The sequence below is a fragment of the Actinoplanes sp. NPDC051475 genome, from assembly GCF_040689425.1.
Taxonomy (GTDB): domain Bacteria; phylum Actinomycetota; class Actinomycetes; order Mycobacteriales; family Micromonosporaceae; genus Actinoplanes.
In genome coordinates this window covers 284303-340373 of record NZ_JBFAZZ010000009.1, presented here as the reverse complement: position 1 = coordinate 340373, position 56071 = coordinate 284303, and the positions used below count along the sequence as shown (strand labels likewise).

General features: G+C 71.6%; 56 protein-coding genes (2 of these 56 cut by a window edge). 31 read left to right on the top strand and 25 right to left on the bottom strand.

Annotated features, from left to right (window positions below):
• From AB0368_RS20775 to tkt, 4 genes are all read right to left on the bottom strand, one after another.
• Window positions 1-122, bottom strand: the start of a protein-coding gene (locus AB0368_RS20775; RefSeq protein WP_366155533.1) for a glucose-6-phosphate dehydrogenase assembly protein OpcA. Its footprint begins 895 nt before the window's first position; the window shows 122 of its 1017 coding nt (coding positions 1-122); it begins with the start codon at window positions 120-122; its stop codon lies off the left edge, out of view.
• The gene (zwf, locus tag AB0368_RS20770) at window positions 119-1636 is read right to left on the bottom strand and encodes a glucose-6-phosphate dehydrogenase (RefSeq protein WP_366155532.1); all 1518 of its coding nucleotides are present in this window, start codon (window positions 1634-1636) and stop codon (window positions 119-121) included. Before zwf ends, AB0368_RS20775 begins: the two co-directional genes overlap by 4 nt.
• A 452-nt stretch (window positions 1637-2088) precedes the next feature.
• Window positions 2089-3231, bottom strand: a complete 1143-nt coding sequence (gene tal / locus AB0368_RS20765; RefSeq protein WP_366155531.1) for a transaldolase — start codon at window positions 3229-3231, stop codon at window positions 2089-2091.
• A 10-nt stretch (window positions 3232-3241) separates the two neighbouring features.
• On the bottom strand, window positions 3242-5458 hold the full coding sequence (gene tkt / locus AB0368_RS20760) for a transketolase (RefSeq protein ID WP_366155553.1): 2217 nt from the start codon (window positions 5456-5458) through the stop codon (window positions 3242-3244).
• 177 nt (window positions 5459-5635) lie between these two features.
• Here tkt and AB0368_RS20755 point away from each other — a divergent pair, with 177 nt between their 5' ends.
• Window positions 5636-6592 carry a heme o synthase gene (locus tag AB0368_RS20755; protein ID WP_366155552.1) on the top strand — a complete coding sequence of 319 codons (957 nt, stop codon included), beginning with the start codon at window positions 5636-5638 and terminating at the stop codon, window positions 6590-6592.
• A gap of 248 nt (window positions 6593-6840) precedes the next feature.
• On the top strand, window positions 6841-7137 hold the full coding sequence (locus tag AB0368_RS20750; protein ID WP_366155530.1) for a hypothetical protein: 297 nt from the start codon (window positions 6841-6843) through the stop codon (window positions 7135-7137).
• Window positions 7138-7245: 108 nt separating this feature from the next.
• Here the strand turns inward: AB0368_RS20750 and AB0368_RS20745 are convergent, their stop codons facing one another.
• Entirely contained in the window at window positions 7246-8181 is a 936-nt protein-coding gene (locus AB0368_RS20745) for a COX15/CtaA family protein (protein ID WP_366155529.1), read from the bottom strand.
• A gap of 233 nt (window positions 8182-8414) precedes the next feature.
• Between AB0368_RS20745 and AB0368_RS20740 the strand changes: the two genes are divergently transcribed.
• The 9 genes from AB0368_RS20740 (at window position 8415) to AB0368_RS20700 (ending at window position 15761) form a co-directional block, all read left to right on the top strand.
• A complete protein-coding gene (locus tag AB0368_RS20740) occupies window positions 8415-9071 on the top strand; it encodes a transcriptional regulator (RefSeq protein WP_366155551.1) in 657 nt (218 codons plus the stop codon).
• Entirely contained in the window at window positions 9068-10489 is a 1422-nt protein-coding gene (sufB, locus tag AB0368_RS20735; protein WP_366155528.1) for a Fe-S cluster assembly protein SufB, read from the top strand. The genes AB0368_RS20740 and sufB overlap by 4 nt, the downstream gene beginning before the upstream one ends.
• 53 nt (window positions 10490-10542) lie before the next feature.
• A complete protein-coding gene (sufD, locus tag AB0368_RS20730; protein WP_366155527.1) occupies window positions 10543-11676 on the top strand; it encodes a Fe-S cluster assembly protein SufD in 1134 nt (377 codons plus the stop codon).
• A 3-nt stretch (window positions 11677-11679) separates the two neighbouring features.
• The gene (locus AB0368_RS20725) at window positions 11680-12012 is read left to right on the top strand and encodes a non-heme iron oxygenase ferredoxin subunit (RefSeq protein WP_366155526.1); all 333 of its coding nucleotides are present in this window, start codon (window positions 11680-11682) and stop codon (window positions 12010-12012) included.
• Window positions 12009-12773, top strand: a complete 765-nt coding sequence (sufC, locus tag AB0368_RS20720; protein WP_366155525.1) for a Fe-S cluster assembly ATPase SufC — start codon at window positions 12009-12011, stop codon at window positions 12771-12773. The genes AB0368_RS20725 and sufC overlap by 4 nt, the downstream gene beginning before the upstream one ends.
• Before the next feature lie 23 nt (window positions 12774-12796).
• Window positions 12797-14026, top strand: a complete 1230-nt coding sequence (locus AB0368_RS20715; RefSeq protein WP_366155524.1) for a cysteine desulfurase — start codon at window positions 12797-12799, stop codon at window positions 14024-14026.
• The gene (gene sufU, locus AB0368_RS20710; protein ID WP_366155550.1) at window positions 14023-14472 is read left to right on the top strand and encodes a Fe-S cluster assembly sulfur transfer protein SufU; all 450 of its coding nucleotides are present in this window, start codon (window positions 14023-14025) and stop codon (window positions 14470-14472) included. The genes AB0368_RS20715 and sufU overlap by 4 nt, the downstream gene beginning before the upstream one ends.
• A complete protein-coding gene (locus AB0368_RS20705; protein WP_366155523.1) occupies window positions 14469-14921 on the top strand; it encodes a metal-sulfur cluster assembly factor in 453 nt (150 codons plus the stop codon). Before sufU ends, AB0368_RS20705 begins: the two co-directional genes overlap by 4 nt.
• An 87-nt stretch (window positions 14922-15008) precedes the next feature.
• Window positions 15009-15761 (top strand): maleylpyruvate isomerase family mycothiol-dependent enzyme, encoded by a 753-nt coding sequence (locus tag AB0368_RS20700; protein WP_366155522.1) that lies wholly within the window; start codon window positions 15009-15011, stop codon window positions 15759-15761.
• A 14-nt stretch (window positions 15762-15775) separates the two neighbouring features.
• Here the strand turns inward: AB0368_RS20700 and AB0368_RS20695 are convergent, their stop codons facing one another.
• A complete protein-coding gene (locus AB0368_RS20695; protein WP_366155521.1) occupies window positions 15776-16459 on the bottom strand; it encodes a DNA alkylation repair protein in 684 nt (227 codons plus the stop codon).
• Window positions 16460-16491: 32 nt separating this feature from the next.
• Between AB0368_RS20695 and AB0368_RS20690 the strand changes: the two genes are divergently transcribed.
• Together AB0368_RS20690 and AB0368_RS20685 are read left to right on the top strand one after the other, a co-directional pair.
• Complete coding sequence (locus AB0368_RS20690) at window positions 16492-17124, top strand: acVLRF1 family peptidyl-tRNA hydrolase (RefSeq protein WP_366155520.1); 633 nt, start codon at window positions 16492-16494, stop codon at window positions 17122-17124.
• Between the two features lie 31 nt (window positions 17125-17155).
• Window positions 17156-17839, top strand: a complete 684-nt coding sequence (locus AB0368_RS20685) for a histidine phosphatase family protein (protein ID WP_366155519.1) — start codon at window positions 17156-17158, stop codon at window positions 17837-17839.
• Between the two features lie 12 nt (window positions 17840-17851).
• Here AB0368_RS20685 and AB0368_RS20680 read toward each other — a convergent pair whose 3' ends face one another.
• On the bottom strand, window positions 17852-18445 hold the full coding sequence (locus AB0368_RS20680) for a LysE family transporter (RefSeq protein ID WP_366155518.1): 594 nt from the start codon (window positions 18443-18445) through the stop codon (window positions 17852-17854).
• Between the two features lie 160 nt (window positions 18446-18605).
• Entirely contained in the window at window positions 18606-19523 is a 918-nt protein-coding gene (locus AB0368_RS20675) for a neutral zinc metallopeptidase (RefSeq protein ID WP_366155517.1), read from the bottom strand.
• 222 nt (window positions 19524-19745) lie between these two features.
• Between AB0368_RS20675 and AB0368_RS20670 the strand changes: the two genes are divergently transcribed.
• From AB0368_RS20670 to AB0368_RS20645, 6 genes are all read left to right on the top strand, one after another.
• Entirely contained in the window at window positions 19746-21350 is a 1605-nt protein-coding gene (locus AB0368_RS20670) for an ABC-F family ATP-binding cassette domain-containing protein (RefSeq protein WP_366155516.1), read from the top strand.
• 788 nt (window positions 21351-22138) lie between these two features.
• Window positions 22139-22366 (top strand): helix-turn-helix domain-containing protein, encoded by a 228-nt coding sequence (locus AB0368_RS20665; protein WP_015620263.1) that lies wholly within the window; start codon window positions 22139-22141, stop codon window positions 22364-22366.
• Entirely contained in the window at window positions 22363-23145 is a 783-nt protein-coding gene (locus tag AB0368_RS20660) for an enoyl-CoA hydratase/isomerase family protein (protein ID WP_366155515.1), read from the top strand. Before AB0368_RS20665 ends, AB0368_RS20660 begins: the two co-directional genes overlap by 4 nt.
• Before the next feature lie 99 nt (window positions 23146-23244).
• Window positions 23245-25173: an ABC transporter ATP-binding protein gene (locus AB0368_RS20655; RefSeq protein WP_366155549.1), complete on the top strand. Its 1929-nt coding sequence runs from the start codon at window positions 23245-23247 to the stop codon at window positions 25171-25173.
• A 232-nt stretch (window positions 25174-25405) separates the two neighbouring features.
• A complete protein-coding gene (locus AB0368_RS20650; RefSeq protein WP_366155514.1) occupies window positions 25406-25693 on the top strand; it encodes a DUF1905 domain-containing protein in 288 nt (95 codons plus the stop codon).
• 180 nt (window positions 25694-25873) lie between these two features.
• The gene (locus AB0368_RS20645; protein WP_366155513.1) at window positions 25874-26506 is read left to right on the top strand and encodes a maleylpyruvate isomerase family mycothiol-dependent enzyme; all 633 of its coding nucleotides are present in this window, start codon (window positions 25874-25876) and stop codon (window positions 26504-26506) included.
• 19 nt (window positions 26507-26525) lie between these two features.
• Here the strand turns inward: AB0368_RS20645 and mug are convergent, their stop codons facing one another.
• Complete coding sequence (mug, locus tag AB0368_RS20640; protein WP_366155512.1) at window positions 26526-27110, bottom strand: G/U mismatch-specific DNA glycosylase; 585 nt, start codon at window positions 27108-27110, stop codon at window positions 26526-26528.
• 199 nt (window positions 27111-27309) lie between these two features.
• Here mug and AB0368_RS20635 point away from each other — a divergent pair, with 199 nt between their 5' ends.
• A complete protein-coding gene (locus tag AB0368_RS20635) occupies window positions 27310-27945 on the top strand; it encodes a M15 family metallopeptidase (RefSeq protein ID WP_366155511.1) in 636 nt (211 codons plus the stop codon).
• Window positions 27946-27988: 43 nt separating this feature from the next.
• Window positions 27989-29380 (top strand): UDP-N-acetylmuramoyl-tripeptide--D-alanyl-D-alanine ligase, encoded by a 1392-nt coding sequence (murF, locus tag AB0368_RS20630; protein ID WP_366155510.1) that lies wholly within the window; start codon window positions 27989-27991, stop codon window positions 29378-29380.
• On the opposite strand, the gene AB0368_RS20625 is transcribed toward murF, so the two are convergent.
• Both AB0368_RS20625 and AB0368_RS20620 read right to left on the bottom strand, forming a co-directional pair.
• Window positions 29326-30081, bottom strand: a complete 756-nt coding sequence (locus AB0368_RS20625) for an SDR family oxidoreductase (RefSeq protein ID WP_366155509.1) — start codon at window positions 30079-30081, stop codon at window positions 29326-29328. The genes murF and AB0368_RS20625 overlap by 55 nt on opposite strands.
• A 16-nt stretch (window positions 30082-30097) precedes the next feature.
• Window positions 30098-30856, bottom strand: a complete 759-nt coding sequence (locus AB0368_RS20620; protein ID WP_366155508.1) for a helix-turn-helix transcriptional regulator — start codon at window positions 30854-30856, stop codon at window positions 30098-30100.
• 120 nt (window positions 30857-30976) lie between these two features.
• Here AB0368_RS20620 and AB0368_RS20615 point away from each other — a divergent pair, with 120 nt between their 5' ends.
• Window positions 30977-31324 carry a nuclear transport factor 2 family protein gene (locus AB0368_RS20615; RefSeq protein WP_366155507.1) on the top strand — a complete coding sequence of 116 codons (348 nt, stop codon included), beginning with the start codon at window positions 30977-30979 and terminating at the stop codon, window positions 31322-31324.
• Between the two features lie 17 nt (window positions 31325-31341).
• Entirely contained in the window at window positions 31342-33267 is a 1926-nt protein-coding gene (locus AB0368_RS20610) for a hypothetical protein (protein WP_366155506.1), read from the top strand.
• Here the strand turns inward: AB0368_RS20610 and AB0368_RS20605 are convergent.
• The 4 genes from AB0368_RS20605 to AB0368_RS20590 all read right to left on the bottom strand — a co-directional run bounded on the left by AB0368_RS20605 (window position 33256) and on the right by AB0368_RS20590 (window position 36062).
• Complete coding sequence (locus tag AB0368_RS20605) at window positions 33256-33690, bottom strand: hypothetical protein (RefSeq protein ID WP_366155505.1); 435 nt, start codon at window positions 33688-33690, stop codon at window positions 33256-33258. The genes AB0368_RS20610 and AB0368_RS20605 overlap by 12 nt on opposite strands.
• Window positions 33687-34502 carry a DUF692 domain-containing protein gene (locus AB0368_RS20600; RefSeq protein ID WP_366155504.1) on the bottom strand — a complete coding sequence of 272 codons (816 nt, stop codon included), beginning with the start codon at window positions 34500-34502 and terminating at the stop codon, window positions 33687-33689. The genes AB0368_RS20605 and AB0368_RS20600 overlap by 4 nt, the downstream gene beginning before the upstream one ends.
• The gene (locus AB0368_RS20595) at window positions 34499-35425 is read right to left on the bottom strand and encodes a TIGR04222 domain-containing membrane protein (protein WP_366155503.1); all 927 of its coding nucleotides are present in this window, start codon (window positions 35423-35425) and stop codon (window positions 34499-34501) included. The genes AB0368_RS20600 and AB0368_RS20595 overlap by 4 nt, the downstream gene beginning before the upstream one ends.
• A 61-nt stretch (window positions 35426-35486) precedes the next feature.
• A complete protein-coding gene (locus AB0368_RS20590) occupies window positions 35487-36062 on the bottom strand; it encodes a helix-turn-helix domain-containing protein (protein WP_366155502.1) in 576 nt (191 codons plus the stop codon).
• Window positions 36063-36224: 162 nt separating this feature from the next.
• Between AB0368_RS20590 and AB0368_RS20585 the strand changes: the two genes are divergently transcribed.
• Window positions 36225-36875: an HAD family hydrolase gene (locus AB0368_RS20585; protein ID WP_366155501.1), complete on the top strand. Its 651-nt coding sequence runs from the start codon at window positions 36225-36227 to the stop codon at window positions 36873-36875.
• Window positions 36876-37055: 180 nt separating this feature from the next.
• On the top strand, window positions 37056-37940 hold the full coding sequence (locus AB0368_RS20580) for an RIO1 family regulatory kinase/ATPase (protein WP_366155548.1): 885 nt from the start codon (window positions 37056-37058) through the stop codon (window positions 37938-37940).
• Between the two features lie 67 nt (window positions 37941-38007).
• Here the strand turns inward: AB0368_RS20580 and AB0368_RS20575 are convergent, their stop codons facing one another.
• Window positions 38008-38253: a DUF2630 family protein gene (locus tag AB0368_RS20575; RefSeq protein WP_366155500.1), complete on the bottom strand. Its 246-nt coding sequence runs from the start codon at window positions 38251-38253 to the stop codon at window positions 38008-38010.
• A gap of 73 nt (window positions 38254-38326) precedes the next feature.
• Between AB0368_RS20575 and AB0368_RS20570 the strand changes: the two genes are divergently transcribed.
• Entirely contained in the window at window positions 38327-38950 is a 624-nt protein-coding gene (locus tag AB0368_RS20570) for a maleylpyruvate isomerase N-terminal domain-containing protein (protein WP_366155499.1), read from the top strand.
• 27 nt (window positions 38951-38977) lie between these two features.
• Here AB0368_RS20570 and AB0368_RS20565 read toward each other — a convergent pair whose 3' ends face one another.
• Together AB0368_RS20565 and acnA are read right to left on the bottom strand one after the other, a co-directional pair.
• Complete coding sequence (locus tag AB0368_RS20565) at window positions 38978-39463, bottom strand: hypothetical protein (protein ID WP_366155498.1); 486 nt, start codon at window positions 39461-39463, stop codon at window positions 38978-38980.
• A gap of 235 nt (window positions 39464-39698) precedes the next feature.
• Window positions 39699-42470, bottom strand: coding sequence for an aconitate hydratase AcnA (gene acnA, locus AB0368_RS20560; protein ID WP_366155497.1), 2772 nt, complete (start codon window positions 42468-42470; stop codon window positions 39699-39701).
• Window positions 42471-42658: 188 nt separating this feature from the next.
• On the opposite strand from acnA, the gene AB0368_RS20555 reads away from it, so the two are divergent.
• Genes AB0368_RS20555 through AB0368_RS20545 form a run of 3 tightly spaced genes read left to right on the top strand, consistent with a single transcriptional unit; the run spans window position 42659 to window position 46865 of the window.
• Window positions 42659-43048 (top strand): hypothetical protein, encoded by a 390-nt coding sequence (locus AB0368_RS20555; RefSeq protein ID WP_366155496.1) that lies wholly within the window; start codon window positions 42659-42661, stop codon window positions 43046-43048.
• A gap of 33 nt (window positions 43049-43081) precedes the next feature.
• On the top strand, window positions 43082-46369 hold the full coding sequence (gene pulA, locus AB0368_RS20550; RefSeq protein ID WP_366155495.1) for a pullulanase-type alpha-1,6-glucosidase: 3288 nt from the start codon (window positions 43082-43084) through the stop codon (window positions 46367-46369).
• A 46-nt stretch (window positions 46370-46415) separates the two neighbouring features.
• Window positions 46416-46865, top strand: a complete 450-nt coding sequence (locus tag AB0368_RS20545; protein ID WP_366155494.1) for a DUF6174 domain-containing protein — start codon at window positions 46416-46418, stop codon at window positions 46863-46865.
• Window positions 46866-46932: 67 nt separating this feature from the next.
• Here AB0368_RS20545 and AB0368_RS20540 read toward each other — a convergent pair whose 3' ends face one another.
• From AB0368_RS20540 to AB0368_RS20530, 3 genes are all read right to left on the bottom strand, one after another.
• Window positions 46933-49428 (bottom strand): S8 family serine peptidase, encoded by a 2496-nt coding sequence (locus tag AB0368_RS20540; RefSeq protein ID WP_366155492.1) that lies wholly within the window; start codon window positions 49426-49428, stop codon window positions 46933-46935.
• A 216-nt stretch (window positions 49429-49644) separates the two neighbouring features.
• Complete coding sequence (locus AB0368_RS20535; RefSeq protein ID WP_366155491.1) at window positions 49645-51111, bottom strand: aminopeptidase P family protein; 1467 nt, start codon at window positions 51109-51111, stop codon at window positions 49645-49647.
• 83 nt (window positions 51112-51194) lie between these two features.
• Window positions 51195-51869, bottom strand: a complete 675-nt coding sequence (locus AB0368_RS20530; RefSeq protein ID WP_366155490.1) for a superoxide dismutase family protein — start codon at window positions 51867-51869, stop codon at window positions 51195-51197.
• 117 nt (window positions 51870-51986) lie between these two features.
• Between AB0368_RS20530 and AB0368_RS20525 the strand changes: the two genes are divergently transcribed.
• On the top strand, window positions 51987-52925 hold the full coding sequence (locus tag AB0368_RS20525) for a carbohydrate kinase (protein ID WP_366155489.1): 939 nt from the start codon (window positions 51987-51989) through the stop codon (window positions 52923-52925).
• A 9-nt stretch (window positions 52926-52934) separates the two neighbouring features.
• Here the strand turns inward: AB0368_RS20525 and AB0368_RS20520 are convergent, their stop codons facing one another.
• From AB0368_RS20520 to AB0368_RS20505, 4 genes are read right to left on the bottom strand one after another with little or no spacing between them, the layout of a single operon-like run.
• Window positions 52935-53330, bottom strand: coding sequence for a hotdog domain-containing protein (locus AB0368_RS20520; RefSeq protein WP_366155488.1), 396 nt, complete (start codon window positions 53328-53330; stop codon window positions 52935-52937).
• A gap of 4 nt (window positions 53331-53334) precedes the next feature.
• The gene (locus AB0368_RS20515) at window positions 53335-54759 is read right to left on the bottom strand and encodes a PH domain-containing protein (protein WP_366155547.1); all 1425 of its coding nucleotides are present in this window, start codon (window positions 54757-54759) and stop codon (window positions 53335-53337) included.
• Window positions 54760-54803: 44 nt separating this feature from the next.
• Window positions 54804-55307, bottom strand: coding sequence for a PH domain-containing protein (locus AB0368_RS20510; RefSeq protein ID WP_366155546.1), 504 nt, complete (start codon window positions 55305-55307; stop codon window positions 54804-54806).
• Between the two features lie 58 nt (window positions 55308-55365).
• Window positions 55366-55572, bottom strand: a complete 207-nt coding sequence (locus tag AB0368_RS20505; RefSeq protein ID WP_366155487.1) for a hypothetical protein — start codon at window positions 55570-55572, stop codon at window positions 55366-55368.
• 321 nt (window positions 55573-55893) lie between these two features.
• Between AB0368_RS20505 and AB0368_RS20500 the strand changes: the two genes are divergently transcribed.
• Window positions 55894-56071, top strand: partial view of a MoxR family ATPase gene (locus AB0368_RS20500; protein WP_366155486.1) — the start only. The gene runs 1040 nt beyond the window's last position; the window shows 178 of its 1218 coding nt (coding positions 1-178); the start codon lies at window positions 55894-55896; its stop codon lies beyond the right edge, outside the window.

Genomic DNA, 56071 nt, shown 5'->3' with positions numbered 1-56071 from the left:
TTCTCCTCCACGACGGCGACCAGGGTCAGGGCGAGCCCGGAGGCCACCCCGCCCGCGCTGCGCCGCTCGGCCGCGAGCGCCTTGACGACCTCGTTGCCGGTGGTGTCCCACAAGCCGATCATGCACGCCTCCAGGAACGGCCCTCACGGGCCAGCATCTCGTCCGAGGCCCGCGGGCCCCACTCGCCGGCCCGGTACGGCTCCGGCTCGGTGCCCGTCCAGGCCTCCTCGAGGGGGTCGATCACGCGCCAGCTCTGCTCCACCTCGGCCGCGTCCGGGAACAGCGTCCGGTCGCCCACGAGCACGTCGAGCACGAGCCGCTCGTACGCCTCCGGGCTGGATTCGGTGAACGCCTCGCCGTACTGGAAGTCCATGGCGATGTCCCGGACCTCCATGGTGGTGCCGGGGACCTTCGAGCCGAACTTGAGCACCACGCCCTCGTCCGGCTGCACGCGGATGACGAGCTGGTTGTGGCCGAGCATCTCCACGTCGGCCGGGTCGAACGGCAGGTGCGGCGCGCGCTTGAAGAGGATGGCGATCTCCGTCACCCGGCGCGGCATCCGTTTGCCCACGCGTACGAAGAACGGCACGCCCGCCCAGCGCCGGTTCTGGATGCCGAGGCGTACGGCCACATAGGTCTCCGTCTTGGAGTCCTCGGGTACGCCCTTCTCCTCCCGGTAGCCCACCGCCCGCTCGCCGGCCACCCAGCCCTGCAGATACTGCCCGCGCACCGAGCCGGCGGCGATGTCCTTGGGCAGGCTGATCGCCTTGAGCACCTTGAGCTTCTCGGCGCGGATCTCGTTGGGGTCGAAGCTCGTCGGCTCCTCCATGCCCACCAGGGCGAGCAACTGGAGGAGGTGGTTCTGGAGCACGTCGCGCGCGGCGCCGGCGGAGTCGTAGAACGCGGCCCGGGTGCCGATGCCGACGTCCTCGGCCATCGTGATCTGCACGGAGTCGACGTACTTGGAGTTCCACACCGGCTCGAAGAGGCTGTTGGCGAAGCGCAGCGCCAGGATGTTCTGGACCGTCTCCTTGCCCAGGTAGTGGTCGATGCGGAAGACGTCCTCGGGGGTGAAGACCTCGTCGACCAGCTTGTTGAGCGCCATGGCGGTCTTCAGGTCGTTGCCGAACGGCTTCTCGACGACGACCCGGCGCCAGCCGCCGGACTTGGCGTTGTCGGCCATGCCGGTGCGGTTCAGCTGGTTGAGCACCAGCGGGAACGCGGCCGGCGGGATGGAGAAGTAGAAGGCGGCGTTGCCGGCGATGCCGTTGCGCTCGCGCAGCTCGTCGAGCGTGCTCGCCAGGTGGTCGAAGGCGGCGTCGTCGTCGAAGGAGCCGGGGACGAACTGGAACTGGCTGGCCAGCCGCTTCCAGACGTCCTCGCGCCACGGCGTCCGGGCGCCCTTCTTCGCCGCCTCGTACGCCAGCGACTCGAAGTCACCGTCGCCCCAGTCGCGCCGGGCGAAGCCGAGGACCACGAAGCCGGGCGGCAGCAGACCCCGGTTGGCGAGGTCGTAGACGGCCGGGATCAGTTTCTTTCGCGACAGGTCACCGGTGACGCCGAAGATCACCAGAGCGCACGGCTCCGGGATCCTGGGGAGCCGTCGGTCCTGTGCGGTGCGCAGCGGATTACCCACGTGACCCATCCTGCCAGCTTTTCGCCGGTCCGCAGGGTTACCAGGAGGGTCAGGCTCGCAACATGTGCACTGCGGCAATCAAATGCCGGAGACCCTGCTCCCGGCCGCTCGGAAGCGCCCGGCCATGCCCGGATCAGCGCCTGCCCGGGCACCGCCCACCGTGTACGGCCGGCACGCTACGGCGCCGGCGTCGATGATCTGCAGAAACGAGCCGTGGCGCAGGTCTCCCGTGTGGTACGCGGGCGACGGACCTCCGGCTCGGAGCGGCCACGAGGAAGAGATGATCCTGGATGTCCGCGCAGGCATTGCCGGAGCGCTGGACGGGGGTGCAGTGGTGAAGATCTCCGCGCAGTTCGAGCCGTGGTGCTACCCGCCCGCGCCGGGAGGTCGTCGCCGGGGCGCCGGAGCGGCGGGCCCGGCGACGACCTCCACGGCCGCGAGTGGGTCGGCGGTCACCGCGCGGCGGCGTCGCTCGGGTTGTCGGCGCCGTCGGCCGCGGCGGCCAGGGACTTCTTCACGTCCTCGAGCAGCTCGGCCCAGCTGGCCTCGAACTTCTCGACGCCCTCGTCCTCCAGGACCTTGAAGACGTCGTCGAGGTCCACGCCCACCGCGGCGACGTCGTCCATCACCTTCTGGGCGGTCGCGTACGAGCCCGTGACGGTGTCGCCCCGGGTGTCGCCGTGGTCCTCGTACGCCTTGATGACCGACTCCGGCATGGTGTTGACCGTGCCGAACGCGATCAGCTCCTCGACGTAGATGGTGTCCTTGTAGTCGGGGTTCTTGGTCCCCGTCGACGCCCACAGCGGCCGCTGCGGGAGCGCGCCCGCGTCGGCCAGCGCCTTCCAGCGGTCCGAGGAGAACACTTCCTCGTACGCCTGGTAGGCGAGCTGGGCGTTCGCGACGGCGGCCTTGCCCTTGAGGGCCTTGGCCTCGTCGCTGCCGATCTTGTCGAGCCGCTTGTCGATCTCGGTGTCCACCCGGGACACGAAGAACGAGGCGACCGAGCCCATCTTGCTGAGGTCGTGGCCGTTGGCCTTGGCCTGCTCCATGCCCGCCAGGAACGCGTCCATGACGGCCCGGTAGCGCTCCAGCGAGAAGATCAGCGTGACGTTGACGCTGATGCCCTCGGCCAGCGTGGCGGTGATCGCCGGCAGACCCGCCTGGGTCGCCGGGATCTTGATGAAGAGGTTCGGGCGGTCGACGAGCCACCACAGCGTCTTAGCCTCGGACGCGGTCTTCGCCGTCTCGTGCGCGCTGCGCGGGTCGACTTCGATGGACACCCGGCCGTCGACGCCGTTCGACGCGTCGTACGCCGGCTTCATGACGTCGCACGCCCAGCGCACGTCGTACGAGGTGAGCAGCCGCACCGCCTCCTCGACGGTGACCTGCTGCGCGGCCAGGTCCTTGAGCTGCTCGTCGTACGCGTCGGCGTCGGCGAGCGCCTTGGCGAAGATCGTCGGGTTCGTCGTCACGCCGGCCACGTGCTGCTCGCGGCGCATCTTGTCGAGCGAGCCGCTCTGCAGGCGTACGCGGGAGAGGTCGTCGAGCCACACCGCCACGCCTCGGGCGGACAGGTCTGCCAGTCTGTCGGTCATCGCAACTCCCTCAGTTTCCGGTCTTGTGACCGGTGATTTCGCCGACCTTGGCGAGGGCGGCGTTGGCCTTGGCCACCACGTTGTCCGCGGTGAAGCCGAACTGTTCGAACAGGATCTTCGCCGGGGCGCTGGCGCCGTAGTGCTCGATGCTGACCGCCTCGCCGGCCTCGCCCAGCAGGCGGTCCCAGCTCATCCGGATGCCGGCCTCGACGGTGACGCGTGCCTTGACGCCGCGGGGGAGGACCTGCTGCTGGTACGCGGTGTCCTGCTCGAAGAACCACTCCTGGCACGGCATCGACACGACCCGGGTCGGGGTGCCCTCCGCCTCGAGACGCTCCTGGGCGACGAGGCAGTGCTGCACCTCGGAACCGGTGCCGATGAGGATCACCTTGGGCTCGCCGTTCGACGCCTCGGAGAGGATGTAGCCGCCCTTGAGGACGCCCTCCGCCGACGCGTACTTGCTGCGGTCGATGGTCGGCAGGTTCTGCCGGGAGAGCGCCAGGGCGGTCGGGCGGTCGGTGTGCTCCAGCGCGCCGCGCCAGGCCCAGGCGGTCTCGTTGGCGTCGGCCGGGCGGACCACGTCGAGGCCCACGATGGCGCGCAGCGCGGACAGCGTCTCGATCGGCTGGTGCGTCGGGCCGTCCTCGCCGAGGCCGATGGAGTCGTGCGTCCACACGTACACGACGGGCAGCTTCATCAGCGCCGACAGCCGGACCGCGCCGCGCATGTAGTCGCTGAAGACCAGGAACGTGCCGCCGTACGCGCGGGTGCCGCCGTGCGCCACGATGCCGTTGAGGATCGAGCCCATGCCGTGCTCGCGGATGCCGAAGTGCAGGGTGCGGCCGTACTCGTGACCCGGGAACGCCTTGGTCGCGTACTCGCTCGGGATGAACGAGGGCTCGCCCTTCATCGTGGTGTTGTTGCTCTCGGCCAGGTCGGCCGAGCCGCCCCACAGCTCGGGCAGCACCGGAGCGAGCGCGTCGAGCACCTTGCCGGAGGCGGCGCGGGTGGCCAGGCCTTTCTCGTCGGCGGGGAACTCGGGCAGGGCGTCGGTCCAGCCCTCGGGCAGCGTGCGGGTGGCCAGCCGGTCGTACAGCTTCTTGCCCTCTTCGTTGCTGGCGGCCCAGGCCGCGAAGGCCTTGTCCCACTCGGCGTGCGCCTCGCGACCGCGGGCCGAGACCTGGCGGGTGTGCTCGAGGACCTCGTCGGCGACGGCGAACGTCTCGTTGGGATCGAGGCCGAGGACCTCCTTGGTGGCCGCGACCTCGTCGGCGCCCAGCGCGGAGCCGTGGATCTTGCCGGTGTTCTGCTTGTTCGGGGCCGGCCAGCCGATGATCGTCCGGAGCACGATGAACGACGGCTTGTCGGTGACCTCCTTGGCGGCCTGGATCGCCGCGTACAGGGCCTCGACGTCCTCGTTGTAGTCGCCCTTGTCAGGGTCGCCCTTGCGCCAGTCGACGGTCTGGACGTGCCAGCCGTACGCCGCGTAGCGCGCACCGACGTCCTCGTTCTTGGCGATCCGGGTGTCGTCCTCGATGGAGATCTCGTTGTCGTCGTAGATCAGCGTGAGGTTGCCGAGCTTCTGCACGGCCGCGACCGCGCTCGACTCGTGGCTGACGCCCTCCTCGATGTCCCCGTCGGAGCAGAGCGCGTACACGTTGTGGTCGAAGACCGAGGTGCCGTCGGCAGCGTCCGGGTCGAACAGGCCCCGCTCACGGCGGGCCGCCATCGCCATGCCGACCGCGTTGCCGATGCCCTGTCCGAGCGGGCCGGTGGTGACCTCCACGCCGGGGGTGTGCCCGAGCTCGGGGTGACCCGGGGTGAGCGAACCCCACTGACGCAGCGCAGCCAGGTCGTCCAGCGCCAGGCCGTAGCCGGAGAGGTAGAGCTGGATGTAGAGGGTGAGGCTGGAGTGGCCACAGGAGAGCACGAACCGGTCGCGGCCGGCCCACAGCGGATCGGTGGGGTCGTGCCGCATGATCCGGTTGAACAGCAGATAGGCGGCTGGCGCGAGACTCATCGCCGTGCCGGGGTGGCCGTTGCCGGATTTCTCGACCGCGTCCATGGCCAGCACCCGGACGGTGTCGACCGCTCGCCGGTCGAGGTCGGACCAGTTCAAATCGTCTTTGGCAGCCACGTCGGTCGTTCTCCTCGGGGCATGATGTGGGGACCCTTGTGAGTTGACCCTATCCAGTCGCGGTAAACCCCCGCCCCGGGAACGCCGCAGGCCCATACGCTGAGAGCGGACATGGGGGCGTGGGCTGTGACGCCCTGCACCCCCGCCGGGTCGACCGAGCAGCGCCCCGGGCTGCGCGTAGGCTGTCCGGACGTGCCAGCCCGGTCCACTCCGGTGTCGGTGCCGATCCACACCCTCGCCGATGCCGGAAGGTGGCTGTCCGTGAGCATGATCACCGAGCGTCCCGCCCAGGGGCGGTCGCCGGGTCTTCCGGAGGCGGCGCCGACGGTGGCGGCCCCTGCCGGTGCCCGTCGCGACGTCCGCGCCGTCCTGAGGGCGTACGTCTCGCTGACCAAGCCGCAGATCGTCGAGCTCCTCCTGGTGACCACCATCCCGGCGATGATGTTCGCGGCCGGCGGCTGGCCGGACCTGGGCCTGATGGCTGTCGTGCTGGTCGGCGGCTCGCTCGCGGCGGGAGCGGCCAGCGCCCTGAACTGCTACATCGACCGCGACATCGATCAGCTGATGCGCCGCACCAAGCGCCGACCGCTGCCGTCGCACAGCCTCACCCCGCGCTCGGTCCTGGTGTTCGGGCTGGGCCTGGCCGTCGTCTCGCTCGTGCTCATGGCGGCCTTCACCAACTGGCTCGCGACCGCCATGACCGCCGCCGCGATCGTCTACTACGACGTCGTCTACACCCTGTGGCTCAAGCGGCGTACGCCGCAGAACACGTTCTGGGGCGGCATCTGCGGGGCGGCGCCGGTGCTGATCGCCTGGGCGGCGGTCACCGGCACGGTGGCCCCGATCGGCTGGGCACTTTTTGCGGTTGTGTTCTTTTGGCAGATGCCGCACTTCTACCCGCTCGCGATCAAGTACAAGGACGACTACGCCCGCGCCGGCATCCCGATGCTGCCCGTGGTCCGCTCCGCGCGCCGGGTCAACAACGAGATCCTGATCTTCACCGTCCTGACCGTCGCCGCCTCGCTGGCGGCCTGGCCGCTGGGAATGGGGCCCATCTACGGCGTCACGGCCCTCGTGACGGGCGCGCTGTTCCTCACCGAGGCGGTGCGGATGGTCGGCCGGTCGCGCCGGGGCGAGCCGCTGAAGGCGATGCGGCTGTTCCACTGGTCGATCACGTACCTGACGATCCTCTTCATTGCCGTCGCCATCGACGCACTCATCTGACATACAGCGCGCACACAGAGTGCGACCGCATTGAGTAACGCCATTGCGCTGCGTCGCACACAATGCCCGTTTCCCGAGCCTCTAAAGTGACGGACGGTCACCCGATAGACGGAACACGTAGCCGGGTATAAAACGGACGCAATCGGGACATACCAATGGGTCGTATCGCTAAACCCGCAGGTAATTGGCATCACAAAAACGGCCCGTAGTTACTTGCTCCCGGGGAAAGTCTGCCTAGGCTTCCCCTCATGGCAGAAGGTTCCGATACGACACTGACCGCCGACATCCGATCGTTCGCCGTCGGCCACGGCGGGGCGAAGGCGGTCATCGAGTACGTCGGCAAGCGTGGCGCCCGCATCGTCCTGGTGGGCGAGGACGGCGAGTGGACGGACCAGTTCGCCGCCGACGGCACCGACGTGGCCCGCAAGGCCTGCGAGACCGCGGGCGTCGAAGTGGAGAACGAGTGGGAGCGCGAGCTCATGGAGCAGATGCGGCCCAGCAACGACCTCTGGCGGTCCATGGCCCGCCGCAGCATGGCGCGATAGCCGAAGTCTTCGTCGGTGCGGCCCGGATCTTCTCCGGGCCGCCTTCTTGTGCCCGGCCCGGCGACCCGCGGTCCGCCGCCGGATCGACAGTGGTCAGGCGGTCAGTGGTCAGGCGATGGCCTTCTCGGCGGTACGCGCGGTCGCGGCCGGCTGGTCCGGCACGCGCACCGGGCGGTCGCGCAGGCGCCACAGGACGTTGAGCGTGCCGACCCAGACCAGGCAGGCGCCGAGCATGTGGGCCGCCACCAGGGCCACCGGCAGGTGGGTGAAGTACTGGACGAAGCCGATCAGGCCCTGAGACAGCTCCACGGCGACGAACACTCCCGCCGCGCGGATCGCGGGAGCCGGGGCGCCCACCGCGCGCAGGGCGAACCACAGCGCCACCGAGAGGCCGATCAGCAGGAAGACCAGGTCGGCGTGGGCCTGGGAGATGGTCGCCGGGTCGAGGCCGTTGCGCTTGGCGTCCTCGTCGCCCGCGTGCGGGCCGCTGCCGGTCACGATCACGCCCACCACGATCACCGCCGCGCTCGCCAGTGCGGTCAGGGCGGCGAGGTGGCGCAGCGGGCGGGCGACCAGCCGCCGGATCGGGGCGTCGCCCTCCCGGGTCCGCTGCCAGAGGGCCCACGTGGCCGTGATGAGCGCCATCGAGAGCAGGAAGTGCAGTCCGACCACCCAGGGGTTGAGGTCGGTCAGCACCGTGATGCCGCCGAGCACGCCCTGGCCCGGGATGCCGAGCCCGGCCGCGAGCGACAGCAGGACCAGCGAGCGGCGGCGGGGCTTCTGCAGCAGCGCGGCGATGAAGGTGGCGAGAGCGATCAGGCCGAGGGCGATGCCGAGCAGCCGGTTGCCGAATTCGATGACGCCGTGGACGCCCATCTCGCGCGTCGTCGTGTAGGACGCGTCGGTGCACCTGGGCCAGGTGGGGCAGCCGAGGCCCGAGCCGGTCAGCCGGACCGCGGCACCCGTCACGACCAAGCCGACGTTGGCGACCAGGGAGGCGAGGGCCAGGCGGTTCAGCAGGGTGCTCTTGCTCACCTCCGGCATCGTACGCCCGATTTCGATCGTGGATCCGAGGCCCGGGTGGCCCCGGTGTCCTGGATCACCGGACCGGCGGTTTGCAGGCGCGCGACGAATTACGTAACGTTGCCGTAGTGAAAAACGGAGTGCTGTCGAGGAGCAACCAGGTGGCCGGTGCGGCCGCCGGTTCCCCTGCACCCTCCGGACCCCGCAAGCCTCCCGCGGACGGTAAGGCCGCTGACGGGCGTACCCGTGACCGGGTGGCGCAATTGCTCCTCGAGCTCGGGGCCGCGACCGCGGCCGAGCTCGGCGCGCAGCTCGGGCTGAGCCCCGCCGCGATCCGCAAGCACCTCGACGCGATGCTCGCCGACAACCTCGTCGAGGTGCGCGAGACGCCGCACCGCGGCCCGCGCGGCCGGGGACGTCCGGCCAAGGCCTTCGTGCTCACCGCCGCCGCCCGGGAGGGCTTCCCGCACTTCTACGACGGCGTCGCCACCGCCGCCCTGCGCTGGATCGCCGAGCACGGCGGGGCCGAGGCCGTCGAGGCCTTCGCCAACTCTCAGGTGACCGCGCTCGAGGAGCGTTGCCGCACGGCGATGCTCGAGGCCGGCGACGAACCGATCGCCCGGGCGGAGGCGCTCGCCGAGGCGCTGACAGCCGAGGGCTACGCTGCCAACGCGACCACGATCGCGTCCGGCGGGCAGCTGTGCCAGCACCACTGCCCGGTGGCCCACGTGGCCGCCGAGTTCCCCCAGCTGTGCGACGCCGAGACCGCGGTCATCTCGCGGCTCATCGGCACCCACGTGCAGCGCCTCGCCACCATCGCGCACGGCGACGGAGTGTGCACCACGCACATCCCGGCACCTCACTGCGCACCCGCTGCAAGCATCGCAACCAGGGTTAGGACGGATAGATGACGGACCAGATCGTCACTCAGGAAGAGCACCTGGCCGCTCTTGGCAAGTACGAGTACGGCTGGGCCGACGCCGACGTCGCGGGCTCGACCGCCCAGCGTGGCCTGTCCGAGGCCGTGGTGCGCGACATCTCCGCGAAGAAGAACGAGCCGCAGTGGATGCTGGACCTGCGGCTCAAGGGCCTGCGCCTGTTCGACCGCAAGCCCATGCCGAACTGGGGCGCCGACCTCACCGGCATCGACTTCCAGAACATCAAGTACTTCGTGCGCTCGACCGAGAAGCAGGCCACGAGCTGGGAAGAGCTGCCCGAGGACATCAAGGCGACCTACGACCGCCTGGGCATCCCGGAGGCGGAGAAGCAGCGCCTCGTGGCCGGCGTCGCGGCGCAGTACGAGTCCGAGGTCGTCTACCACAAGATCCGTGAGGACCTCGAGGAGCAGGGTGTCGTCTTCCTCGACACCGACACGGCCCTCAAGGAGCACGAGGACGTCTTCAAGGAGTACTTCGGCACGGTGATCCCGGTCGGCGACAACAAGTTCGCCGCGCTGAACACCTCCGTGTGGTCCGGCGGCTCGTTCATCTACGTGCCGAAGGGCGTGCAGGTGGAGATCCCGCTGCAGGCGTACTTCCGGATCAACACCGAGAACATGGGCCAGTTCGAGCGGACGCTGATCATCGTCGACGAGGGCGCGTACGTGCACTACGTCGAGGGCTGCACCGCCCCGATCTACTCGTCCGACTCGCTGCACAGCGCGGTCGTCGAGATCATCGTCAAGAAGAACGCCCGCTGCCGGTACACGACCATCCAGAACTGGTCGAACAACGTCTACAACCTGGTCACCAAGCGCGCCACCTGCGAGGAGGGCGCGACCATGGAGTGGATCGACGGCAACATCGGCTCCAAGGTGACGATGAAGTACCCGGCCGTCTACATGACCGGCCCGCACGCCAAGGGCGAGGTGCTGAGCGTCGCGATGGCCGGCGAGGGCCAGCACCAGGACGCCGGCGCCAAGATGGTGCACGCGGCGCCGCACACGTCGTCGACGATCATCAGCAAGTCCATCGCCCGGGGCGGCGGCCGCACGTCGTACCGCGGCCTCGTGCAGGTCATGGACGGCTCGCACCACAGCAAGAGCACGGTCAAGTGCGACGCGCTGCTGGTCGACACCATCTCGCGCTCGGACACCTACCCGTACGTCGACATTCGCGAGGACGACGTCAACATGGGCCACGAGGCGACCGTGTCCAAGATCAGCGACGACCAGCTCTTCTACCTGATGAGCCGGGGCCTGACCGAGGACGAGGCCATGGCGATGATCGTGCGCGGCTTCATCGAGCCGATCGCCAAGGAGCTCCCGATGGAGTACGCCCTCGAGCTGAACCGCCTGATCGAGCTGCAGATGGAGGGGGCGGTGGGCTAGCGCCCACTCGCCGCACCTGTGGTCAAGCTGCAACGACTAAGAACTAGGACGAGATGACTACCGAGGCCATGGCCCCGCCGAGCACCAAGTCGCAGGTGCTGCGTTCCTTCGACGTCACCGACTTCCCGGCCGTCAACGGCCTGGAGGAGGATTGGCGCTTCACCCCGATCAAGCGGCTCGGCGCGCTGATCACGGCGACCTCGCTGGCCGGTGCCGCGCCCGGGTACGCCCCCGGAGACCTGCCGGCGGGCGTCTCGGTGACGCAGGTCGACGCGGGCAAGGTCGACCCGGTGCTCACCCCGTTCGACCGGATCAGCGCCCTCGCGTACGGGTCGGCGGCGGCGGTGACGCTGATCGACGTCGCGGCGGAGACCGTGTCCGACACCGCGGCCGTGATCCGGGTCGTCGGGCAGGGCGGCGAGGCCGCGGCCGCGCGCACGTACGTCAAGGTCGGCAACTTCGCCAAGGTCACCATCGTGCTGGAGCAGACCGGCACGGCGACCCTCGCGGACAACATCGAGGTCGTGCTCGGCGACAGCGCCCAGCTGACCTTCGTCACGATCGCCGAGTGGGACGCCGGGTCCGTCCAGGCCCAGCACGTCAAGTTCAAGGTCGGGAAGGACGCCCGGGCGCAGCACGTGCAGGTCGCCCTCGGCGGCGACCTGGTCCGGCAGTTCACCTCCGTCGAGTACGCGGGCCGCGGCGGCGACGCCGAGCTCTGGGGCCTGTACTTCGCCGACGCCGGCCAGCACCTCGAGCACCGTCAGCTGGTCGACCACGGCGTGCCGGACTGCCGCAGCTACGTCGGCTACCGCGGCGCGCTGCAGGGCGCCTCGGCGCACACCGTCTGGGTCGGCGACGTGCTCATCCGCGCGGCGGCGACCGGCACGGAGACGTACGAGATCAACCGCAACCTGGTGTTGACCGAGGGCGCCCGGGCCGACTCGGTGCCGAACCTGGAGATCGAGACCGGCGAGGTCGCCGGGGCGGGCCACGCCAGCGCGACCGGCCGCTTCGACGACGAGCAGCTGTTCTACCTGATGGCGCGCGGCATCCCCGAGTTCGAGGCCCGCAAGCTGGTGGTCCGCGGCTTCTTCGCCGAGCTGGTCAACAAGATCCCGGTCGAGGAGCTGCGCGAGCGCCTGGGCGACGCCATCGAGGCCCGGCTGGCGAAGGCGGGGGCCTGAGCCATGGCGTTCGAGCTTGTCGGGCCGGTCGCCGACGTGGCGAAGGGCGCGGTGATCTCCGTCGAGCTGGACGGCGTCGACATAGCGGTCGTGCACGCGGACGACGACAACATCTACGCCGTACGCGACGAGTGCAGCCACGCGTCCGTCGCCCTCTCCGAGGGTGAGGTCGAGGGCTGCACCCTGGAGTGCTGGCTGCACGGCTCGCGTTTCGACCTGCGTACCGGTGCACCCTCCGGCCTGCCCGCCACCGAGCCGGTGGCGACCTTCCCCGTCGAGATCCGCGACGGGGACATCTACGTTTCGACGACACCGAGTAATGGAGTAATGCCGTGAGCACCCTGGAGATCCACGACCTGCAGGTGTCGGTCAAGCTGCCCGAGGGCGAGCTGAAGCCGATCCTGGCCGGGGTCGACCTCACCGTCAAGGCGGGCGAGACCCACGCCATCATGGGCCCGAACGGCTCCGGCAAGTCGACGCTGGCGTACTCCATCGCCGGCCACCCCAAGTACGAGATCACCGGCGGCACGGTGACCCTGGACGGCGAGGACGTCCTGGCGATGACCGTGGACGAGCGCGCCCGCGCCGGCCTCTTCCTGGCGATGCAGTACCCGGTCGAGGTCCCCGGTGTCTCGGTGGCCAACTTCCTGCGTACGGCCAAGACCGCGATCGACGGCGAGGCGCCGAAGCTGCGGACCTGGGCCGGCGAGCTGCGCGGCGCCATGGAGAAGCTGCAGATGGACCCGGCGTTCGCGCAGCGCAACGTCAACGAGGGCTTCTCCGGCGGCGAGAAGAAGCGGCACGAGATCATGCAGCTCGAGCTGCTCAAGCCGAGGGTCGCGATCCTCGACGAGACCGACTCCGGCCTCGACATCGACGCGCTGCGCATCGTCAGCGAGGGCGTCAACCGGGTCCGCGAGACCGGCGAGACCGGCCTGCTGCTGATCACCCACTACACCCGCATCCTGCGCTACATCAAGCCGGACTTCGTGCACGTCTTCGTGGCCGGCAAGATCGTTCAGGAGGGCGGCCCCGAGCTCGCCGAGCAGCTCGAGGCCGAGGGCTACGAGCGGTACGTGGCCGGCGCCCGGGCCTGATCCACCTTTCTCAGGAGTTCGAGATGACCTTCGACGTGGCCCGGGTCCGAGCCGACTTCCCGATCCTGGGCCGGGAGATCAACGGGCACCCGTTGGTCTACCTGGACAGCGCCAACACCTCGCAGAAGCCGCGCCAGGTGATCGACGCCATGCGCGACCACCAGGAACGGCACAACGGCAACGTGTCGCGCTCGGTGCACACCCTGGGCACCGAGTCCACGACCGCGTACGAGGAGGCCCGCGCGAAGGTCGCCGCGTTCATCGGCGCGCCGTCGCCGGACGAGGTGGTCTTCACCAAGAACTCCACCGAGGCGATCAACCTGGTCGCCTGGACGGCGGGGGACTTCCTCGCGCTGGGCCCCGGCGACGAGATCGTCGTCTCCGAGATGGAACACCACTCCAACCTCGTGCCGTGGCAGCTGCTGTGCCAGCGCACCGGCGCGACCCTGCGCTGGTTCGGCGTCACCGACGAGGGCCGTCTCGACGAGTCTCAGCTCGACCAGTTGGTGAACGAGCGCACCAAGCTCGTCTCGGTCGTCCACATGTCGAACATCCTCGGCACGATCAACGACCCGTCGCGGATCGTGGCGCGGGCGCACGAGGTCGGCGCGCTGGTCATGCTCGACTGCTCCCAGTCGGTGCCGCACTTCCCGGTCGACGTGACGGAGCTCGGCGCCGACTTCATCGCCTTCACCGGCCACAAGATGCTGGGCCCGACCGGCATCGGCGTGCTCTGGGGCCGCTCGGCGCTGCTCTCGTCGATGCCACCGTTCCTCGCGGGCGGCTCGACCATCGAGACGGTCACCATGGCAGGCACCACCTTCGCGCCGCCGCCGGCGCGCTTCGAGGGCGGCACGCCGCCGATCACGGAGGCCATCGGCCTCGGCGCCGCCGTCGACTACCTGACCGCCCTGGGCATGGAGAACGTGCACCGCCACGAACAGGAGATCACCGCGTACGCGTTGAAGGCGCTCGCGGACGTCCCCGGCGTGCGCATTTTCGGGCCGGCCACGCCGGAAGGCCGCGGCGGTACGGTGTCGTTCGAGGTCGACGGGGTACATCCCCACGACGTCGGGCAGATCCTCGACAGCCTCGGCGTCGAGGTGCGGGTGGGCCACCACTGCGCTCGCCCGGTCTGCACGCGGTTCGGGGTGCCGGCGATGACCCGTGCCTCGTTCTACCTGTATACGACGACCGACGAGATCGACGCTCTCGCGCGCGGTCTGGAGCAGGTGCGGAAGGTGTTCGCCTGATGATCGACCAGCTCTACCAGGACATCATCCTGGACCACTACAAGCACCCCCACGGGCGCGGCCTGCGCGACCCGTACCAGGGCGAGGCGCACCACGTGAACCCCACCTGCGGCGACGAGATCACCATCCGGGTGACCAGCGACCTCTCGGACATCTCGTACGACGGCATGGGCTGCTCGATCAGCCAGGCGTCGGCGTCGGTGCTGCACGAACTGCTGAAGGGCCGCCCGCCGTCGGAGGCCCTCGCGATCCACGAGGCGTTCCTCGAACTGATGCAGGGCCGCGGCCAGGTCGAGCCGGACGAGGAAGTCCTCGGCGACGGCATCGCGTTCGCGGGTGTGGCGAAGTATCCGGCCAGGGTGAAATGCGCGCTGCTGCCGTGGATGGCATTCAAGGACGCCGCGGCACGTGCCGGTGTGGGCCTTACTCCGGAGGTGAAGGCATGACCGACAGAACTGTGGAACAGATCGCCTCGGATGCGGCGGATACCGCCGGACCCGACGACGCGACGGCGTCGACCTCGACGGCCCACGCCGGGGCGGACGCTGCTGCGGCGGGTGGTGCGGTCGTGAAGGCCAGTGTGGCCGACGTCGAGGAGGCGATGAAGGATGTCGTCGACCCCGAGCTCGGCATCAACGTGGTCGACCTCGGCCTCGTCTACGACGCCCACGTCGACGACGACAACGTGGCCACGCTCGACATGACGCTGACGTCGGCGGCCTGCCCGCTGACCGACGTGATCGAGGACCAGACCCGCCAGGCCCTGACCACGGGCCCGGGCGGCGGCCTGGTCAAGGACTTCCGCATCAACTGGGTGTGGCTCCCGCCGTGGGGCCCCGACAAGATCACGGATGACGGCCGGGAGCAGCTGCGCGCGCTCGGCTTCAACGTCTGACCGTACGGTCACCGCAGAGCCGCCAGGTCGTTCCCTCGCCTGGCGGCTTTCGCATTTCTGTCGGGGGTCGGTGGTAGACAACGGGGTATGACTCGGATTCCTCCGTACCGGGACCTGCTGGACCTGATCGACGAAAGGGCGACCGCCTTCCGGGCGGCCGTCGCGGCGGCCGATCGCGGGGCGAAGGTTCCCGGCTGCCCGGAATGGACGGTCCAGGACCTCGTTGCCCACCTCGGCGCGGTGCACCGCTTCTGGGCGGTGACCGTCGCGGCCGGATCCGCCGAGGCGCCGCCGCCCGCCGATGCGATCGGTGACCGAACCCCGCACGGCGACCTGCTCGAGTGGTCCGCGGCATCGACCGGCCTGCTGCTCGACGCCCTGCGCGCCGGGCCGCCCGACCAGGAGTGCTGGACGTGGTGGGGAGCCTCCGAGGCGCCGATGACCGCAGGCACGGTTGCGCGCCACCAGGTGCAGGAGGCGGCCGTGCACACGTACGACGCTCAGAAGGCCGGCGGCAGGGCGGAGCCCGTGCCGGCCGCGATCGCCGTGGACGCCGTCGAGGAGTTCCTGGTGGTGAGCCTGGGCAGCCTCGGGGCGTGGCCGCACCGGCCGGCGCGGCTCGCCCTGTCCGCGGTGGAGGGCCCGACCTGGCTGGTCGACCTGACCCCGGCCGGCGCGAAGGCAGACCCCGCGCCGAGCGGCGATCCGGTCGCCACGATCCAGGCCTCGGCGAGCGATCTGCTGTTGCTCCTCTTCCACCGGATCGGCGCTGAGGGGATCACCGTGACGGGGGACCGCTCGGTGGTCGACGAACTGCTCACATGGGCGGTCGCCGACTGAGAGACGCTGGATGGTCAGAGGTGCTTCTTCGCCTCCCGGAGCGACAAGGGGGAAAGGATGTCGCGGTGGTGGGACAGATAGCCGCGAACAGCGTCCGGGTCCGTGCGGGCGTAGTGCCGCAGCGCCCACCCGATGGCCTTGCGCACGAAGAAGTCCCGATGGGCCGCCTGCCGCGTGCAGTATCCGAACAGCCGGTCCGTGTCGGTCTCCCGCCCGTAATGCAACTGGTGCAGGATCGCCGTACGCACGAGCCAGAGGTTGTCGTCCCCCGCCCAGGCGTCCATCTCCGTCCTCAGCCGGGGGTGGCGCATGACGAGCCCGCCGACGAACCGGGTCGCCAGCGCGTCCACCGTGTCCCACCACGACTTCGTGGTGATCAGGGTGCCTGCCGTCGCCAGGAAGTCCGGCCCGGGCACCGCCGAGTGCTTGCGCAGCCAGTCGCAAGCGAAGTACTGGTATTCGCGCTCCGGCAGGTCCCAGCAGGCCAGGGCCACCGTCCCCAGCTCGTCCTCGGTGGGGGCGGGCAGGCCGGCCACCACCGTACGGCCGAGGGCCCGCTGGGTCGCGGTCGAGAAGCCGAGGAACGGGAACTGGTCGCGCATGTAGGCGGCAGCCTGCACGGCCCGTTCAGGCTCCCGGGCGGCGCTGTAGGTGCGCACCAGCCTGTCGAGGAGTTCGTCGGCGAACGGTCGGGTCATGGGGCGGATCATGCCACCGTAGGGTGAGAGGCATGAGCGCACGACCGGCGGCCGGTGGGGGACGGTGGGTGGACGTGCCGCCGGAGCGGCTCGGCCGCTGGTTGGACAACTTCGCGTCCCGGCACGGTGGCCACACGGTCCAGGGACTGGTGCTGACCGGTACGGACGGCGCCACGGCCGAGTTGTTCCCGCCGCCGGGCGCCCCGCCGGTGCAGGACCTGACCGCCCTGAGGGACCAGGCGGGGAAGCCTCGCCGGATCGGGCTGCTGATAGCGCGTAAGGGCGCTGTGGCAGCCGGGGTAGCTCACGGCCTGACGCTGGTCACCTCGAAGGTCGACACTCACTACGTCCAGGGCCGTACGGCGGCCGGCGGGTGGTCCCAGCAGCGGTTCGCCCGGCGGCGGGACAACCAGGCCCGGGCCGCGGCCGCGGACGGGGCGGCCATCGCGGAACGCCTGTTGCTTCCCGAGGCCCGCACGCTGAGCACCCTCGTCACCGGTGGCGACCGTGCTGCGGTGGACGCGATCCTCGCCGCCCCGCCCCTGGCCCCGCTCCTGCGGCTGCGGCACGACCGCTTCCTCGACGTGCCCGAGCCGCGCCGGGCGGTGCTGGAGGAGGCCGTCGCCCAGGCTCGCGCCGTACGCATCCTGGTTCGTGATCCGTGAGCTCCCGGCGTACCGGATAAGGTTCTTGATCGTGGGTGTCGTCGCGGAGCTGATCCTGATCCGGCACGGGCAGAGTGCCTCCAACGTGGCTTTTCCCGAAGCGGACGCGGCGGGACGGCTGGAGTCGGGGCTCACCGGGCGCGACGCCGACGTCGCGCTGACCGGACCGGGTGCGGAGCAGGCGCGGGCGGTGGGCCGCCGGCTGGCCGGGCGCGCGGCGGGCGAGGTGCCCGAGGTCGTGATCACCTCCCCGTACCTGCGGGCCCGGGAGACCTGGCGGATCGCCGCGGAGGCCTCCGGTCTGGACCTGCCCGCTCCCGTCACCGACGACCGGCTGGTCGACCGGCTCCTCGGTGACCTGGAGATGCTCACCAAGGCTGCCATCGCGCAGCGGTTCCCGGACGAGCCCGAGCGCCTGGCAGCGGCGGGGGAGTATCGGTACCGGCCGCCGGACGGGGAGACCTTCGAGGATGTCGCCGAACGGCTGTCGTCGTTCCTGGCCGACGTGAACCGTGACCATGCCGGTAAGCGTGTGCTCGTGGTCGCGCACGATTCCGTGGTGCTGATGACGCGGTACGTGATCGAGGGCCTGGACCTGGACGGCGTGGCCGCGGTGGCCGGCGCCGGCGCGGTCCGGAACGCCTCGATCACCCGCTTCGACGGTTCCTCCGGTGAGCTGGTCCTCGACGGCTACAACCTCGTGGACCACCTCTGACCTCGAGTTCCCTCACACCACGAGACCGACGGCCAGGACGGCGATCACGGCGCTCGACACCAGCGCCGTCACGACGCGGGCGCGGGGGCCGGTCAGGAAGCGGCCCACCAGGGAGCCGCTGCTGGCGATCAGCAGCTGCCAGCTCGCCGAGGCGAGGAAGGCGCCGAGGACGAACCAGGTTCCGCCGCCCTCACCGCCACGGCCCAGCACCAGCGCCGCGAAGTAGACGACCGTCGCCGGGTTGAGCAGCGTCAGGCCGAGGATGCCCAGGTAGGCGGCCGCGGGGGTGGTCCGGTCCGTGTCCCGCACGGCCGCAGGCCTGCTCAACGCCGACCAGGCGGTGTGCGCGGCGAGGACCAGCAGGACGGCCGCCGCAGCCCAGCGCAGGGGAGTGGCGATCGGGGCGATCACCCCGGTCAGGGCCGCCCCGCCGAGGACGGCGACCAGGGCGTAGACGCCGTCCGCGGTGGCCGCCCCGAGTCCGGCGGCGGCGCCGACCCGCAGCGAGGTGCGGGCGCTGAGGCCCGCGACGAGGACGGCGATCGCGCCGACGGGCACGGCGACTCCGTAGCCGGCGACCACGCCGGCCAGAAACGCGGCGGTCATGAGAGGGGTACGGGGACCGCAGGGCCGCCGGGGACACGCTGCTGTCGCGCGCCCCGGACGGGAGCGGCGGCAACGGTCGTCTTCGGCAGGCTCGCTACGGTCACCCGGCCATGGTGGGGCGGGCCATCACGGCCGGGCAACACAATTTCTCCGATGAGGGTCAGGAGACCGCGCCGGCGGCGAACGTGTCGCAGTTCTTGGGCGAGCCGCTCTCGTAGCCCTGGCTGAACCAGTGCTGCCGCTGGGCGCTGGTGCCGTGGGTGAACTCGGCCGGGTTGATGGAGCCGCCGCTGCGCTGCTGGAGGGTGTCGTCACCAATCTTGCTGGCGGTGTCCAGGCCCTCCTGGATGTCCTGCTGGGTGATGGTCTTGAAGATCTTCTGGCCGCCGGCGTCGTCGGTGCCGGTCGCGTTCTTCGCCCACACGCCCGCGTAGCAGTCCGCCTGCAGCTCCAGCTTCACCGAGAGCTTGTTCGCGTCGCCCGGGTTGCGTTCCTGCTCACGGCGCATCGCCGCCTCGGTCCCGGCGAGATCCTGGATGTGGTGGCCGTACTCGTGGGCCAGCACGTACGGCTGGGCGAACTCACCCGGCGCGCCGAGCTGGTCGGCCAGGAGGCGGTAGAAGGTCACATCGATGTAGACGCGGTCGTCGGCGGGGCAGTAGAACGGGCCGGTGCCGGAGTCCGCGGCGCCACACCCGGTCCGCACGTTGTTGGCGAAGAACACCGTCTTGGAAGACTTGTACGCCCCCTCGAAGTTCTGCGGGTACGCGTCGACCCAGTAGTCCTGGATCGAGTTCACGAAGAGCACGTTGCGGCAGTCGAGCTGCTTGACGGCGTCCGACTGCGAACACTCCTGCTGGAGCGACGTGTTGTCGCCGCTCTGGGGCGCTCCACCGCCACCGCTCAGGTTGTTGATGCCGAAATAGCCGCCCACCAGCGCGATGAGCACCGTGACGACGATGCCGGTCAGGCCGCCGCCACCGATGGGCAGGCCGCCGAAGCCGCCACCGCCGCCCCCGCTGGAACGCTGGTCTTCGATCTGGCTCGTGTCGATCCTGGCGTTCTCGTTGAGTTCCATCTGTCCTCCCGGGCACGAGGCCCGCGCGCTCGGCACGTGTGCAGGGCCGTGTACCCGATGATCTTGCCGGTTAATCGGGTGGGAGGTCGCTGGGGGTGCCCGGGTACAATTGCCCGGTGCTGCTCTGCGAAGGCTGATCTGCCCCGCGCCGACCGTGTGATATACCGGCCGGCGCCTCCGTGTGCCTGAGCCAGCCCTTCCCTGAGAGCGAGACGCTTCCTCATGATTACCGCCACCGGACTCGAGCTTCGCGCCGGCGCCCGGATCCTGCTGTCCCCGACCACGCTGCGGGTCCAGCCCGGCGACCGGATCGGCCTCGTCGGCCGGAACGGCGCGGGCAAGACCACGTCACTCAAGGTCCTGGCCGGCGAGGGCCAGCCGTACGCGGGTGAGGTCACCCGTACGAGTGAAGTCGGCTATCTGCCCCAGGATCCCCGCACCGGCGACCTGAACGTCACCGCGCGCGACCGGGTGCTGTCGGCCCGCGGGCTGGACGCCATCCTCTCCGAGATGCAGAAGCTCGAGGTCGAGCTCGAGGAGAGCGCCGACGAGAAGATCATCCGACGGTACGGCCAGCTCGAGGACCAGTTCGCCGGCCTGGGCGGGTACGCGGCCGAGGCCGAGGCCGCCCGGATCTGCGCCAACCTCGGCCTCCCCGACCGCGCCCTGGCCCAGACCATCGGCACCCTCTCCGGCGGTCAGCGCCGCCGCATCGAGCTCGCCCGCATCCTGTTCGCCAACTCCGGCCAGAACGGCAAGGGCATCCTGCTGCTCGACGAGCCGACCAACCACCTCGACGCGGACTCCATCACCTGGCTGCGCGGCTACATGGCCCAGCACAAGGGCGGCCTCGTGGTGATCAGTCACGACGTGTCGCTGCTCGAGGCGGCCGTCAACAAGGTCTGGTATCTCGACGCCAACCGGTCCGTGATCGACGTCTACAACGTGGGCTGGAAGACGTACCTCGAGCAGCGCGAGACCGACGAGCGCCGCCGGCGTCGCGAGCGCGCCAACGCGGAGAAGAAGGCGGGCGCCCTGATGGCGCAGGCCGACAAGATGCGCGCCAAGGCCACCAAGACGGTCGCCGCGCAGAACATGGCCCGCCGCGCCGAGAAGCTGCTCGGGGGCCTCGAGGAGACGCGGGTCTCGGACAAGGTCGCCAAGGTGCGGTTCCCCAGCCCGGCCCCGTGCGGCAAGACGCCGCTGACGGCGGTGGGCCTGTCGAAGTCGTACGGGTCGCTGGAGATCTTCGCCGACGTGGACGTCGCGGTCGACCGCGGCTCCCGGGTGGCCATCCTCGGCCTGAACGGTGCCGGCAAGACCACGCTGCTGCGGATCCTCGGCGGCCAGCTCGACTCCGACACCGGCGAGGTCCGTCCCGGGCACGGGCTGCGGCTCGGCTACTACGCCCAGGAGCACGAGACCCTGGACGTGGACCGCACCATCCTCGAGCACATGCGCAGCGCCGCGGCCGAGCAGACCGACACCGAGCTGCGGAAGATCCTCGGCGCGTTCCTCTTCTCGGGCGACGACGTCGAGAAGCCGGCGGGGGTGCTCTCCGGCGGCGAGAAGACCCGGCTGGCGCTGGCCACGCTGGTCTGCTCGGGCGCGAACGTGCTGCTGCTCGACGAGCCTACGAACAACCTCGACCCGATCAGCCGGGAGCAGGTCCTGGACGCGATCGCCAACTATCCCGGGGCGATCGTGCTCGTCACGCATGATGCGGGGGCGGTGCAGGCGTTGAAGCCGGACCGGGCAATCCTGCTGCCGGACGGTGACGAGGACGCGTGGAGTGACGATCTGCTGGAGCTCGTCGAGCTGGCGTGACGCTCCTCTTGCTCGGCTGGCGTCGTTGCTTGACCTCGTTGGCCGGTCGCCTGCTCGCCTGACTTCGTTGCCCGGCCTGACCTCGTTGCCTGGCCCGACGTTGTTGCGTGGCCCGACCTTGTTGCCTGGCTTGGGCCGTTTGCGTGGGCCCTTTGCCTGGGCCCCTTGACTTGCCGGCGCTTCTTGAGGCGGTCGCCGTCGGCGTCGCCTTGCCCGCCGCCCGTTCCCGGCCTGACTCAGTCGCCGCCCGTTCCCGGGCCCGACGGTGTCGCCACCGTCCCCGGGCAGCCGGGGCGGCCTGGGAACCGGGGTGATCGGGGATCATGGGCATCGTCAGTTGTCAACTGGTGCCCACACAGACAGTGCGACATCGTCCGGGCGATGGGCGCGGTGCCGACCCCTCCACGCCCCTCCTGACCGGTCGATCCTGCCCGTTCGGGCAGCGGATCACGCCCCACGGTGAACGGCCGGTAGACGCTGCGTGACATCGTTGTCCGCCCCGGGGTCAGATGATGTTTACGCAGGTCACCCAGCCTTGATCGACGCGGGGGCGAAGTCGGCGGGGTTGCGGGCGGGCGCCCCGGATAGCGCCGCCGAGGCCGTTCCGTCGCGCCCGATCGGGCCCGTACCCCATCTGTCTGACATTGATGTCCGTGGTGACCGTCGGGTTCCTGACACTGACAAATGGGCACGCTCGGCGAGCCGAGATACCTAGCGCATGATCGTTGGAGGCGGTCTAATAGGTGGGACCGTATCGAACCGCACAGTCTGGGACGTGAGGATTCAACATGGCAGCCACGGGCACAGCCACCAGCACTGAGAAGGGTCGTCGAATCGTCGGAAGCGAGCGACAGACGCTCGCCAAGGACCTGGTGAAGCGCTACACCTCGGGCGAGAGCATTCGCGCGCTCGCCGCATCCACCGGACGGTCGTACGGATTCGTGCACCGGGTACTCACCGAGTCGGGCGTGCAACTGCGCCAGCGGGGCGGCGCCCGTCGTCGCAAGAAGGCGTGACGACCAGCGCAGCCTCCGAATCCGAGGCCGGTGTTCGGTATGAGCAGGACGGGCCGGTCGCGACGGTGACGTTGGACCGGCCCGATGTGCTCAATGCGCAGACGCCGGCCATGTGGTCCGAGCTCGCCGACATTTCCCGGAAAATGCCGGGCGACGTGCGAGTCGTCATTGTCCGAGGCGCGGGACGCGCTTTTTCCGCCGGACTCGACTTGTCGGTCGCGCGCGGCGAGGGCGATTCTTCGTTGCCTGTCCTGGCCCGCTTGTCACCGGAAGAGTGCGCGGATCGGATTGCCGGCTTCCAGGAAGCCTTCACATGGTTACGGCGACCGTCGCTGCTCACCATCGCGGCGGTGCAGGGACACGCCATCGGCGCCGGATTCCAGCTCGCACTCAACTGCGACATGCGGGTGCTCGCGGACGACGCCCGGTTCTCCATGGCGGAGGTGACCCTCGGCCTGGTTCCCGACCTCGGGGGCACGAAGCGGCTCACCGAGCTCGTCGGGCCCTCCCGGGCCCTGGAGATCTGTGTCACCGGCCGGCGCATCGCGGCGGACGAGGCGGACCGGATCGGCCTGGCCACCGCCGTCGTGCCGCGCGCCGACCTGGACGGTACGGTCGCCGACCTCGCCGCGGCCGTCCTGGCCGCGGAGCAGGGCGCGGTCGCGGAGATCAAGGCCCTGGTGGCCGGCGCCACGGGCCGCTCGTACGAGGAGCAGGACCGCGCCGAGCGGGAGGCGCAGACGCGCCGCCTGCGCGACCTCACGCAGCAGTCGGAGTAAGGGCCGCGGCGGAACAAGCCGGTTACCTCTCAGGTTGTCATACCCGGCGGGCACACTAGGCCTGCTGTCGAGACGACCCGGAGGTGACGCGTGGGACCCATGTCCGGCGGATCGAGCTGGACCATGCTCCGCTCGATCCAGAACTCCGAGCGGGTCACCCAGCATCGGCTCAGCCGCGGCACGACCGGGCGCATCCTCCGGTTCGCCCGCCCGTACCGGGGTGACATCGCCGTCTTCCTGGTCACCGTCGTGCTCGCCGCGGTCATCGGCGTCGCCACCCCCGTGCTGGCCGGCCACGTGGTCAACGCGATCACCGGCGGTGGATCCGGGGCCGCGTCCGCCGTCATCCGGCTCGCGCTGACCATCGCCGCGCTCGCGGTCGTCGACGCGTTCCTGTCACTCGCCCAGCGATGGTATTCGGCCCGCATCGGCGAGGGCATCATCCTCGACCTGCGCACCCGGGTGTACGACCACGTCCAGCGGATGCCGCTGCAGTTCTTCACCCGTACGCAGACCGGCGCCCTGGTCAGCCGGCTCAACAACGACGTCACGGGGGCGCAGCGCGCCTTCACCTCGACGTTGTCCGGCGTGGTCAGCAACGTGATCCAGCTCGTGCTGACCGCCGCGGTGATGTTCAGCCTCTCCTGGCAGATCACCGTGCTGTCGCTCATCCTGCTGCCGCTGTTCATCATCCCGGCGCGGCGCGTCGGCAAGCGCCTCGCCGAGATCACCCGCGAGTCGTACAACCTCGACGCCAAGATGAACGCGACGATGACGGAGCGCTTCAACGTCTCCGGCGCGCTGCTGGTCAAGCTCTTCGGCCGGCCCGAGGCCGAGGCCGCCCGGTTCGGCGAGCGCGCCCAGCGCGTCCGCGACATCGGCGTGCAGCAGGCCATGTACTCGCGTACGTTCTTCGTCGCCATGCTGCTGGTCGCCTCCCTCGCCCAGGCCCTCACGTACGGGCTGGGCGGCTGGCTCGCGGTCACCGGCAGCGTCACCGCCGGCACCGTGGTCACCCTGGCGCTGCTGCTCACCCGCCTCTACGGCCCGCTCACCGCGCTGAGCAACGTACGGGTCGACGTGATGAGCGCGCTCGTCTCCTTCGACCGGGTCTTCGAGGTGCTCGACCTCAAGCCCGGCATCGAGGAGAAGCCCGACGCGGTCGCCATCCCGCCCGGCGCCGGCCGGCTCGAGTTCCGCGACGTGCACTTCCGCTACCCCAGCGCCGCCGAGGTCTCGCTCGCCACACTGGAGGACGTCACGGCCCTCGACCGTACGGAGAACGCCCCCGTCCTGCGCGGCGTCGACTTCACGGTCGAACCCGGCCAGATGGTGGCGCTCGTCGGCCCGTCCGGCGCGGGCAAGTCCACCACCTCGATGCTCGTCTCCCGGGTCTACGACGTCACCGAGGGCGCGGTGCGCGTGGGCGGAGTCGACGTCCGGGACGCCACCCTCGACTCGCTGCGCGACACCATCGGGGTGGTCACCCAGGACTCCCACCTCTTCCACGAGACCATCGCGGAGAACCTGCGCTACGCCCAGCCCGGCGCCACCGAGGACCAGATGTGGGAGGCCCTGCGCGGCGCCCAGGTCGCCGACCTCGTCCGCTCCCTGCCGGACGGCCTGGACACGGTGGTGGGCGAGCGCGGCTACCGCTTCTCGGGCGGCGAGAAGCAGCGCATCGCGATCGCCCGCCTCCTGCTCAAACACCCGTCGATCGTCATCCTGGACGAGGCAACGGCGCACCTCGACAGCGAGTCTGAGGCGGCGGTCCAACGAGCCTTGTCGGCGGCCCTGTCCGGCCGCACCGCCCTGGTCATCGCGCACCGCCTGTCCACCGTCCGCGACGCGGACCTGATCCTGGTCCTCGACGAGGGCCGCGTCGTGGAACGCGGCCGCCACGCCGACCTAATCGCAGCCGGAGGCCTGTACGCAGAGCTGTACAGAACCCAATTCGCGGACAGCACCCCCCTGGCCCCGGACGTGGAGCCGGTCATCATCCAGGTGCCGACGCCCATCGAACCCTGATCCGGTTCGGTCCCCGGGCACGGAACCGGACGGGCTGGAGGCTTGTCGCGCGAACGTGGCCGGATCCCCGCTTGCGGGTGGGGAGCATGCGCCGAGGCTTGGCGTGCGGTGGCGGCATGGATTCAGCGCGGCGGCGTGGCCGGGGCTCGGCGTGCGGGTGCGGGCGGCGGTCTGGTGCGGTGGTGCGGGCTTGAGCCATGGACAACGTGAGTGGGGTTCCTATCCTGGCCCCATGAACCTGGAGTTCAGCGCCGAGATGTGGTTCTGGAAGGGCCCTGCGCCCTGGTACTTCGTCACCGTGCCCGATGACGAGTGCCGGGTGTTGCAGTCGACCGCGTCGTTCGTGAGCTACGGCTGGGGGATGATCCCGGTCAGCGCCCACATCGGCGCGACCGGCTGGGCGACGTCGCTGTGGCCCAAGGACGGGCGCTACATCGTGCCGGTCAAGGCCGTGGTGCGCCGCGCGGAAGGACTCGACGTCGGCGACACCGTGACGATACGACTGAACGTCGACATCTGACGATCCGCGGCGGCGGTGCTCGCGACCCGCGGCGGTTCTCGCGACCCGCGACGGCCGCCTGCGCGACGGTGGCATGAGCAGCGGTCGGCCGAGGCCCGTCGCGACGGCGCACCGGCCCCCGAGCCGGCACGCGCTGTACTGCAGGACGGTATGTACCGAGCAAATGCCAGGGAGGGCGCAATGCGTGACGAGTACGAGGCCACAGTCACCGGAATCTCGCAGACCTGGAACGAGTGGGCGGTGCTGGGCGGCGGCCTGGACACGGACGGGTGGGCGACCCCGACCCGGTGCCCGGGCTGGGACGTGGCGGCGCTGTTCGCGCACGTCTCCATCTTTCCCGTGATCCTCGCCGAGGCTTCGCGGATGCAGGCCCCGCCCACCGGCGACCTCCTGACCGCGGTGGACATCCTCCGGGGGTTCAACCAGCCGGACGGGGTCGCGTACGCGATGGCCGGAATGACAGCCGACCGGGCGGTCAGCGATGCGGCTTCCTGCGCGCCAGCGGATCTGGTGACGCGGTTCGCTGTGACCGGAGGGCAGGCGGTGGAGCGGCTGCGTGCCGCCGACCCGGCCATAGTGGTGCCCTGGCCGGCCGCCGGACCGACCACCCTCGCCGAGGGCATGCGGATCGTGTTGCTGGAGTCGGTGGTGCATCTGCTGGACGCGTTCCGCGCGCTGGGGCGGACGCCGGAGGTTCCGGAGGCGGCCCTTCGGGACACGGCCCGGCTCCTCGCCGAGATGGCGCCGCCGGTGGAGTTCGTGGAGGCCGCCACGGGCCGGTCGGGCCGGTCACCGCTCCCGGTCCTGCGTTGAGGTCCAAAACGGTCCAGAACTAACCCGCGGTCGCCCCGAGCTCCGCGAACGCCGCGGCGAGTGTCTCGGCCGTGTAGTGGGCGTTGAGGCCGCTGGGGTTCGGCAGGACCCAGACGGGCACGCCGGCGATCCGGTCCGGCTGCGGGCCCATCGTCGCTTTCGGGCGGTTGAAAGCCGTCCGGTACGCCGTCACGCCCAGCACCGCCAGGTACCGGGGCCGCCACCGGTCGACCAGCGCGGTCAGGAGCTCGCCCCCGGCGACCAGCTCGGCGGGGGAGAGTTCGTCGGCGCGGGCCGTCGCGCGGGCCACCACGTTCGTGATGCCGAGGCCGGCCTCCGGCAGTTCATCCTGCTCCGACGGATGCAGGAGCCGTGCCGTGAAGCCGGAGCGGTGCAGGGCCGGCCAGAAGCGGTTGCCGGGGCGGGCGAAGTGGTGGCCGGTCGCCGCCGAGTACAGGCTGGGGTTGATGCCCGAGAAGAGGACTCGCAGGTCCGGGCCGACCAGGTCGGGAATCGTCCGGCCGGCCGCCGCCGCGATCTCGGCGGGTGTCGGCCGGAAGGCGCGACCATGGGACAGATCGGCGGCGGCGGGCCGGGAGGTCATCCGACGAGCCTATCCATCGAAGGTCGCAGGCCCGCCGAGGCCGGCACTGGACGCCCGCTGCTTGACTCGAGAAGACCGGCAGCGAGAAACGAGGAGGCAGGGTGAGGGACCCATACGTGTGGTCCGGGGCGCGGAACCGGCGCCCGGCGGCGCGACCAGGAAGGCTGGTCGAGCACCGTCCGGAGCTGGAGCCGCCGCGATGATCCTGCTGTCCGACCCGCGCGTCGCCGCCGTGCCCACCGAGGACGACGGCGACCCCCTCGTCGACGTCCGTGACGTCCCCGAGCTTCGCCTCGACGCCCGCGCCGCCGATCCCGGCGGTGCCTATGCCCGGTTGCGGGCCGAGGTGGTCTCCCGGCTGGCCGATGCGCAGCGCAAGCTGCCGGACGGACTCCAGCTCCTGGTCGTCGAGGGCTACCGGCCGTACGCGACCCAGCAGGCGATCTTCACCCGCTACCGGGACGAGCTGCGCCGGCTGCACCCCTCCTGGCCGGCGGGGCGGCTACTGGTGGAGACGAGCAAGTTCGTCTCGCCGGTCGAGGTGGCGCCGCACAGCACCGGCGGCGCGGTCGATCTGACGCTCTGCACGCCGGAGGGCGTCGAGCTGGACATGGGTACGCCCATCGACGCGACCCCGGTCGAGTGCGACGACGCCTGTTTCACCGGGGCCCGCAACATCTCCGCGGCGGCCGTCGAGAACCGGCGTCTGCTCGTCGACGCGCTGAGCGCCGTGGGGCTGGTCAACTACCCGACGGAGTGGTGGCACTGGTCGTACGGGGACCGGTACTGGGCCCTGATCACCCGGGCTTCCTACGCACCGTACGCGCCGGTGTAGTCACCATCAGTAACAGTGCGCGGGGTGGCTAGGGTGCCAGGCCATGATTCCCCTGACGCTCGCCGAGATTGCTGCGGTCGTACGCGGAACTGTCTGTGACGGTGACCCGGCGACGGCGGTGACCGCACCGGTGCGTTATGAGACCGGACGGGTCGAGCCGGGCGGGATGTTCGCCGCCTTCGCCGGTGAGCGCCGCGACGGGCACGACTTCGCCGCGCAGGTCGTGGCGGACGGTGCGGCCGCGGTGCTCGCCTCCCGGCCCGTGGGCGTTCCGGCGGTGGTAGTCGAGGACGTGCGGGCCGCCTTCCAGTTGCTCGCCGCCGAGGTCGTCACCCGGCTGCCGCACGTGCATCGCATCGGGGTGACGGGGTCCTCCGGAAAGACCTCGACCAAGGACCTGCTCGGTCAAGTCCTCGGCCGGCTGGGTCCGACCGTGGCACCGCCGGGGAACCGCAACAACGAGCTCGGCGTCCCGGAGACCGTGCTGCTCAGCACCGCCGAGACCCGGTTCCTCGTCACCGAGCTCGGCGCCCGGCATGTCGGTGACATCGCCGCGCTGATGCCGGTCGTGCGGCCGCATACCGGGGTGGTGCTGGGCGTCGGGTCCGCCCACATCGGCGAGTTCGGCGGCCGGGAGGCGATCGCGCGCGCCAAGGCCGAGCTCGTCGAGGCGCTGCCGGCCACCGGTCTGGCGGTGCTCAACGCCGACGATCCCGTGGTGGGGGCGATGGCCGGGCGTACGGCGGCGCGGGTCGTGACGTTCGGGCGGCATTCCGCGGCCCGGGTCCGCGCCGAGCGGGTCGTGCTCGACGGTGCCGCCCGGGCCCGGTTCGTGCTGCGGACCCCGGCCGGTACGGCGGAGGTGGCCCTGCGGCTGCACGGCGAGCACTTCGTGACGGCCGCCCTCGCCGCGGCGGCGGTGGCCCTGGAGCACACCCACGACGTGTGGCTCGTCGCCGACGCGCTGAGCGTGGCGACGCCGCGGTCGGCGGGGCGGATGCGGCTCACCGAGTGCCCGGACGGTGTCACCGTGCTGGACGACGCGTACAACGCCAATCCGGAGTCGATGGTCGCCGGCCTGAGGACGCTGGTGGCAGTGGCGGCCGGGCGCCGGCGGACGGTGGCCGTGCTCGGGCAGATGAACGAGCTGGGCGGCGGTTCGGCGGCCGCGCATGCCGAGGTCGGGCGGGCCGCCGTACGGCTCGGGGTGGACGTCGTCGTGGGGGTCGGCAACCGGGACGCGGCCGGTTACGGCGGCACCCATGTGCCCGACCGGCAGGCCGCTGCCGACCTGCTGCGGGAGCTGGTCGAGCCGGGCGACGTGGTGCTGGTCAAGGCCTCGAACAGCCTGGGTCTGTCGGTGCTCGTGGAGGGAATCGGTCAGAGCGTACGCAGCGCCCCGCCGTCGACGGGCACGGAGATGCCGGTCAGGTAGCTCGCCGCCGGGGAGAGCAGGAACGCCGCCACCCGGCCGAACTCCTCCGGTTCGCCCAGGCGGCCGAGCGGGACCGACGCCGCCGCCTCCGCCGCGGCCTGCTCGGCGTCGCCGGTCGCCGCGAAGAGCTCCCGGTTGCGATCCGTCATGATCCGGCCGGGCAGCAGGCTGAGCACGCGGACGCCGCGGGGACCGTACTCGTCTGCCATGTCCTTGGCGACGCCGGCCAGGCCGGGGCGCAGGCCGTTGGACAGGCCCAGGCCGGGGATCGGCGTGCGCGACGACGTGGACAGGACGAGGGCGATCGCGCCGCCGTCCGGGAGTGCCGCCGCGAACGTGCGTGCCGCGCGTACCGAACCCAGGAAGACCGTCTCGAAGGCCTCCCGCCACTGCTCGTCGGTCTGCGCCGCCGCCGTGCCGCGGCCCGGTCCGCCCACCGAGATCAGCGCGCCGTCGAAGCGGCCGAACCGCTCGGTCGCGGTGCGGACCAGCAGCTCCGGCGTGCCCGGATCGGTGAGATCGGCCGCGATCCCAGCGGTGGTCTCCCCGAGTGCGGCCGTGGCCTCGTCCACCGCGGACCGGGAGCGGGAGGAGACGACGACCCGGGCGCCATCGGCCACCAGGGCCCGCGCCGTGGCGAAACCGAGGCCCCGGGAGGCTCCGGTGAGGACGTAGACGCGGTCGGTGAGGCCCAGATCCATGCCGTTGATCCTGCCACTACCGCGCCTTCAGGAAGGACGCCGTCTCCTCGTCGGCCGGCAGGAACGACTCCACGGCCAGCTCCGACAGCGTCACGTCCAGCGGGGTGCCGAGCACGGACGTCACGCTGAAGAAGGACAGCTCCCGGCAGCCGGCGTCGAAGCGGAGCGGCACGACCAGGCCGCCCGGCGTGCCCGCGGCCAGGCCGCCGGGCAGCTCGCGCAGCTCGTCGTGCAGGGTGCGCAGCGCCGGGTCGCCGGTTGCGAGGGCCTGACGGTCGAGGCGGTGCAGGACGTGCGTACGCCACTGGGCCAGGTTGCGGATCCGCGGCGCCATGCCGTCGGGGTGCAGCGACAGCCGGAGCACGTTCACCGGCGGCTCCAGCAACTCCGCCGCCGCGCCCTCGATGAGCAGCGCGACCGCGGCGTTGCCGTCCACCATCGTCCAGTGCCGGTCGATCAGCACCGCCGGATACGGGTCGTGCCCGGCGAGGACGTCACGCAGCGACGCGAGCACGGCGGCCAGGTCCGGGCCGCCGAGCTCGTGCGCCGGAAAGGCCGGTGCGAAACCGCCGGCGAGCAGCAGCGCATTCCGGGCCCGCAACGGTACGCCCAACTCCTCGGCCAGCCGCAGGATCATCTCCCGGGTCGGCCGGGACCGCCCGGTCTCCACGAAGGACAGATGCCGCGCCGACACCCCGGCCTGGCCGGCGAGCTGGAGCTGGCTCAGCCGCCGGTTCCCCCGCCACTCGCGCAGCAGCACCCCCACGTCGCTCATGGCCCGATCGTAGGGAGCGGCACGCACCGCTCCCATTACCCGTGAGGTAATCGACCGCCTTACCCCTGCCGGGGGACGGTGGACGCCGTCAGCAACCGAGCAACCACGGAGGTTCTTGCCATGAGCGACTTCGACGCCGTCGTCACCCGCTATCTCCAGGCCTGGAACGAGACCGACCCGGCCGGGCGCCGCGCGACGATCGAGGAGGTCTTCGCCGCGGACGTCCGCTACGTCGACCCGCTCGCCGCGGTCGAGGGTCACGAGGCGCTGGACACGCTGATCGGGGCGGTGCAGCAGCAGTTCCCCGGGCTCACGTTCACGCCCGGTGGCGTGGCCGACGCACACCACGACCAGGGCCGGTTCACCTGGCACCTGGGCCCGGACGTCGCCGGCTTCGACGTCGTCGAGCTCGACGCCGACGGACGGATCCGTACCGTGCTGGGTTTCCTCGACCAGGTGCCGGCCTAGCCCGGTAGGGTGCCCCGGTGCTCGACGAACTGGACCGGGTGGACTGGGACGCGCTGACCCACGCGTACGGCCCTGCGCACGACGTCCCGGGGATGCTGCGCGGGGCCGCGCTCGACGACCTCTACGGCAGCATCTTCCCCCGGGGCGAGGTCTACTCCGCGACCGCGGCGGCGGTGCCCTTCCTGGTGTCGCTGGCCGCGGGCGGGCGCGCGGACTTCCTGTGGATGGTCGGCCTGCTGGCCGACCCCGCGCAGACCCGCGGCGAGACGGCGCTGGTACGTGCGGCGGTGCGGGCCGAGACGGACCGGTTGGTGCCGCTGCTCTCGCACCCGGCCGCGGACATGCGGGCGGCGGCCGCCTACGCGCTGGCCCAGTGCGACGTCGACCCCACGATCCTGCGGGCGCGCTGGGACGTGGAGACCGACGCCGGCGTCCGTGCGTCGCTGGTCCCGGCGCTGCGGCTCACGGCCGCGATCACCGACCCCTCCCCGGCGGTACGCGCGTCAGCCGCCGTGACCCTGGTCCGCGACGGCAACCCGTTGCCCCGCGACCCGGCGGTCATCGAGGGCCTGGCCACCGCGGCGGAGGCGGGCGCCGAAGTGCCGTGGCTGCGCCGGGCGGGCGCGGACTGGCTGGACGTCGTCGTACCGGCGCTGGCCGATCCGGCGCTGGTGAGGCGCCTGCTCGGTGCCTCGTCGGCGGACACCCGGCGGGCCGCGGTCCGGGCGCTGACCCTGCGGTGCCAGGTGGCCCGGTCCGCGCCGGCTGTGCTCGTACCGTTGCTCGGGCCGTCGTTGCACGACCCGGAGGTGCGCGACGAGGCCGTCACGGCACTGCGCCGCTGCGGGCGGGCCGCGGCCCGGTACGCCGACGACCTGAGCGAGGTGGCCGCGGGTTATCCCGCCGTGGCGGCGCGGCCGTCGGTCACCACCGAACGCGAGGCGCTCGAGACACTCATGATCATCGGTGATCCGCGCTGGGTAGCACCGCTGGTCCGGGCCGCCCTCGACGGCGCTGCCCGGGCGCCCCACAGCCTGATGCCGCTGCCGTGCCCGCCCGCCGTGCTGGACGCGGTACGCGAGCAGCTCACCGCACTCGTCGCGATGCCGGGTGCCACGGCGGCGATCGAGGTGCTCTGCGACATCGCCGCCCGGTGGGGGAGGGGTGCCGCGGACGCCGTACCCGAACTGCTCGCTGCTCTGCCGTCGGCGCCCGCGGCGGCGACGCGGGCCCTGCTCGCCGTGGGCCATGTCGGCGCGCCGATGATCCCCGGCCTGCGCGCGGCCGCCACCCGGCCCGGCGGCCTGCTCGCCGCCACCGCATTGTTCCGGCTGACCGGCGACCCGGCGCCCGCCCTCCGTGCCCTGTTCACCACGCGGCCGCCGATCCCCCCGGAAGTGGTGGCGCTGCTCGGGCCGCTGGCGCAGCCGCTGGTGCCGGAATTCGAACTGCTCCTGACCGGGGCGGCCGGCGCCACCCAGCCGCAGTGCGCCGCCCAGCTGCTGGCCGCCCAGGTCGTCATCGCGGCCACCGGAGACACGACCGCCGCGCTGCCCACCCTGCACGCCGTGCTGACCGCCGGTGGGCCGCGCGCGGCCCTGGCGGCGGCGGTGGTGACCGAGCTGGCCGGGGGAGCAGGCGGATGGCGCGGGGAGATGCGGGTCTGGGAACCGGAGCTGCGGGCGCTGCTCAGCGATCCGTGGGCCGGTGCCGGCGCGGCCGCCGCCCTGTGGCGACTCGGTGTGCCGGCCGGTGAGCTGGTGCCGGTGCTGATGAGGGCGATCGAGCGCGGACGGCGGATCGCGGCGGCGATCGAGCTTCTGCGCGAGATGGGCGCCCACGCCGAACTCGCGGGCCTGGCGGGGCGGGACGAGCGCCTGGTCATCGAGGGCGCGGATCTCGTCAGCACCGACGAGCTGCTCAGGGACCGCCTAACGGCGTAGGACGCGTACCCGTCCGCCCGCCTGCACCGTGATCGAGCCGCCCGCGCGCCGCAGGGCCGGCAGCCGGCGCGGTCGCGGCGCAGTCCTGCCGTCGTAGCGCATGGCCGCCTCGCGGGCGGCCAGCTCCGCTCCGGCCGCGCGCGGCAGGACGCCGCGTCTCGCGAGGTCGCGGGCGAGGTCCCAGCCGTCGCGCAGGGAGCCGTTCGTGGGCCGGGCGGCGGCCCACGCACTCCACTCCGGCAGCCACCGCGGGCCGAGCGCACCCGCCAGCTCGGGCCACTGCCGGGCCACCTCGCCGGCCCGCTTGCGCAGCAGCGCGACCCGGGCGGTCTCCACCAGCCGGGCGTCGAAACCCGGGGGTACGGGCGCACCCGAGGTCAGCGCCGCCACCAGCGCCGCCTGCCGCTCCGCCAGGGATGTCACGTGATCGCCGGATAACCGGACGCGGCAGCGATCGCGTCCAGCTCCGTCTCCAGCTCGGCGGCCGGCGGGTACGCGCCGTCACGCTCGAGCATGAGCGCGGGCGGCCGGTGCCGCGAGCACAGCTCGGCCACCAGGTCCAGCACCTCCCGCGGCACCGCGTCGGTGTGGGTGTCGTGGTAGACGCCGTCGTGCGCGGAGCCGCCGGCCACGTGGCAGTACGCGATCCTCTCGAGCGGCAGCCGGTCGAACAGCGCCGCCGGGTCGGTGCCGCGGTTGCGGGCGTTGGCGTACACGTTGGCCACGTCGAGCAGCAGGAGGGCGTCCGTCCGCTCGAGGATCTCGGTCAGGAAGGCGCCCTCGTCGAGCTCGTCGTCGGGCCAGTCGAAGAGGGCGGCGATCGGCTCCAGCGCGAGGGGGACGTCCAGCTCTTCTTGGGTACGGCGGACGTTGGCGACCACCGCGGCGACCGCCTCCCGGCTGCGCGGGACCGGCAGCAGGTGCCCGGCCTCCACCCCGCCCGCCCGGACGAACGCGATGTGCTCGCTGACCAGGGGAGCAGCGAGCCGCCGGGCGACCGCCGCGAGGTGGGTGACCCGGGCGGGCTCGACCGGCTCCGCGCCACCGAGGGAGAGCTTCACGCCGTGGGGCACCACCGCGACGCCGCGCTCGCGCAGGTCGGTGAGGCCGGTGGGCAGGTCACCCTGGGGGTGCACCGACTCCGCGACGACCTCGGCGAAGCGCAGGCCGGGGAGCTGCGCGACGAAGCCGGCGATCTCGGGACGCCAGCCGATGCCCACCCCGTACGCCGTCATCCGCCGCACCCACCGCCGCCGCACGAGCTGCCGCCTCCGCAGGAGCTTCCGCTGCTGCACGAGCTCCCGCTGCTGCACGAGCTGCCGCTGCTGCAGCTGCTCCCAGCGCTGCTCGCGACGCCAGTGGCGTTGATGCGCTGGATCTCGGCCTCCGCGGCGAAGGCCGGGTCCATCGTGTAGAGCGACGCCGCCCCGAACAGGGCCACGCCCATCGCCGCGCCCGCAGCGCCGTAGGTGGCGTAGGACGGCGACTGCCGGGGCGACAGGTAGTCGTGCCGGCGTCGCAGCTCCGCCATGCCCTTGAGGGCCACGGCGGTCGCCCATCGCGTCGACCGCCACAGCTTGACGGTCACGATGACGGCGAAGACGAGGGCGAAGACCAGGAAGGTGACGGGCTTGCCGTTCGCGAGGCCGGCGAGCAGCCGGGCCACGCCGAGCAGGACCAGCGCCAGGCCGGCGATCATCCACAGCCGGGCGGTCCGGAGTCTGCCCGCGGTGATCGCCAGGCCGTTGGTCTCCAGGCCCGCGCGGAGCTGGTCGAGCGCGGACCGTACCCACTGGTCGGTGAGGACCTCGCGCGCCCGGATCCGGCGCCCGGCGGCGTTGTAGACGGCAGTGTCGAGCGGGGTGACGCCGCTCGGCATCGGGCCGCTCTGCCACAGCGTCTTGTCCGGCGCGCTGCCGACGGCGCCGGCGCCGCGCAACCCGCCGAGGGAGGCGTAGACCGCGAGCCGGTCGCCGCCGTTCAGGTACGCGAGCTGCTGCGGCCCGAGCGTGTCGACGTGGGCGCCGCGCGTACCGGCGAACAGGGCGCGGCGGTGCACGGCCGCGATGACGGCCACCGCCACGACGGCGGCCAGATACCAGACGAGGAAGGTCGGACCGGGTACGCCCCAGGTGTCGCCTTGTGCCGCGAGGGCCATCGTGACCTCCCGTGTTCGCAGGGTTGCTGGCCTCATTGTGCAGGCGCGTGCAACGGTGCGATTACGCCCGCCTGACAGCTTCCTCCACGAGGTCGAGCACGCGGCCCAGTTCGCCCGGTGGACGGCCGGTGGCCAGGTGCAGCACGAGCCCGTCGTACGCGAGCTCGAGGAACTGAGTCAGCACGTCGACCGGCACGTCCTCGCGCAGCACCCCGGCGTCGCGCTGGCGCTGGAGGCGGTCCCGGGTGGCCGCCTCGACCGCCGCCGCCCGCTCGGTCCAGCGCTTGGCGAACTCGGGATCGGTGCGCAGCCGCCGGGACACCTCCAGCTGGGTGCCGAGCCAGCCGGCCGTGTCGCCGCTCGCCCCGGCCCGCTCGAGCAGGTCGCGCATCACCTGCACCAGGCCGTTGCGGGCCACCGTCTCGACCATCGCGGCGGCGTCGTCCTCGGCCACCGCGAGGAAGAGCGAATCCTTGTCGCGAAAATGGTGGAAAATTGCGCCCCGGGACAGGCCCGTGGCTTCCTCGAGGCGGCGCACCGTGGCACCTTCGTAGCCGTACCGCGCGAAGCACCCGCGGGCCGCCGCGAGGATCTCGTGACGGCGGGCCTCTAGCTGGTCCTGGCTTACCCTGGGCACGGAAGCGATGGTGTCACGCCGCCGTGGCCGCTTGCAATCCGTACGTACGGCTTGCCATTCCCGGCGCCGGACTCCTGATGATGCGAAAACACCCGACCGGCCGGGCCTTCGTCAACTGACTTGGGCTGTTCGCTCCCGTATTCACTCACGTACAGTGCGCGGGTGCCTCTCGTCTTCCTCGCCCTGGACGACACCCTGCTCGACCGCAGCGGTGCGTTCAGGTTGTGGGCGAAGGGCTTCCTCGACGAGATCGCGGCACCACATGAAGATCTCGACTGGTTACTCTCCGTGGATGCTGACGGGCTCACTTCGCGGTGGGATCTCGCCGATCTGATCCGCGACCGCTACCAGCTCGACGTTCCCTCCATCGATCTGCTGGAAGAACTGCACGAGGGGCCGCTGGCGTACGAGCGCCTCGACCCCCTGGTGGCCTGCGCGCTGCAGATCGCCGGCGATGCGGGCTGGGTGCCCGTCGTGGTCACCAACGGGCCCCATGAGCAGCAGGAATCCCGGATCCGGCGCACCGGCCTGGACCGCTACATCGCCGACTGGGTCATCTCGGAGCAGGCCGGGGTGAGCAAGCCGAACCCCCGCATCTTCGCGCTCGCCGCCCAGCGGGTCCGCATGCGGCTCAGCGGCGCCTGGATCGTCGGCGACAGCCCCGAGGCGGACATCGGCGGGGCGGCCGCGATGGGATTACCGAGCGTGTGGCTGCACCGGGGCCGCGAGTGGATCGACAACCGCTTCGCGCCGACCCGCGTCGTGGGCAATGTCATCCAGGGCCTCTCGGCGATCATGGCCGGAGGAAAATAGCTTGCACGCCCGGGCGTCCCCCGGGAGAGTGCACCCGTAGCTGATTGTTCCTCGGAAGAAGAAGGGGGTGGACCTCATGGCTGTCGTTGTCATTCGCCGTGCCCAGGTTCAGAAACTCCCTTATTTCTTCTCCGAGGAGACCCTCCAGTGCGAGAGCACGACTCTTTCGGCCCGGCAACCATGCGCCGCGGCCGCCGCAAGTTCGACGACGACGAGCCCGGCTTCGTCAAGCGTGGCCGCCTAGAGCCGCAGCTCGCCGAGGACCCCGACCTGCCCGAGACGGGTGACCGCTGGTCGACCTGGGACGGCGCGCTGCACGGCCCCCAACCCCGCCCCGACTGGGTCCGCACCGAGTACGGCGCGGTCGACACCGAGCTGGGCATGCTCAAAACCGGCAAGGAAGCCGACGTCTACCTGGTCCGGCGCGCGATCCCGGACACCGGCAAGACCAGCATGCTGGCCGCCAAGCGCTACCGCGACGGCGACCACCGCCTCTTCCACCGCGACGCCGGCTACCTGGAAGGCCGCCGGGTACGCCGCTCCCGCGAGATGCGGGCCATGACCAACCGCACCTCGTTCGGCAAGGAACTCATCGCGGGCCAGTGGGCGGCCGCCGAGTTCGGGGCCCTGTCCCGGCTCTGGCAGGTCGGCCAGGAGGGCGGCACCATCTCGGTGCCGTACCCGGTCCAGCTGATCGGCACCGAGCTCATGCTCGAGTTCATCGGCGACTGGGAGACCGGCGAGGCGGCGCCGAGGCTGGCCCAGGTTCGCCCGGACCGCGACGGCCTCGAGGACCTGTGGCGCCAGATGGTGGAGGCGCTCAGCGTGCTCGCCCGGGCGCAGGTCGCGCACGGGGACCTGTCGCCGTACAACACGCTGGTCCACGAGGGGCGGCTGGTGCTCATCGACCTGCCGCAGGTGGTCGACGTGATCGCCAACCCGCAGGGCGGCGAGTTCATGGCCCGCGACGTCAGGAACGTGGCGGCCTGGTTCGGGTCGCGGGGGCTCGAGGTGGAGACCGAGGAGCTGATCGAACGGCTCTCCTACGAGGCGGGGCTGCTCTGAGGCATCCCCCGCCCCCCGGTCCGGTCCGCGGCCGCCGGTCATCCGGTGGCCGCGGCCGGGGACGGCGTCACTGGAGGTAGTTCTCGACCTCGCCGGTGCTGTGCGTCTGCTCGGCGTCCGGGTCGTGTCCGGCGTCCCGGGCGGCCCGGCGCCGGCGCAGCAGGTCCCAGCACTGGTCCAGGGACTCCTCGAGCTCCGCCAGCCGGGCGCGCTCCTCGTCACCGCTGATCTCGCCCCGGCGCAGCTGCTCGCGCAGCTGGTGCTCCTCGTCGACCAGACCGTGGATCCGGCCCAGGACAGTCTTGTCATCCATGGGCCGAGCCTAACCTTCCGCACGCGCCGAGATCGCTCGTCGCCCGGCACCGGCAGGGGGCACATTTGAGCGCATGGACTTCCGCTGGGCATACAAGTCGGCCGCCGCCTCCTTCTCCGATCTCGTCCACCGGCTGCCCCCGGACGGCTGGGACGGAGCGGGACTGGGTGAATGGTCGTTACGCGACCTCGTGGGCCACTCCACCAGTTCGGCGCTGCGTCAGGTGCCCGTCGTGCTGGGCAGCCCGGGCAGCGGCGTGGCCGTCGACTCCCCGGAGGGGTACTGGGCCTTCGCCCGGTCGGCGCCTCCGGAGCTGGTCGCCGCCGCCCGCGCCGCGTCCACCGACGATGCCCGCAGCACCGGCGTGTCGCTGGGCGACGACCCGTCCGCGGTCGTGACCGACCATGCGAGAGAGGCGACCCGGGTCCTGTCCACCGTGGGTGACGCGGACGTGATCGCCACCCCGGTCGGCGGCATGCGGGTACGCGACTGGATCCCGACCCGCACCTTCGAGCTGGTCGTCCACGGCCTGGACGTGGCCGCCGCGGCGCGGATCCCGGTCGAGTACGCCGCCGAGGTGGTCGCCGAGGTGACGATGCAGGCGGCGCGGGTCGCGGCCACGGGCGGCGACGCGACGCTGGTGCTGCGCGCCCTCACCGGGCGGGCGAGTCTGGCACCGGGCTTCTCGGTGGTCTGATGCCCGCGCCGAGGCCGCAGATAGACGTCAGTCGCGGCGCCATGCCGCAAGAACTTCGGCCACCCGCTTGGCCGACCGCGGATCGCGGCGGAACAGAAGCGCCGCCACGAGGGCCAGCAGGCCGCCTCCGCCGGTAGCGAGCGCCCACTCCGGAACGACGTCACTGCCCACGATCGCGGCGCTCCCGCCGAGGGTGGCGATCGCGTCAGCCGCCCATCGAGGATCTGTCCGGCGTGCCGCGCTCACCACGCGGTCCCAGTTCTCCTTCGCGTCCGGGCGGTCGAGGGAGCCGAGCGCCGCACACGCCAGGTCGCTCATCTCCGCCGCGATCGCCGGGGCGTCCAACTGGTGTGCCATCGGCACATGGAAGACGAGGGTGTCCAGGGAGGCGCGCCGGCGGCTCGCTGCCGGCAACCGCCGCAGGGTACGAAGGTTGTGCAGGCGGTCTGCGACCGCGACGGGCATGAGCTCCCGGCTCACCGCCTGCTCGGTGCGGACGCCACCGGCCGTCATCGCCTCGACCACCGTGACGATCTCGGGCCGAACTCGTCGTGCAGGTGCGATGGGGAACGGCCGTGTCCTCGATGAGGTCGTGCAGCAGTGCCGCGCAGATCGCCGGAGCCGTACCGCCCTGATCGGCCACGTCATGGCCTGAGTGTAGGTAGCGGCGCAACTCCGCAGGGTGAGTGAATCGCGAGAACGCCCCGCCGTCCACGGGGGATGGCGGGGCGTTCTGGGGTCGTACGCGTCAGCTGGTGAGCATCTTGCGCAGGACGTACTGGAGGATGCCGCCGTGGCGGTAGTAGTCCGCCTCGCCGGGGGTGTCGATGCGAACGTCGGCGTCGAACTCCACGCCCGTGTCGGTGCGGACCTTGACCGTGGACGGGATGCCGCCCTCATTGAGCTCCGTGACGCCCGTGACGGAGAACGTCTCGGTGCCGGTCAGGCCCAGCGACTCCGCGTCGGTCTTCGGCGGGAACTGCAGCGGCAGGACGCCCATGCCGATCAGGTTGGAGCGGTGGATGCGCTCGTACGACTGGGCGATGACCGCCCGGACGCCCAGCAGCATCGTGCCCTTGGCGGCCCAGTCGCGCGACGAGCCTGAGCCGTACTCCTTGCCGGCCAGGATGACCAGCGGGACGCCGGCCTCCTTGTAGGCCACCGACGCGTCGTAGATGGTGGTCTGGTCGCCGGTCAGGTGGTTGACCGTGAAGCCGCCCTCGACGCCCGGCACCAGCTGGTTGCGCAGCCGGATGTTGGCGAACGTGCCGCGGATCATCACCTCGTGGTTGCCGCGGCGGGAGCCGTACGAGTTGAACTCGTGCCGGGGTACGCCGTGCTCGGCGAGGTACTTGCCCGCGGGGGAGTCCGGCTTGATCGAGCTGGCCGGGGAGATGTGGTCCGTGGTCACCGAGTCGCCGAGCTTCGCCAGCACGCGCGCGCCCGAGATGTCGGTGACCGGCGACGGGGTGGCCGCCATGCCCTCGAAGTACGGGGGCTTGCGGACGTAGGTGGACTCCTCGGCCCACTCGAAGGTCTTGCCCTCCGGCGTGGGCAGCGACTGCCACTGCTCGTCGCCGGCGAAGACGTCCGAGTACGCCGCGCTGAAGCCCTCGGCGCCGATCGCGTGGGCGATGACGTCGTCGATCTCCTTGGCGCTCGGCCAGATGTCGGCCAGGTAGACCGGCTTGCCGTCCGAGCCGGTGCCCAGCGGCTCCGTCGTGATGTCCAGGTCCATCGAGCCGGCCAGCGCGTACGCGACGACCAGCGGCGGGGACGCCAGGTAGTTCATCTTGATGTCCGGGTTGATCCGGCCCTCGAAGTTGCGGTTGCCGGAGAGCACCGAGACGGCGGTGAGGTCGGCCTCGTTGACCGCGGCCGAGATCGCCTCGGGCAGCGGCCCGGAGTTGCCGATGCAGGTGGTGCAGCCGTAGCCGACCAGGTTGAAGCCGAGCTTGTCCAGGTACGGCGTTAGGCCGGCCCGGTCGTAGTAGTCCATGACGACCTTGGAACCCGGCGCCAGGGTGGTCTTGACCCACGGCTTGCGGGTGAGGCCGCGCTCGACGGCGTTCTTGGCCAGCAGCGCCGCGCCGATCATGACCTGCGGGTTCGAGGTGTTGGTGCAGGACGTGATGGCGGCGATGCCGACGAAACCGTGGTCCAACTCGAACTCGGTGCCGTCCTCGCCGACCACGCGGGTCGGCTTCGACGGGCGGCCGTTCGCGTGGGCCGCGGCGCTGAAGATGTGCGGCTTGTCGACCTCGTCGTCCACCGCGTTCGCCGGCGGGTCGCTGGCCGGGAAGGACTCGGCGCTGGCCTCGTCGGCGTGGCCCTTCGGCTGCACGTAGTTGACCAGGGCCTCGCGGAACATCGGCTTGGCGCGGTCCAGCGGCACGCGGTCCTGCGGGCGCTTCGGGCCGGCCAGCGAGGGCACGATCGTCGACAGGTCGAGCTCGAGCCGTTCGGAGAAGTCCGGCTCGGCGTTCGGGTCGAGCCACAGACCCTGGCGCTTCGCGTACGCCTCGACGAGCTTGACCTGCGCCTCGGAGCGACCGGTGAGCTTGAGGTACTTGATGGTCTCGTCGTCGATCGGGAAGATCGCGGCGGTCGAGCCGTACTCCGGCGACATGTTGCCGATGGTGGCCCGGTTGGCCAGCGGCACGGCGGTGACGCCGGGGCCGTAGAACTCGACGAACTTGCTGACCACGCCGTGCTCGCGGAGCATCTCGGTGATCGTGAGCACCAGGTCGGTGGCGGTGGTGCCGGCCGGCATCTCGCCGGAGAGCTTGAAGCCGACGACGCGCGGGATCAGCATGCTGACCGGCTGGCCGAGCATGGCCGCCTCGGCCTCGATACCGCCGACGCCCCAGCCGAGCACGCCCAGGCCGTTGACCATCGTGGTGTGCGAGTCGGTGCCGACGACGGTGTCCGGATACGCCTGGCCGTTGCGCTCCATGATCGTACGAGCCAGGTACTCGATGTTGACCTGGTGCACGATGCCGGTGCCGGGCGGGACGACCTTGAACTCGTTGAACGCGGTCTGGCCCCAGCGCAGGAACTGGTAGCGCTCGCGGTTGCGCTGGTACTCCAGCTCGACGTTGCGGGCGAAGGCGTCCTCGCGGCCGAACAGGTCGGCGATGACCGAGTGGTCGATGACCAGCTCGGCCGGGGCCAGCGGGTTGACCTTGGTCGGGTCGCCGCCGAGGTCGTTGACGGCCTCGCGCATGGTCGCCAGGTCGACGACGCAGGGCACGCCGGTGAAGTCCTGCATCAGGACCCGCGCCGGGGTGAACTGGATCTCCACGCTGGGGTCGGCGGTGGGGTCCCACCCGCCGAGGGCCCGGATGTGGTCGGCCGTGATGTTGGCGCCGTCCTCCGTGCGCAGCAGGTTCTCCAGCAGGATCTTCAGGGAGTAGGGCAGTCGCTCATGGCCCTCCACCTTGTCGATCGTGAAAATCTCGTAGCTCGCGTCATCGACGCGCAGCTCGCTCTTCGCACCAAAGGTGTCGAGGCTGGCCACGTCATCTCCTTCACACCCAGCGACCGTGAGTAGTCCTCATCAGTCTTCCGCACCGGTGACGGCCGCCCGCCAGTTAGGCCTGCCTAACTCTGGGTTCACGTCTTTGGTAAACCGTACGTCCGTCTTGTTATTCGTCGCAACCCGCCCCGGAGGTTTACCACGGGTGATCATGGGGAACACGGTGTTCCGTGAAGGCGCCTACTGACCTCGACGACCTCACCGACTTCTTCGACCGCTACGGCTCGGCGCTGACCCGGGGCGACGTCGCCGCGGTCGCCGGCTGCTACGCGTTGCCGGGAATGGTGGTGGCCGACTCGTACAGCTTCACGTTCACGTCGCCGGCGGCGGTCGCGCTCTCCTTCCTCGGTGCCGCCCCGGCGTACCGGGAGCAGCAGATCGTCGCGGCGCACGCCCAGCTGCACGACGTCCAGCGGCTCAGCGACGTGCTGGCCCTGGTCGCGGTCGAGTGGGAATACCTCGACAGCCTCGGCAACGCGGTTCCCGGCGAGCGCTACCGCTATCTGATCCGGGCGGACGTCGGCGGGCCCCGGATCACCACGGTCATCGCGACGCACTGAAAAAGTGACGTACCCCGGTGCCATCATGGCCAGGTGACCACGATCGAGATCGCTCCGCCCAACAGCGAGGCCGGACCGGCACTGACCGCGCCGCACCGGCCGCAATGGCTGGTCGTGCACTATCGGCGCGACGACGCGGGCTACGGCGACTGGTCACTGCATGCATGGGGAGACATCGACCCCGACGCGGTCACCGGCTTCCCTGACGGTCACCCCTTCGCCGGTGAGGATGCGTACGGGCGCTTCGCCTGGGTGCGGCTCGGCGACGCGGCGCGGCACGTCGGCTTCCTGGTCGTCGACCGGTCGGGGGCCAAGGACGTCGCCGAGGACCGGCAGGCCGACCCGGCCGTCACCCCGGAGATCTGGCTGCGGCCCGGCGACCCGGAGGTCTATGCCAGCGCGGAGGCGGCGGGCTTCACCGCGCCGCCCGTGGCCGACGACGGCCTCGCCGTCATCCACTACCGGCGTGCTGACGGCGACTACGCCGGATGGGGCGTGCACGCCTGGGAGGGCACGCCGAGGAAGCCGGTGTGGCACCACCCGGTGACACCGTCGTCCTTCGACGACTTCGGTGCCGTGTTCCGGGTGCCGGTGCGGCACGACGCGGCGGGGCTGCGCTTCGTCATCCACCGCGGCGATCACAAGGATCTGCCCGACGACCAGCGCCTCGACTTCTCCCGGGGGCGTGCGGTGTGGCTGCTTTCGGGGGAGCCCGCGCCCGTACATCCGGATCTTCGGTCGTTGGGTCCGGAGCTGGACCCGGCCCGGGCGCTGGCGGTTTTCGTCGACCGCACCACCGTGGCCCTGCCTGCCCGGCTGGCCGATCTCGCCGACGCGTTCGCCCTGGTCGCCGCGACCACGGACGGCCTGCGCCGCGACGGCGACGAACTGTCCGGCGAGCGCACGATGCTGCCGCTGACGCCCCGGCCCGGCGGGCTGTTCCAGGCGCAGAGCCGGCGGTTCCCGCATCTGCGCGCCTACCGCGCGTTCGCCGTGCCGGAGCTGGGCGACGCCGCCCTGGGTCACCTGCTGCGCGGGCAGCTGCTCGTGGTCGGCCGCGACCACGGCGGCCACGTCGTCGCGACGACCGCCGTGCAGCTGCCCGGGGTGCTCGACGACCTGTACGCCGACGCCGCCGACGCCGAGCTGGGCGTGATCATCGACGAGGAGAAGCCGACGCTGGCGGTGTGGGCGCCGACCGCCCGCACGGTGTCGCTCGAGCTGTCGCACACCCCCGACGACGAGCCCAAGATCCTGCCCATGGAACGCGACCCGGTGACCGGCGTCTGGACCATCACCGGCAAGCGCAAATGGCTCGGCCGCTACTACCGCTATCGCGTGGAGGTGTGGCATCCGGCGGCGCAGCGGGTGGTCACCACGAGCGTCACCGATCCGTATTCGGTGTCGCTGTCGGCGGACTCCACCCACAGTCAGATCGTCGACCTCGAGGACCCCGCGCTGAAGCCACCGGGGTGGGACACGGTGGCCCGCCCGACGGCCGTGGCTCCGGCCCGGATGCAGGTCTCGGAGCTGCACGTCCGCGACTTCTCGATCTTCGACGACACCGTGCCGCCGGCGCACCGGGGCACCTACCTCGCCTTCACCGACGAGGAGAGCGCGGGCATGCGGCACCTGCGCATGCTGGCCGACGCCGGGCTGACCCACGTGCACCTGCTGCCCGCCTTCGACTTCGCCACCGTCCCCGACCGGCGCGCCGATCAGGCCGTGCCCGCCTGCGACCTGGCGTCGTTCCCGCCGGACTCGGCCGAGCAACAGCGCGCGATCGCGGAGGTCGCCGACCGGGACGGCTTCAACTGGGGATACGACCCGCTGCACTACACCGCGCCCGAGGGCAGCTACTCGACCGATCCCGGCGGCAGCGCGCGCATCCTGGAGTTCCGCCGAATGGTCGCCGCCCTGCACGCCGCCGGGCTGCGCGTGGTCATGGACGTCGTCTACAACCACACGATGGCCGACGGCCTGGCGCCGTTCAGCGTCCTCGATCGGATCGTGCCCGGGTATTACCACCGGCTGCTCGACGACGGCACGGTCGCCGAGTCCACCTGCTGCGCCAACACCGCGCCCGAGCACACGATGATGGGCCGGCTCGTCGTCGACTCCATCGTGACCTGGGCCCGGCACTACAAGATGGACGGCTTCCGCTTCGACCTCATGGGCCACCACCCGCGGGCCAACATCCTGGAGACCAGGGTCACCCTCGATCATCTCGACGGCGGTTCCGACATCTACCTGTACGGCGAGGGCTGGAACTTCGGCGAGGTCGCGTACGACGCACGGTTCGCGCAGGCCACCCAGGTCAACCTGGCCGGCACCGGCATCGGCACCTTCAACGACCGGCTGCGCGACGCGGTCCGCGGCGGCGGCTCGTTCGGCGACGACCCGTCCGTGCGCGGCTTCGCCACCGGGCTCGGCTCGGCGACCCCGCTCGCCCTGCACGACCGGATCAAGGTGGGGCTGTCGGGCGCGCTGGTCACGTACAGGTTCGTCACCCACACCGGGGCCGAGCAGAGCGGCGCCCAGATCGACTACAACGGCTCGCCCAGCGGTTACGCAGCCTCGCCGGGGGAGTGCGTCAACTACGTCGACGCCCACGACAACGAGATCCTCTACGACGCGATGGCCTTCAAGCTGCCGGTGGACCTGCCCATGGCCGACCGCGCCCGGATGCAGGTCCTCGCGCTGTCGCTGGTCGTGCTCAGCCAGGGTGTGGGCTTCGTGGCGCTGGGCACCGAACGGCTGCGGTCCAAGTCGCTCGACCGCAACTCGTACAACTCGGGCGACTGGTTCAACCAGATCCGCTGGAACGGCGCCGACGGCAACGGCTTCGGTGTCGGCCTGCCCCCGGCCGAGGACAACGAGGACAAATGGCCGTGGGCGCGCCCGCTGCTCGCCGACCCCTCGCTGGTCCCCTCCGCGCAGATCATGGACATGACCGCGGCCCGGTACGCGGAGCTGCTCAGCATCCGCCGCTCGTCCCCGGTGTTCGGCCTGCCGACGGCCGACGAGGTGGAACGCCGGCTGACGTTCCCGCTCGGCGGCCCGCACGAGACGCCGGGCGTGATCGTGATGTGCCTCGACGGTACGGGCCTCGACCCCCGCTGGAGCACGGTGGTGACGGTCTTCAACGCCACCGAGTCGCAGGCGAGCGAGAACGTGCCGGAGCTGGCGGGCGTGGAGCTCGTGCTGCACCCCGAGCTGGTGGCGTCGGCGGACCCGGTGCTGCGCACGGCGTCTGCCGAGGGCGGCAGGCTGACCGTTCCGGCCCGGTCCGTCGCGGTCTTCGTCGCCCCGCTTCCGTGAGACACCCCGCTTCCGTGAGCGGCAGGGCATCCGAAAGGATGTGCCGGTGCGACGGTTACCCCTTGTCGGCGTCCTCGTGGTGCTGGTGCTCGCCGGCGGCTGCACCTCGTCCCCTGACGACTCGGCGCAGCATCCCGGCCCCTCGACCGCCGGTTCCCCGCCGGCGTGGACCGAGCCGGCCTCGTACCGGTTCGTGCTGGAGCGCCGCTGTGAGGGCCGGCCGTCCCTCGGCGTCTACCGGGTCACCGTCGAGAACGGCGAGGTGACCTCCGCCGACCGGGTCGACGGCCGGGTGGCCGGCGGCGAGGAGATCGAGGTGCCGAGCCTCGGCGGCCTGCTGAAGCTCGCCCGCACCGCGGCCGAGGACGGAGGGCGCATGTCCACCAGCGCCGACCCGGCCGACGGACACCCGGTCTCGGTCTCTTTCGACGTCTCGGAGACGGGCGACAACGCCGAGAACACGTGCTTCCGCATCTCCGAGTATTCGGCGAACTGAAGCCGGACACCACCCGCCTCCTCTCGCAGCCCGAGCCGGCCCCCGAGGGCCGGCCCGGACCGATCCGTCAGCGCCGGGCGACCGGGACGCTCGGCGGACGGAACGTCACGCCGCTGCCCTCGGTCACCGGGCTCGTGCCGAACGAGAATTGCAGGCCGTCCGTGCCGTCGGCGTTCTCGATGCCGATCGTGGCGCTGCCCCCGGAGGCGAGGACGCCCTGCAGGCCGCGGTAGTGCGTGGCGATCGTGCCGTCGCGGGCGATCTCGACGCTGACCGAGATGCGTTGCGTCGTGTCGGCGTAGAAGCGGACGTTGCGCCACTCGACGATGAAGCGGTCGTTCACGGTGGCGGTGTAGATGCCGGCCTCCTCGTCGACGTAGAGGTCGTCCCAGAACGCCGAGATCGCGTTGTTCGGCGGCAGCGGGTCCGGGATGGCGACGTTGTTGTAGGCCGTGTCGACTCCGCTGTCGAAGGCGATCTGGCCGTTGGTCGAGACCCATGCGTGGGGCTGGTACCGCCCGTAGAACCACACCGGGAACGGCAGCTGGACCTCGACGGCCGCATCGTCCGGGCTGGGCGGGTCGACGCGCTCGGTGCCTTCTACGTAGCCGCTGGTGCTGCGTATGCAGGAGTACCCGTACGCGTCCCATCGGGAGGCCAGGGGGATGTCCAGTTCCATGTCGCCGGTGAGGTCGACCGTACGGGTCTGAGCGGCGTCACATCCGCCGGACGGCGTGACCGTCAGCTCGTACCGGCCGAGCGGCGCGGTCAGCCGGAATTTGCCGTACCCGTCGGTGTGGACGGCGGCGGGGGTGCCCGTCAGCGCCACGGTGGCCTCGGCGATCGGCCCCTGCGAACCGATGACCGTACCGGAGATCGTGCCCGTGGGCGCCGCCTCGAGGGCGATGTCGAAGCGGACCGTGTCGCCGGCCTTCACCTCCACCGTTCCGGTGGCGGTGCGGAAGCCGTACTTGGTGACCGTGGTCCGGTAGCTGCCCTCGGGGAGCAGGGCCAGCCGGTACGTGCCGTCCGCGCCGGTCGTGCTCTGGCGGCTGACCGGGCCCGAGACGTCCACCGTGGCGCCCGCGGCCGGTGCGCCGTCCGACGTCACGGTGCCGGTGAGCGTGCCTGACGGCTGCCGCGCCCCGGACACCGCCGCGTACGCGTCGAGCCGGCCCTCCCCGTACACGTTGTTGTCGGCCGGTGTCCCGCCGCACGAGACGTCGTCGGCGTCCCCCGCGGTGATGTCGAGCACCTGGCGCGTGGCGGCGACGTCGCGCCGCAGGGCCGGGACGGCCGACCAGAGCAGCGCCACCGTCCCGGCGGTGTGCGGCGAGGCCATGGATGTGCCGCTGTAGCTGGCGTAGCCGCCGGGGATGCTGGAGACCACGTCGACGCCCGGCGCCGAGATGTTCGGCTTGACGGAGCCGTCCTGCCCGGAGCCGCGGCTGGAGAAGGATGCCACCAGGCCGGCCGCGTCGTAGGCGCCGCTGGCGTACGCGTGCGTGTAGTTGCCGGGAGAGCCCGCGGTGGCGCAGCCCGGGCCGGCGTTGCCGTTGGAGAACGCCGGGAAGATGCCGGCCGCCACCCACGCGTCGACGATCTGCGCGTACCAGGGGTCGAAGCCCCAGCCACCCCACGAGTTGTTCACCACGTCCGGGGCGAGATCGGGCCGCGGATTGTTCCCGGCCCGGTCGGTCGGCGCGACGATCCACTGCCCGGCGGCCAGCAGCGAGGCCGTGGAGCAGCCGTTGGACTCGCACCCCTTGGCGGCGATCCACTTCGCACCGGGCGCCACGCCGTACGCGTGGTCGCCGTCGAGGCCGACCATCGTGCCCGTGGTGTGGCTGCCGTGGCCGGCGTTGTCGCAGGGCACCCCGTCGGTGCACAGGCCGGTCGGGTCGAACCAGTTGTAGTCGTGGTTCACCGAGCCGTCCGCCGCCCGCCCCCGGTACGCGGCGGCGAGGGCCGGGTGGTCCCACTGCACCCCGGTGTCGACGGTGGCGACGACGATGCCCTCGCCGCGGTCCCGGAACTCGTCCCACACCCGGGGCACGCGGATGCGGTCGAGATTCCACTCCAGGGTCTGGGCGCCGTCGCGGACGCCCGGCAGGGTGGCCGCGGGGGACACCTTGGGCAACGGCACCGTCTTGTCGGCGAGCACCCGGCTCACCTCGGGACGGGCGGCGACGGCGGCGGCGAGGCCCGCATCGCCGGTGACGCGGACGGTGTTGGCGATCCAGTACGGCGTGAAGCTGGCCTTGCGCGCCTCGAGCATCGCGCGCAGTCCTTTCTGGCTCCGCGCGGCGAGTCCCGTCGCAGCCGAGTAGACCCGGGCGCTGCGCTCCTTGCCGGCGGCGCGCCGGGCGGGACCGAGGTCGGCCCGGTCGCGCAGCACGGCCCAGAACGTGGTGGTACGGCCGGACGCCAGCTGCGCCCGCAGGTCGGGCGCCAATTTGCCGCCGGGATCGCCGGGCGCCGCGTGAGCGGGCGTGGCGACGGTGAGCAGTGCCAGGGCGAGCGCCGCGCTGAGCGCGCGTCCCGGCCATCCGTGGACAGACACGATCCTCCCCATTTCTTCCAGCCGGGGTGGTCCCACAGCCGCTGGGGGAGTGTCGCGACGCAGCGTTAAGTGACGATTACCTATACCGCAGACTCGTAAATTCTTCCGTCAGTGAAGAAACTTCTGAGTTGGCTGGCCTTCGCTGTCGCTCGGCGGGCGCATTCCGCGGTGGACATGGGCGCGGGGCCTCCGGGGACACTGCCTGGGCGCGGGTCGTCAGTCGGGGAGGCGGGGGCCGGCCTCGCGCTGGGATGCCAGCCATGCCTCGACCTCGGCGGACGAGCGAGGCAGGCCGGCCGACAGGTTCCGGCAGCCGTCCGGGGTCACCAGGACGTCGTCCTCGATGCGTACGCCGACACCGCGCAGTTCCTCCGGGACCAGGTCGTCCTCGGGCTGGAAGTACAGTCCCGGTTCCACGGTGAGCACGTAGCCCTCCTCGAGCTGCCCGTCGCGGTAGTTCTGCTTGCGCGCCGCGGAGCAGTCGTGGACGTCGATGCCGAGCATGTGGCCGAAGCCGTGCAGGGTCCAGCGGCGATACACGGTGGACCGCTCGCTCATCGCCTCGTCGACGCTCACCGGCAGCAGGTCCAGGTCGTGCAGGCCCTCGGCGAGCACGCGCATGCAGGTCAGGTGGATGTCGTGGAACTTCACGCCGGGCCGGATCGCGTCCATGCCGGCCTGCTGGGAGGCGTGCACGACGTCGTAGACCTGGCGCTGCAGCGGGGTGAAGCTGCCCGACACCGGCACCGTGCGGGTCACGTCGGCGGTGTAGAAGGAGCGGGCCTCGACACCCATGTCCATGAGCAGCAGCTCGCCCGGCTTGGTGACGCCGGTGTTGCGCACCCAGTGCAGGATCGTGGCGTGCGCGCCGGCGCCGACGATGCTGCCGTAGCCGACGTCGTTGCCGTCCGTGCGGGCGCGCAGCGCGAAGACGCCCTCGAGCAGGCGTTCCTTGACGGCGCGGTCCGCGGGCAGGATGCGGGCGACGTCCTCGAAACCGCGCACCGTCGCGTCGATCGCCTCCTGGAGCTGGGCGATCTCCCATTCGTCCTTGACGAGCTTGAGCTCGGAGATCGCGCTCGCCAGGGCGCGGTCGCGGCGGACGGCCGGGTCGGGGTCGTAGGCCAGCACGGCCCGGTCGACGTTCAGGTCCAGCCCGCGCAGCACCCGGGTCCGCGCCGGGGCGCAGTCGGCCAGGGCGCGGCCGAGCTCCGCATAAGGCGCCGTCTCGATGCCGAGCTCCGTCGACTTCTCGCCGAGGGTGTGCCGGCGGCCCACCCAGAGCTCGCCGTTGCGGCTGCGGAAGAAGGCGTCGGTGTCCTTGGAGTTGCGTTCGTGGGTGTAGAGCACCGCGTCGTGACCGGAACCGCTCGGGCGCAGCACCAGCACGCCGTCCGGGTCGCTGTCGCCGGTCAGGTAGACGAAGTCGCTGCCCGGCCGGAACGGGTAGTCGGTGTCGTTGGCGCGCACCTTCTCGTTGCCGGTCGGGATGATCAGCGTCTCGCCGGGGAACGCGTCGGAGAGCGCGGCGCGGCGTTTGGCGTAGTTGGGCACCTCGGGCCGGGCCGAGACGTCGAGCGCGTCCTCCCGCCAGCCGCTGCGCATGAAGCTCAGAAACGCCTCCGGGAAGTCGGGGTCGTGCGACTCCGTCTTCGCCGCCGTGCCGTCACCCTGCTCCGCCATGGTGGGCCCCTCCCGTCTACCGCGCTGCCGTCCCTGACGTTACCGCCTCCCTCCGACGGAAATCGCGTCCGGGCCGCCGCCGCTCAGCCACGCAGGGTCATGCACGCGACTCGCGGCCCGGCGGTGCCGGCCCTTCCCGCATCGGTACGGGTCAGCTGCGAGTGCACCACCAGCGACCGCGGCGGGCGTACGGGATCCAGCACCCATGCCTGCTCGGAGGCGACGGTGGCGGCGCCCTTGGAGTCGGTCGTGAAGTCCAGCCACACCTCGTTGCGCGGGTTGGCGTACGCCGGGTCGACCGACGGCTTCGACGGGTCGGCCTGGTGCTGGTAGTGCGGGCCGGCGTCGTCGGGCACCGAGGTGCAGGACATGGTGTGCAGGTGGGCCCCGTACGCCCGGCGCGGCACCATTCCCGTGACTGCCAGCCGTACCCGTACCCCCTGAGCGGTTGTCGAGACGGTGACCTGGGCGGTCGAGCCCGGCGGGACCACTACGGGGTCGTAGGTGATGGCCTGCTTGCCGTCGGGTGCCGGCAGGAAGGTGCCGGAGGCGGTGCCGACCGTGAGCGGGGCCTGGCCGGAACCGGTCGCCGCGGCGGTTGCGGAGGCGCCGGGCCCCGCGATGCCGCTGGACACGATCCACGGTGTGCCGGCGGGCGGCGGCTTGACGCTGGTGTGCGCCGCCCCGGTGCCGCCCGAACCGGCGCAACCGGCGAGTGCTGCCACGGCGACGGCCAAGAGGGGGAGGGAGCGACGCATGGGACGAAGTATGTCAAAAATACCTATAACCGGCGAGCATAGGCGAGGTGCTAGCTTTCTCCGGCCGCGGGCGGAAGGCTGACGAATAACGGCGGCGGCACGTGGAGGGATCGAACAATGAGTTATGCGGTGGTGCTCGGAGAAGCGCTCGTCGATCTTCTGGAGACGGAGCGTGACGGCGAGCTGATCTACCGCCAGGCGATCGGCGGCGCGCCCCTCAACGTCGCCGTCGGTGCCACCATGCTCGGCGGCGAAGTGCGATACGTGGGCTCGCTCGGCAACGACACCCTCGGCGACCGGACCGCGGCCTTCCTGCGCCAGACCGGCGTCGGCACGGCGTCGACGATCCGCGTCCCGGTGCCCACCACCCTCGCCGTCACCACCTTCGAGGGCGCGGAACCCACCTTCGAGTTTTACGGCGAACCCCCGTCGTACTCGCTGGTGCGCCCCGACGACATCGACCGGGAGATGGTGGCGGGCGCGTCGGTCCTCTACGCCGGCTCCATCGCGCTGATGCGCGAGCCCTTCCAGTCGGCGGCGCGCGCGGCGTGGTCGGTGCCGGGTCCCCTGCGGGTATTCGATCCCAACGTACGCCCGAAGCTGCTGCCCGACGCCGCGGCGGTGACCGCGCTGCGGGATCTCGTCGAGGGCTACTTCGCCACGGCCGACATGGTCAAGCTCAGCTCCGCGGACGCCGAGGTCCTGTGGAAAGGCGCGACGCCGGCGGCGGCCGCCGAGCGCATCCTCAAGCTCGGCGCGCGTGCCGCGGTCGTCACCTGCGGCGCCAAGGGTGCCTTCGTGGCGGCGGCGGACGGCACGGCGATGCTGCCCGCGCCGTCGGTCACCGCGGTCGACGCGACCGGCGCCGGGGACTCGGTCATGGGTGCGCTGGTGCGCCGGCTGCTCGCCGACGGGCTGCCCGCGGATCTGGCCGGCTGGCAGCGGTACGTGACGTTCGCGCTGGCGGTGGCGGGCCTGGTGTGCGAGCGCCACGGCGGGGCGGTGGCGATGCCGACCCAGGAGGAGCTGACCGCCCGCTGGGGCGCCCTGGTCTGAGCGGAGGCGTCAGCCCTCGCCCAGCGCCTTGGCGATGAAGCGCTGGCGGTCGAGGATGACCCGTTCGACGCGGACCTCGGCCACCAGCTCCTCGCCGTCGCGGACGACGATGTCGAACAGCAGCTTGCGCCCGTCCACCTTGGCGAGCGTGGCGAGCGCGGTGACCCGGCGCCCGACCGGAGTGGGCGCCCGGTGCTCCACCTCGGCCCGGGTGCCGACCGTCGTCACCCCGCCGGGAATCTGCCGGGCCGTGGCGGCGACAGTGGCGGCCTCGGCGAGCGCGAGGACCCGCGGCGTGCCGAGCACGGGCACGTCGCCGGAGCCGAGCGACTGGGCGGTGTCGGCATCGGTGACGGTCAACTCGACCCGGGCGCTGAGACCGGGGGCGAACTCCGGAATCTCCATAGCCTCAGCTTAGGGGCCGCCGCCAGAACGCGTCGTCCGCCGCCGCCGCCGCGGCCGCCGGTGCCGGCCGGGGGAGGCCACGGGCCACCCGGGCGCGGATCGAGAGCTGCTCGGCGAGCCACCACGCCTCGTTGACGTCCCGGTCCTCCGCCACGCCGGAACGCCCCCCGGCCGTGTCCGCGTAGACGCTCGCCAGCCGCAGCAACCGCTGGATCGGCCCCTGGACGACGCGGACGCTCTGCAGCCTCGCGTACGGGACCAGGGTCATCTCCCGGGTGAGCAGCCCGGAGCGGGACACGAACACGTCCGGGGTCAGGCCGACCCCCATGGCCCGCAGCGCGAACGGGTGCAGCCAGCGGGCCCGGGCGGGCGGCGGCACGGTGGCCAGGGTGGCCAGGTCGACGCCGCGCAGCACCTCCCAGACCAGCAGCCGGCCGGCCTCGAAGACGCCGACGGGCAGCAGCCGGTCCGAGCGCCGGGCGTCGCCGTTCTGCGGGCCCGCGTACCCGGCCACGTCCAGGCGCAGGTGCAGCCAGCCCTGGAGGCGCCACAGCAGGGGCCACGTGACGCCGACGGACTGCACCCGGTGCAGCGGTACGACCTGGCTGCGCGTCTCCACCAGCCCGAAGCGGACCGCGAGCCGGCCGTCGGGGTCGCGGGCCACCCGGAAGTCCCAGTCCTGCAGGACGCGGCGCACCGGCTGGAGGATCACGCCGGCCATCGCGGTCACCGTGCTGGCGATGCCGACGAAGGTCCACGAACCCTCGGCGACGAACTGCATGACCACGAAGGCGACACCGACCGGCAGGAAGAACGCCTGCGGGGTGAGCAGCTGGCTGATCAGGAGGTCCCGGTTGCCGACCCGGAGCAGCGGGCGTTCGGCGGCCGGCACGCGGGGCGCGGCCGCCGCCGGCTCGGTGACGTCCCGGCCGGAAGCCCCGGGTGTACGCCCGGCCAGCGCGAGCAGCCGCTCCCGCAGGGCGGAGGCCTCCCGCACGCTGAGGTAAGCCAGGGGCGCCTCCGTCTTGCCGCCGCCGACCACCTCCAGGCGGAGCTCGGCGAGGCCGGTGAGCTGGGCCAGCAGGGGCCGCCGCAGCTCGACGGCCTGTAGCCGGTCCAGCGGGATCGCCCGGTTGCGCCGCCACAGCAGCCCGTCCTGGATCCGGAGCTCCCGCCCGACGACGTGGTAGCCGGTGTTCAGCCACCCGACGAGGGAGAACACCACGACGGCGGCGGCGAGCACGGCCACCACCAGGGCGAACCGCTTGACCCCGACCTGCGACAGCGTCTGCCAGCTCAGCGCGGCGATGATGACCGCGATCGACTTGGCGCCGTGCAGCAGGGGACTGAGCGGATGCAGCCGCCGGCGCGGCTCGCCGGCCGGGGGCCCCCCGGCAGGAGGCTCGTCCGTGGGACCGGGCGTGTCCAGGGAGCCGGGCGGGGGATCCGGCTGGGGCCGGGCGTCGGCGGCGGTCACAGGCCCTCGGCCCGGTCCTCGCCCAGCGCGGTCAGCCGGTCGCGCAGCCGGGCCGCCTCGTCCGGGGGCAGGCCCGGGATCTTCGCGTCGCTGGCGGCCGAGGCGGTGTGCAACTGGACGGTCGCCAGGCGGAACGCGCGCTCCAGCGGGCCGGCGGTCACGTCGACGAACTGCATCCGGGCGTACGGGACGATGGAGAGCCGGCGGACCAGCAGGCCGTGGCGGACCAGGAGGTCGTTGTCGCGTTCGGCGTAGCCCCAGGCCTTGACGGCCCGGACCGTCACGATGGACCGCCAGATCGCGAAGACCACGATGGCGGCCATGGCGGCGGGCCACGCCCAGTGCGTGGCGAGGATCCAGCCCACCGTGCAGCCGGCGAGCAGGACGACCACCAGGATGGTCCGGCTGATCAGCTCCACTGTGATCAGACTCCGGGAGACCGGCCGCCATGCGACGGTGTCCGGCCACGGCTCGAGTGCACTGACCTCGTCGGCCGTCACCGGGACGGCAGCGGGGGTCGGGCTCGCCGGTGCGCTGGGCTCGGTCACGGATGAAAGCCTAGGCCGTGGGGGGAAATCCGGTCACCTCGCGCAGAAAACCACGGGCGCCGAGGAACTCGCTCAGGGTCTCCCGGTGCACGTCGCAGGCGAGCCAGGTCTTGCGGTAGGCCGGGTCGTGCAGCTTCGGGTTGTTCCACAGCAACGCCCATGCCGCGCCCGCGCGGCAGCCCTTCGCAGAACACTGGGGGGCAATCTCCTCGACCACTCCGGCAGCCTATCCACTGGCTATCCACTGGCGTTGGCGGAGGGGAGTTGAGCGCCGGGCGACCACGGGGGAAGTCGCCCGGCGACGAGCTGAATGTTACACGCCTGGTCCGGCCCGCTGTCTATCCACTGAGCGTGCCCGTCCGTGCGGATCGCGCAGAAAGATCGACATGTTCGTACCCTTGCGGTCGGCGCGTAATCCGGCTCTGCCCGACCGCTCCCAGCATGGTCGTGTAAGTCTTGAGCGTCGGCATCCGCGCCGACCCTGCGCCGGCACCCGTGCCGGTGCGACCGCGAAGTGCGAAACGCTGTTGGAGGACCGGTGGCCGACCCGACCACGCCCGAGGGCACGATCAGTGCGACCGAGCCCGCCAACCCGGTGCCGCCCGCGCAGGACGCGACGCAGCTCGAACGGGCGATGTTCGAGGTCAAGCGCGTCATCGTGGGGCAGGACCGGATGGTCGAGCGGATGTTCGTCGCGCTGCTGGCCCGGGGGCACT

Excerpts from the sequence above, each read along its gene's own strand:
- AB0368_RS20695 (WP_366155521.1), bottom strand. The coding sequence starts at position 16,459 with ATGACCCGACCGTTCGCCGACGAACTCCTCGACAGGCTGGTGCGCACC.
- sufB (WP_366155528.1), top strand. The coding sequence starts at position 9,068 with ATGACGGACCAGATCGTCACTCAGGAAGAGCACCTGGCCGCTCTTGGC.
- AB0368_RS20520 (WP_366155488.1), bottom strand. The coding sequence starts at position 53,330 with ATGGAGATTCCGGAGTTCGCCCCCGGTCTCAGCGCCCGGGTCGAGTTG.
- AB0368_RS20745 (WP_366155529.1), bottom strand. The coding sequence starts at position 8,181 with ATGCCGGAGGTGAGCAAGAGCACCCTGCTGAACCGCCTGGCCCTCGCC.
- AB0368_RS20655 (WP_366155549.1), top strand. The coding sequence starts at position 23,245 with ATGTCCGGCGGATCGAGCTGGACCATGCTCCGCTCGATCCAGAACTCC.
- AB0368_RS20535 (WP_366155491.1), bottom strand. The coding sequence starts at position 51,111 with ATGGCGGAGCAGGGTGACGGCACGGCGGCGAAGACGGAGTCGCACGAC.
- AB0368_RS20575 (WP_366155500.1), bottom strand. The coding sequence starts at position 38,253 with ATGGATGACAAGACTGTCCTGGGCCGGATCCACGGTCTGGTCGACGAG.
- AB0368_RS20570 (WP_366155499.1), top strand. The coding sequence starts at position 38,327 with ATGGACTTCCGCTGGGCATACAAGTCGGCCGCCGCCTCCTTCTCCGAT.
- AB0368_RS20690 (WP_366155520.1), top strand. The coding sequence starts at position 16,492 with ATGAGCGCACGACCGGCGGCCGGTGGGGGACGGTGGGTGGACGTGCCG.
- AB0368_RS20625 (WP_366155509.1), bottom strand. The coding sequence starts at position 30,081 with ATGGATCTGGGCCTCACCGACCGCGTCTACGTCCTCACCGGAGCCTCC.
- AB0368_RS20670 (WP_366155516.1), top strand. The coding sequence starts at position 19,746 with ATGATTACCGCCACCGGACTCGAGCTTCGCGCCGGCGCCCGGATCCTG.
- AB0368_RS20675 (WP_366155517.1), bottom strand. The coding sequence starts at position 19,523 with ATGGAACTCAACGAGAACGCCAGGATCGACACGAGCCAGATCGAAGAC.
- mug (WP_366155512.1), bottom strand. The coding sequence starts at position 27,110 with ATGACCTCCCGGCCCGCCGCCGCCGATCTGTCCCATGGTCGCGCCTTC.
- AB0368_RS20725 (WP_366155526.1), top strand. The coding sequence starts at position 11,680 with ATGGCGTTCGAGCTTGTCGGGCCGGTCGCCGACGTGGCGAAGGGCGCG.
- AB0368_RS20715 (WP_366155524.1), top strand. The coding sequence starts at position 12,797 with ATGACCTTCGACGTGGCCCGGGTCCGAGCCGACTTCCCGATCCTGGGC.
- AB0368_RS20565 (WP_366155498.1), bottom strand. The coding sequence starts at position 39,463 with ATGACGGCCGGTGGCGTCCGCACCGAGCAGGCGGTGAGCCGGGAGCTC.
- AB0368_RS20595 (WP_366155503.1), bottom strand. The coding sequence starts at position 35,425 with ATGGCCCTCGCGGCACAAGGCGACACCTGGGGCGTACCCGGTCCGACC.
- AB0368_RS20750 (WP_366155530.1), top strand. The coding sequence starts at position 6,841 with ATGGCAGAAGGTTCCGATACGACACTGACCGCCGACATCCGATCGTTC.
- AB0368_RS20600 (WP_366155504.1), bottom strand. The coding sequence starts at position 34,502 with ATGACGGCGTACGGGGTGGGCATCGGCTGGCGTCCCGAGATCGCCGGC.
- murF (WP_366155510.1), top strand. The coding sequence starts at position 27,989 with ATGATTCCCCTGACGCTCGCCGAGATTGCTGCGGTCGTACGCGGAACT.
- tal (WP_366155531.1), bottom strand. The coding sequence starts at position 3,231 with ATGACCGACAGACTGGCAGACCTGTCCGCCCGAGGCGTGGCGGTGTGG.
- AB0368_RS20705 (WP_366155523.1), top strand. The coding sequence starts at position 14,469 with ATGACCGACAGAACTGTGGAACAGATCGCCTCGGATGCGGCGGATACC.
- AB0368_RS20615 (WP_366155507.1), top strand. The coding sequence starts at position 30,977 with ATGAGCGACTTCGACGCCGTCGTCACCCGCTATCTCCAGGCCTGGAAC.
- AB0368_RS20650 (WP_366155514.1), top strand. The coding sequence starts at position 25,406 with ATGAACCTGGAGTTCAGCGCCGAGATGTGGTTCTGGAAGGGCCCTGCG.
- AB0368_RS20665 (WP_015620263.1), top strand. The coding sequence starts at position 22,139 with ATGGCAGCCACGGGCACAGCCACCAGCACTGAGAAGGGTCGTCGAATC.
- AB0368_RS20580 (WP_366155548.1), top strand. The coding sequence starts at position 37,056 with ATGCGCCGCGGCCGCCGCAAGTTCGACGACGACGAGCCCGGCTTCGTC.
- AB0368_RS20530 (WP_366155490.1), bottom strand. The coding sequence starts at position 51,869 with ATGCGTCGCTCCCTCCCCCTCTTGGCCGTCGCCGTGGCAGCACTCGCC.
- AB0368_RS20635 (WP_366155511.1), top strand. The coding sequence starts at position 27,310 with ATGATCCTGCTGTCCGACCCGCGCGTCGCCGCCGTGCCCACCGAGGAC.
- AB0368_RS20620 (WP_366155508.1), bottom strand. The coding sequence starts at position 30,856 with ATGAGCGACGTGGGGGTGCTGCTGCGCGAGTGGCGGGGGAACCGGCGG.
- AB0368_RS20645 (WP_366155513.1), top strand. The coding sequence starts at position 25,874 with ATGCGTGACGAGTACGAGGCCACAGTCACCGGAATCTCGCAGACCTGG.
- AB0368_RS20700 (WP_366155522.1), top strand. The coding sequence starts at position 15,009 with ATGACTCGGATTCCTCCGTACCGGGACCTGCTGGACCTGATCGACGAA.
- AB0368_RS20755 (WP_366155552.1), top strand. The coding sequence starts at position 5,636 with ATGATCACCGAGCGTCCCGCCCAGGGGCGGTCGCCGGGTCTTCCGGAG.
- AB0368_RS20525 (WP_366155489.1), top strand. The coding sequence starts at position 51,987 with ATGAGTTATGCGGTGGTGCTCGGAGAAGCGCTCGTCGATCTTCTGGAG.
- AB0368_RS20680 (WP_366155518.1), bottom strand. The coding sequence starts at position 18,445 with ATGACCGCCGCGTTTCTGGCCGGCGTGGTCGCCGGCTACGGAGTCGCC.
- sufD (WP_366155527.1), top strand. The coding sequence starts at position 10,543 with ATGACTACCGAGGCCATGGCCCCGCCGAGCACCAAGTCGCAGGTGCTG.